The sequence below is a fragment of the Burkholderia sp. Bp8994 genome, assembly GCF_003853805.1.
GTDB lineage: Bacteria > Pseudomonadota > Gammaproteobacteria > Burkholderiales > Burkholderiaceae > Burkholderia.
This window is the reverse complement of the sequence record NZ_QTQH01000001.1, coordinates 343,301-400,694: the sequence shown is the minus strand read 5'-3', so window position 1 is coordinate 400,694 and position 57,394 is coordinate 343,301. Positions and strand designations below refer to the sequence as shown.

50 protein-coding genes (2 of these 50 cut by a window edge) are annotated in these 57,394 nt (G+C 66.4%); 26 read left to right on the top strand and 24 right to left on the bottom strand.

Features of this window, described 5'->3' with window-relative positions:
* From DIE04_RS01770 to DIE04_RS29630, 4 genes are all read left to right on the top strand, one after another.
* A protein-coding gene (locus DIE04_RS01770) for a transporter substrate-binding domain-containing protein (protein WP_124484790.1) crosses the window boundary here: on the top strand, positions 1-243 show its 3' portion. The gene continues 585 nt to the left of window position 1, outside the view; only the last 243 of its 828 coding nucleotides appear in the window; its start codon lies beyond the left edge, outside the window; the stop codon is at positions 241-243.
* A 10-nt stretch (positions 244-253) separates the two neighbouring features.
* A complete protein-coding gene (locus tag DIE04_RS01765) occupies positions 254-904 on the top strand; it encodes an amino acid ABC transporter permease (RefSeq protein ID WP_124484791.1) in 651 nt (216 codons plus the stop codon).
* 29 nt (positions 905-933) lie between these two features.
* Positions 934-1,596, top strand: coding sequence for an amino acid ABC transporter permease (locus tag DIE04_RS01760; RefSeq protein ID WP_124484792.1), 663 nt, complete (start codon positions 934-936; stop codon positions 1,594-1,596).
* A 94-nt stretch (positions 1,597-1,690) separates the two neighbouring features.
* Entirely contained in the window at positions 1,691-1,912 is a 222-nt protein-coding gene (locus DIE04_RS29630) for a hypothetical protein (RefSeq protein WP_185500288.1), read from the top strand.
* On the opposite strand, the gene DIE04_RS01750 is transcribed toward DIE04_RS29630, so the two are convergent.
* The 3 genes from DIE04_RS01750 to DIE04_RS01740 form a co-directional block, all read right to left on the bottom strand.
* Positions 1,846-3,306: an MmgE/PrpD family protein gene (locus tag DIE04_RS01750; protein ID WP_124519432.1), complete on the bottom strand. Its 1,461-nt coding sequence runs from the start codon at positions 3,304-3,306 to the stop codon at positions 1,846-1,848. The genes DIE04_RS29630 and DIE04_RS01750 overlap by 67 nt on opposite strands.
* Before the next feature lie 45 nt (positions 3,307-3,351).
* A complete protein-coding gene (locus tag DIE04_RS01745; protein WP_124519433.1) occupies positions 3,352-4,434 on the bottom strand; it encodes a porin in 1,083 nt (360 codons plus the stop codon).
* A gap of 183 nt (positions 4,435-4,617) precedes the next feature.
* Positions 4,618-5,520 (bottom strand): CoA ester lyase, encoded by a 903-nt coding sequence (locus DIE04_RS01740; protein ID WP_124484795.1) that lies wholly within the window; start codon positions 5,518-5,520, stop codon positions 4,618-4,620.
* Between the two features lie 228 nt (positions 5,521-5,748).
* Between DIE04_RS01740 and DIE04_RS01735 the strand changes: the two genes are divergently transcribed.
* From DIE04_RS01735 to DIE04_RS01720, 4 genes are all read left to right on the top strand, one after another.
* On the top strand, positions 5,749-6,513 hold the full coding sequence (locus DIE04_RS01735) for an IclR family transcriptional regulator (protein WP_185500287.1): 765 nt from the start codon (positions 5,749-5,751) through the stop codon (positions 6,511-6,513).
* 73 nt (positions 6,514-6,586) lie between these two features.
* On the top strand, positions 6,587-7,867 hold the full coding sequence (locus DIE04_RS01730; RefSeq protein ID WP_124524316.1) for a CaiB/BaiF CoA-transferase family protein: 1,281 nt from the start codon (positions 6,587-6,589) through the stop codon (positions 7,865-7,867).
* 66 nt (positions 7,868-7,933) lie between these two features.
* Positions 7,934-8,953 carry a cyclase family protein gene (locus tag DIE04_RS01725; protein ID WP_124524317.1) on the top strand — a complete coding sequence of 340 codons (1,020 nt, stop codon included), beginning with the start codon at positions 7,934-7,936 and terminating at the stop codon, positions 8,951-8,953.
* Between the two features lie 82 nt (positions 8,954-9,035).
* Positions 9,036-10,523: an MFS transporter gene (locus DIE04_RS01720; protein WP_124524318.1), complete on the top strand. Its 1,488-nt coding sequence runs from the start codon at positions 9,036-9,038 to the stop codon at positions 10,521-10,523.
* A gap of 272 nt (positions 10,524-10,795) precedes the next feature.
* Here the strand turns inward: DIE04_RS01720 and DIE04_RS01715 are convergent, their stop codons facing one another.
* The gene (locus tag DIE04_RS01715) at positions 10,796-11,614 is read right to left on the bottom strand and encodes a response regulator transcription factor (protein WP_124484799.1); all 819 of its coding nucleotides are present in this window, start codon (positions 11,612-11,614) and stop codon (positions 10,796-10,798) included.
* A gap of 178 nt (positions 11,615-11,792) precedes the next feature.
* Between DIE04_RS01715 and DIE04_RS01710 the strand changes: the two genes are divergently transcribed.
* The 3 genes from DIE04_RS01710 to DIE04_RS01700 all read left to right on the top strand — a co-directional run bounded on the left by DIE04_RS01710 (position 11,793) and on the right by DIE04_RS01700 (position 14,842).
* Positions 11,793-12,638 (top strand): carbon-nitrogen hydrolase family protein, encoded by an 846-nt coding sequence (locus tag DIE04_RS01710; RefSeq protein ID WP_124524319.1) that lies wholly within the window; start codon positions 11,793-11,795, stop codon positions 12,636-12,638.
* 127 nt (positions 12,639-12,765) lie between these two features.
* The gene (locus DIE04_RS01705; RefSeq protein WP_124484801.1) at positions 12,766-14,106 is read left to right on the top strand and encodes an APC family permease; all 1,341 of its coding nucleotides are present in this window, start codon (positions 12,766-12,768) and stop codon (positions 14,104-14,106) included.
* A 139-nt stretch (positions 14,107-14,245) separates the two neighbouring features.
* Positions 14,246-14,842, top strand: a complete 597-nt coding sequence (locus DIE04_RS01700) for a plasmid pRiA4b ORF-3 family protein (RefSeq protein ID WP_124484802.1) — start codon at positions 14,246-14,248, stop codon at positions 14,840-14,842.
* Between the two features lie 253 nt (positions 14,843-15,095).
* On the opposite strand, the gene DIE04_RS01695 is transcribed toward DIE04_RS01700, so the two are convergent.
* Positions 15,096-16,586, bottom strand: coding sequence for an ISNCY family transposase (locus tag DIE04_RS01695; RefSeq protein ID WP_409333433.1), 1,491 nt, complete (start codon positions 16,584-16,586; stop codon positions 15,096-15,098).
* 336 nt (positions 16,587-16,922) lie between these two features.
* Complete coding sequence (locus DIE04_RS01690; RefSeq protein ID WP_409333432.1) at positions 16,923-17,687, bottom strand: TetR/AcrR family transcriptional regulator; 765 nt, start codon at positions 17,685-17,687, stop codon at positions 16,923-16,925.
* A gap of 342 nt (positions 17,688-18,029) precedes the next feature.
* Here DIE04_RS01690 and DIE04_RS01685 point away from each other — a divergent pair, with 342 nt between their 5' ends.
* The 7 genes from DIE04_RS01685 to DIE04_RS01655 all read left to right on the top strand — a co-directional run bounded on the left by DIE04_RS01685 (position 18,030) and on the right by DIE04_RS01655 (position 28,211).
* Entirely contained in the window at positions 18,030-19,205 is a 1,176-nt protein-coding gene (locus DIE04_RS01685; protein WP_124519897.1) for an efflux RND transporter periplasmic adaptor subunit, read from the top strand.
* Complete coding sequence (locus tag DIE04_RS01680; protein WP_124519531.1) at positions 19,202-22,372, top strand: efflux RND transporter permease subunit; 3,171 nt, start codon at positions 19,202-19,204, stop codon at positions 22,370-22,372. The genes DIE04_RS01685 and DIE04_RS01680 overlap by 4 nt, the downstream gene beginning before the upstream one ends.
* Positions 22,372-23,838 (top strand): efflux transporter outer membrane subunit, encoded by a 1,467-nt coding sequence (locus tag DIE04_RS01675; RefSeq protein WP_185500286.1) that lies wholly within the window; start codon positions 22,372-22,374, stop codon positions 23,836-23,838. The genes DIE04_RS01680 and DIE04_RS01675 overlap by 1 nt, the downstream gene beginning before the upstream one ends.
* Positions 23,839-23,967: 129 nt before the next feature.
* The gene (locus tag DIE04_RS01670; RefSeq protein WP_124519442.1) at positions 23,968-25,302 is read left to right on the top strand and encodes a paraquat-inducible protein A; all 1,335 of its coding nucleotides are present in this window, start codon (positions 23,968-23,970) and stop codon (positions 25,300-25,302) included.
* 39 nt (positions 25,303-25,341) lie between these two features.
* On the top strand, positions 25,342-26,937 hold the full coding sequence (locus tag DIE04_RS01665) for an intermembrane transport protein PqiB (RefSeq protein WP_124519534.1): 1,596 nt from the start codon (positions 25,342-25,344) through the stop codon (positions 26,935-26,937).
* 26 nt (positions 26,938-26,963) lie between these two features.
* On the top strand, positions 26,964-27,635 hold the full coding sequence (locus DIE04_RS01660; protein WP_260426895.1) for a membrane integrity-associated transporter subunit PqiC: 672 nt from the start codon (positions 26,964-26,966) through the stop codon (positions 27,633-27,635).
* 81 nt (positions 27,636-27,716) lie between these two features.
* Positions 27,717-28,211 (top strand): TetR/AcrR family transcriptional regulator, encoded by a 495-nt coding sequence (locus tag DIE04_RS01655; protein ID WP_124519538.1) that lies wholly within the window; start codon positions 27,717-27,719, stop codon positions 28,209-28,211.
* A gap of 163 nt (positions 28,212-28,374) precedes the next feature.
* On the opposite strand, the gene DIE04_RS01650 is transcribed toward DIE04_RS01655, so the two are convergent.
* From DIE04_RS01650 to DIE04_RS01615, 8 genes are all read right to left on the bottom strand, one after another.
* Positions 28,375-29,100 carry an OmpW family protein gene (locus DIE04_RS01650; protein ID WP_124519540.1) on the bottom strand — a complete coding sequence of 242 codons (726 nt, stop codon included), beginning with the start codon at positions 29,098-29,100 and terminating at the stop codon, positions 28,375-28,377.
* A 119-nt stretch (positions 29,101-29,219) separates the two neighbouring features.
* Positions 29,220-30,275, bottom strand: coding sequence for an amidohydrolase family protein (locus tag DIE04_RS01645; protein ID WP_124484812.1), 1,056 nt, complete (start codon positions 30,273-30,275; stop codon positions 29,220-29,222).
* Between the two features lie 78 nt (positions 30,276-30,353).
* Complete coding sequence (dmpG, locus tag DIE04_RS01640; protein ID WP_124519448.1) at positions 30,354-31,385, bottom strand: 4-hydroxy-2-oxovalerate aldolase; 1,032 nt, start codon at positions 31,383-31,385, stop codon at positions 30,354-30,356.
* 11 nt (positions 31,386-31,396) lie between these two features.
* Positions 31,397-32,344, bottom strand: coding sequence for an acetaldehyde dehydrogenase (acetylating) (locus DIE04_RS01635; protein WP_124519542.1), 948 nt, complete (start codon positions 32,342-32,344; stop codon positions 31,397-31,399).
* Complete coding sequence (locus DIE04_RS01630) at positions 32,341-33,150, bottom strand: 2-keto-4-pentenoate hydratase (RefSeq protein WP_124519543.1); 810 nt, start codon at positions 33,148-33,150, stop codon at positions 32,341-32,343. Before DIE04_RS01630 ends, DIE04_RS01635 begins: the two co-directional genes overlap by 4 nt.
* A 26-nt stretch (positions 33,151-33,176) precedes the next feature.
* Entirely contained in the window at positions 33,177-34,943 is a 1,767-nt protein-coding gene (locus DIE04_RS01625) for a bifunctional 3-(3-hydroxy-phenyl)propionate/3-hydroxycinnamic acid hydroxylase (protein WP_124519545.1), read from the bottom strand.
* Entirely contained in the window at positions 34,940-35,995 is a 1,056-nt protein-coding gene (locus DIE04_RS01620) for a VOC family protein (protein WP_260426894.1), read from the bottom strand. Before DIE04_RS01620 ends, DIE04_RS01625 begins: the two co-directional genes overlap by 4 nt.
* Entirely contained in the window at positions 35,967-36,830 is an 864-nt protein-coding gene (locus tag DIE04_RS01615; protein ID WP_124484816.1) for an alpha/beta fold hydrolase, read from the bottom strand. Before DIE04_RS01615 ends, DIE04_RS01620 begins: the two co-directional genes overlap by 29 nt.
* 155 nt (positions 36,831-36,985) lie before the next feature.
* On the opposite strand from DIE04_RS01615, the gene DIE04_RS01610 reads away from it, so the two are divergent.
* On the top strand, positions 36,986-37,687 hold the full coding sequence (locus DIE04_RS01610) for a TetR/AcrR family transcriptional regulator (RefSeq protein ID WP_124519548.1): 702 nt from the start codon (positions 36,986-36,988) through the stop codon (positions 37,685-37,687).
* A gap of 92 nt (positions 37,688-37,779) precedes the next feature.
* Here the strand turns inward: DIE04_RS01610 and DIE04_RS29990 are convergent, their stop codons facing one another.
* Both DIE04_RS29990 and DIE04_RS01600 read right to left on the bottom strand, forming a co-directional pair.
* Positions 37,780-38,094, bottom strand: coding sequence for a hypothetical protein (locus tag DIE04_RS29990; RefSeq protein ID WP_260426893.1), 315 nt, complete (start codon positions 38,092-38,094; stop codon positions 37,780-37,782).
* A 171-nt stretch (positions 38,095-38,265) separates the two neighbouring features.
* A complete protein-coding gene (locus DIE04_RS01600) occupies positions 38,266-39,015 on the bottom strand; it encodes a TetR/AcrR family transcriptional regulator (RefSeq protein ID WP_124519550.1) in 750 nt (249 codons plus the stop codon).
* A 149-nt stretch (positions 39,016-39,164) separates the two neighbouring features.
* Between DIE04_RS01600 and DIE04_RS01595 the strand changes: the two genes are divergently transcribed.
* The 7 genes from DIE04_RS01595 to DIE04_RS01565 all read left to right on the top strand — a co-directional run bounded on the left by DIE04_RS01595 (position 39,165) and on the right by DIE04_RS01565 (position 48,306).
* Positions 39,165-39,473 carry a hypothetical protein gene (locus DIE04_RS01595; protein ID WP_124519552.1) on the top strand — a complete coding sequence of 103 codons (309 nt, stop codon included), beginning with the start codon at positions 39,165-39,167 and terminating at the stop codon, positions 39,471-39,473.
* Between the two features lie 12 nt (positions 39,474-39,485).
* Positions 39,486-40,556: a 2,4,5-trihydroxytoluene oxygenase gene (locus DIE04_RS01590; RefSeq protein WP_124519455.1), complete on the top strand. Its 1,071-nt coding sequence runs from the start codon at positions 39,486-39,488 to the stop codon at positions 40,554-40,556.
* 36 nt (positions 40,557-40,592) lie between these two features.
* On the top strand, positions 40,593-41,549 hold the full coding sequence (locus tag DIE04_RS01585) for a fumarylacetoacetate hydrolase family protein (RefSeq protein WP_124484821.1): 957 nt from the start codon (positions 40,593-40,595) through the stop codon (positions 41,547-41,549).
* Positions 41,546-43,540: an acyl-CoA synthetase gene (locus DIE04_RS01580; protein WP_124519456.1), complete on the top strand. Its 1,995-nt coding sequence runs from the start codon at positions 41,546-41,548 to the stop codon at positions 43,538-43,540. Before DIE04_RS01585 ends, DIE04_RS01580 begins: the two co-directional genes overlap by 4 nt.
* A 115-nt stretch (positions 43,541-43,655) precedes the next feature.
* Positions 43,656-44,393, top strand: coding sequence for an OmpW family protein (locus tag DIE04_RS01575; RefSeq protein ID WP_124484823.1), 738 nt, complete (start codon positions 43,656-43,658; stop codon positions 44,391-44,393).
* Positions 44,394-44,447: 54 nt separating this feature from the next.
* Entirely contained in the window at positions 44,448-47,426 is a 2,979-nt protein-coding gene (locus DIE04_RS01570) for a molybdopterin-dependent oxidoreductase (protein WP_124572899.1), read from the top strand.
* A 10-nt stretch (positions 47,427-47,436) separates the two neighbouring features.
* Positions 47,437-48,306, top strand: a complete 870-nt coding sequence (locus tag DIE04_RS01565; protein ID WP_124519556.1) for a 4Fe-4S dicluster domain-containing protein — start codon at positions 47,437-47,439, stop codon at positions 48,304-48,306.
* Between the two features lie 139 nt (positions 48,307-48,445).
* Here the strand turns inward: DIE04_RS01565 and DIE04_RS01560 are convergent, their stop codons facing one another.
* The 8 genes from DIE04_RS01560 to DIE04_RS01525 all read right to left on the bottom strand — a co-directional run.
* The gene (locus DIE04_RS01560; RefSeq protein WP_124519460.1) at positions 48,446-49,891 is read right to left on the bottom strand and encodes an NAD-dependent succinate-semialdehyde dehydrogenase; all 1,446 of its coding nucleotides are present in this window, start codon (positions 49,889-49,891) and stop codon (positions 48,446-48,448) included.
* Positions 49,892-50,066: 175 nt separating this feature from the next.
* Positions 50,067-51,395: a cytochrome c gene (locus DIE04_RS01555; protein WP_185500285.1), complete on the bottom strand. Its 1,329-nt coding sequence runs from the start codon at positions 51,393-51,395 to the stop codon at positions 50,067-50,069.
* A gap of 16 nt (positions 51,396-51,411) precedes the next feature.
* Positions 51,412-53,631, bottom strand: coding sequence for a xanthine dehydrogenase family protein molybdopterin-binding subunit (locus tag DIE04_RS01550; protein ID WP_124519461.1), 2,220 nt, complete (start codon positions 53,629-53,631; stop codon positions 51,412-51,414).
* An 84-nt stretch (positions 53,632-53,715) separates the two neighbouring features.
* Positions 53,716-54,171, bottom strand: coding sequence for a (2Fe-2S)-binding protein (locus DIE04_RS01545; RefSeq protein ID WP_124484828.1), 456 nt, complete (start codon positions 54,169-54,171; stop codon positions 53,716-53,718).
* Between the two features lie 142 nt (positions 54,172-54,313).
* Positions 54,314-54,613, bottom strand: coding sequence for a putative quinol monooxygenase (locus tag DIE04_RS01540; protein ID WP_044843118.1), 300 nt, complete (start codon positions 54,611-54,613; stop codon positions 54,314-54,316).
* A gap of 94 nt (positions 54,614-54,707) precedes the next feature.
* Positions 54,708-55,751 (bottom strand): NADP-dependent oxidoreductase, encoded by a 1,044-nt coding sequence (locus tag DIE04_RS01535; RefSeq protein ID WP_124519462.1) that lies wholly within the window; start codon positions 55,749-55,751, stop codon positions 54,708-54,710.
* A 205-nt stretch (positions 55,752-55,956) separates the two neighbouring features.
* Positions 55,957-56,577, bottom strand: a complete 621-nt coding sequence (locus DIE04_RS01530; protein ID WP_044843116.1) for a TetR/AcrR family transcriptional regulator — start codon at positions 56,575-56,577, stop codon at positions 55,957-55,959.
* Between the two features lie 124 nt (positions 56,578-56,701).
* Positions 56,702-57,394: the 3' portion of a DNA-binding protein gene (locus DIE04_RS01525; protein WP_124519697.1), read on the bottom strand. It continues 318 nt past the right edge of the window; only the last 693 of its 1,011 coding nucleotides appear in the window; its start codon lies off the right edge, out of view; it ends in the stop codon at positions 56,702-56,704.

Sequence of the window (57,394 nt, the reverse complement as noted above, 5' to 3'; positions counted from 1 at the left end):
ACCAACGTCGCCTATGTCGCGAAGCAGCGCCCGGCCGTGTTCTCCGTCGTGCAACCCGCCTTCGGCACGAAAGTCTATTTCGCCTATGCGCTGCGCAAGGATGCCGACAGCACGTCACTGGCCAGCGCATTCAATGGGGCGCTCGTCACGCTGGACAAGAACGGCACACTCGCCACGCTGCAGCGCAAGTGGTTCGGTGTCGCGACGGCGCTGCCGGCCGAGATGCCGACGCCAAACTACTGAGCGCAACGCCATGTTCAGTCTGACCACCTTCATTGACGGCTTGCCGCTCTTGTTTCGCGCAGCGTCGATGACGCTCGAAGTCTCGGCGGCGGGGCTGGTGCTCGGCTTCTTCATCGGTCTCGTGATCTGCTGCGGCCGTCTTGCGCCGCAAGCGGCGATCCGCGCCGCGGCGGGGGCATACGTACGCGTGTTTCGCGGTGTGCCGCTGCTGGTGCAGTTGCTGCTCGTCTACTACGTCCTGCCGTTCGTCGGGCTCAACGTATCGCCGGTGACGGCCGCCGTCAGCGCCGTGTCGCTGTGCTCGGCGTCCTACATCGCGGAAATCCTGCGGGGCGGATTCGTGAACCTGCCGCGCGGCCAGATCGAGGCTGCGACGATGCTGGGCCTGTCGGCGAAGGATCGGTTGTGGCGGATCCAGGTGCCGCAGGCGGTGCGGATGACGCTGCCGTCGCTCGTCAACGAAATGGTATTGCTGATCAAGGCATCGTCGTTGATCTCGGTGGTCGGCGTGGCTGAAATCACGCGCACCGCGCAGAACATCGCTGCCAGCACGTATCAGCCTCTCGAAGCGTATGTGGCGGCCGGCATGATCTATTTCCTGCTGTGCGGTGCGCTCGCGTTGATCGCGCACGGTGCGGAGCGGCGCCTGCGGGCCGCATGAACGGGCCCTAATCCTTGCCGGAGCTTTCGATGCTGACTTTCAATCCCCATGTGATCACGAATAACCTTCCGCAGATCGGCGCGGGGCTCGCGACGACGGTGGGCGCCTGGGTCGCGAGCACGCTGGCGGGTGCAGCGATCGGCTTTGGCTGCGCGCTTGCCCAGCAGGCGTGCGGCCGCTATGTACGCGCGGCGATTCGCGTTTATATCGAGCTGTTCCGAGGCACGCCGTTTCTCGTGCAACTGTTTTTGCTGTATTACGGCGGCCCGTCGTTCGGCCTGACGTTCGATCCGTTGACGGCGGGCGTGGTGGGTCTCGCACTCTATGCCGGTGCCTATTTCACCGAGGCGTTCCGCTCCGGCTTCGAGGCGGTGCCGCGCGGCCATGTCGAAGCGGCTTCGTGCCTCGGCATGACATGGTGGCAAACGACCTTTCGTGTGCAATTGCCGGAGATGACGGTACTGATCCTGCCGGCGCTGACCAACCTGACGATCGTGCTGAGCAAAGAGACCGCTGTGTTGTCGATCGTCACGGTTCCCGAGCTGACGTTCGTGCTGACCGGGATCGGCTCCGCGAGCTTTGCCTTCGTCGAGACATTGCTTGCGCTGTCCGTCTGTTATCTGCTCCTGGTCGAAATGTCGACCTGGGCCGGCACCGCAGTCGAGCGCCGCGTCGCGCGCCGGCTCGCCTGATGCTGTTCGCGGCGGCTCATAGTCGCCGGTTGAATACGGATGACCGACCTCGCCGATGAAAGCGAGGTCGATTTCGTTTTGACTGGCGATCCCCGTGCCACCATGGAGCCACGTCGCGTGGTCGTTGTACCGGCACCGCCGCTACGACGGCAGCGACGCGCACGCGTGGCTGCGCGGCCGCATCGTCGAGGTCGCGCAAGTGCTCGAGCGGCATGGCGTCGTGGCGGAGGCCTGGGCGGGGCACGCGGCTCAGCCTACGACGAGCAGCGGCGGCAGCGTCGCGACGTCGGGCTGCTCGTCGAGCCGCCACAGGTAATCGAGCGCCGCGCGGATCTGCGTCGGGCTCCAGTGCCGCCGGCAGTTCTTCGCGAACTTCGCCTCGTAGTCGTCGCGCCGCATCGGCCGCGTCGGCGAGCCAGGCAGCTCGTCCACCTGCTTCGCGCAGGTCGTGCCGTCTTCGCACACGGCCGTCACCCGGTTCGGCGCCTGCGCCGGATAGCGGGCGGTCAGCGCCGGGTCCTCCTGCACCGTGACCCGCTCGATCAGCGCGCGCAGCGCCGGATCGTGCAGCGCGTCGTGCCGGTAGCTCTCGGTCGTGATGTCACCGTCGAGCATCGCGCGCGCGACGATGTACGGCAGGCTGTGATCGGCGGTCTCGTGGGTCGACGGCGCCCATTTTTCGCGGTCGCGGCCGGCCGTCACGTAGCCGACCGCGGTGGTGTGGATCTCGATGCGTCGGATGCGGCGCAGGTCGCCGACCTGCGCGGCGACGTCGAGCGCGGCCGGAATCGCGGTTTGGGTGAGTCCTTGCGCGGGATAGAACTTCACGAAGCACTTGCCGATCCGGAACGCACCGTCGCGCCCGCCGAATTCGCGCGTATCGACGGCGAACGGCCCGGACACCTGCGGAAAGAACCCCGCCATGCCTTCGAAGATCGGCGCGGGGCCGGTCAGCCCCGCGCGCGCGAGCTGCGTCGAGAACACCGCGTTGCGCGCCGCGTCCGCATCGGCGAGCGCCTTCCAGTTCGACAGCTGCTGGACGCGCGTCTGGTTCAGCGCGAGATGGCTGTTGATCGACAGGTTGACCGCCTGCACCAGTTGCGGCGCGGGCATGCGCATCAGCTTGCCGGCGGCGAGCGCGACGGCGGGCAGGCTGTAGCACGTGTGGTCCCAGCCGCGCGGGCTGATCGCGGCGGCGTCCATCAGCCGGCACGCGATCTCGTACGCGATCGCGATCGACAGGATCAGGTCGCGGCCGCTCGCATGCTGCGCTTCGGCGACGGCGAGGCACGCGGACATGTTGTCGCTCGGATGGCCGGTTTCCTTGCCGGCGTACGCGTCGTTGAAATCGTAGTAGCGCAGCGCGGTGCCGGTCGCGAACGCGGCGAGATCGGGGCTCGTGCGTCGGTTCGTGCCGACGATCGTCGACACGCCGTCCGGCGACGCGAGCGCCGCGTCGCGCGCGATCCGCACCGGGCGTTCGTCGTGCGCGGCGATCGCGCAGCCGAGCGCGTCGATCAGATGCGCCTTGATCGTCTCGATCGTCGCGGCGTCGAGGTCGCGATACTGCAGGCCGGCCGCGTAGTCGGCGAGCTGTTGCGCGAGATCGGGGCTGCCGGCGGCCGCCGGCAGCGAGCCGGCGCGGGCAGGGCCAAGTGGTAGCGCGAGCGCGGCGCCGGTCAGCGTGGAAAGAAAGTGGCGGCGGTTCATGGTTTGAAGACTCCGAAGGTTCCTGAAAGGGCGAGAGAGGCGGGCTCAGAACAGCTTGCGCAGGCCGAGCGCCACGCCCGCGCTGCCGGCGCGGTCGGCGGCCAGCGTGTAGTGGAGGAAGTTGTAGTTGTAGTTGTCGAAATCGAGCGCGGCGCGGCGCGCGTAGCCGCCCGCGAGGTACAGCGTGACGGATTTCGACAGGAAGTAGTTCAGCTGCAGCGTGACCTGCTGCGGGTTGGCCGGGTGCGGTGCGCTCGCCTGCGCGTCCGGCGGATTCTGCGCACGGATGTCCTCGTAATAGAACGCGCCGAGCGCCTGCAGGTAAGGGGTGATCATGTAGCGCACGCCGGCCCACCAGAACGTGTAGTTCGTCACGACCGACCGCGTGGCGACGCCGCTTTGTCCGTGCGTGACGCCGGCCAGCAGCTGCGCGCGGTCGACGGACACGATCGCGGCGGCGGCGTAGCGGCGAAAATGCGCGAAGCCGCCAGGCTGCGGCGTGTTGACGTTGTCGAATGCGGCGGCGAACGAGAATGCGGCGCCGGCATAATCGAAGCCGGCGCCGTAGGCGGCATTCGCCTGGAACGCGCCGGGCGTGCCGCCGAACGAATAGTGCGTTTCGAGCGTCAGCGAGCCGATCTTCGCCAGGTACTTGGCGACGTTGTTCTCGCGGAAGTTGACACCGACGATCGCGCCGGCCGGCTCGTACAGCGTCGAGTACGCGCCCGTCGGCGAATAGCGCTCCATGACGTCGAACAGCGTCGAATACTGGTGGCCGAGCCGCAGCGTGCCCCAGCGCTCGTGCTGCAGCCCGATCCACGCGGAGCGGTCGAAGCCGCCCGCGCCGGTGCCGGTACCGTTGTTCAGGTTGATGCCGCTTTCGAGCCGGAATGCGGCCTGCCAGCCGCCGCCGAGATCCTCTACGCCCTTCAGGCCCCAGCGCGAGCCGCTCTTGCCGCCCGACGCCATCCGCACGAGCGATGCCGACGACTTGTCGCCGGGCGCGGCCTGGTGGGTGAGGAATTCCGTATAGATGTCGGCCACGCCGTACAGCGTGATCGTGCTTTGCGCGCAGGCGCCGGCCGATACGAGGCCCAGTCCGCACAATGCGGACATTCGCTTGCCCATGGCTAGTCTCCTTCGAGGGTTTGTTGTTTGTTTGATTGCGGCGCCGCGCTGGTCGAGCGGCGCGGCGGTGCCGCGGGCGGCGCTATCCGGGCCGGGCGGCGAACCGGCTGCGTCGCGGCGGGACGCACGCGCGACGTGCGCACGTGCCGGGGTGAAGCACGGCGATACAGGGCGGCGCGTGCATCACCGGGGCGCGCCGTCGTCACGCGCCTGCACGGCCGCGTGCCGCGCGAGCACGCGCTTCGCGCGGGCGACGCCGGGCGCGTCGACCATCCTGCCGTCGACGCGCAGCGCGCCGCGCCCGTTCGCGCACGCGTCGTCGTAGGCGGCCAGCACCGCATTCGCGTCGCGCACCGCGTCTTCGTCGGGACGGAACGCGCGGTTGAGCGCGCCGACCTGCAGCGGATGGATGCAGGTCGCGCCCGCATAGCCGAGCTCCGCGGACGCGCGCGCGACGCGCTCGAACGCGTCGAGATCGCGTAGCTCGTCGAGGCCGCCGATGAGGCCGAGCGGCAGGACGCCGGCGGCGCGCGCGGCGATGATCAGCAGTTGCTTCGGCACGCGCAGCACGTCGGCGCTCGCGGCGCTTTCGCAGTTCAGCGCGAAGTCGCCGCCGCCCAGCATCATCGCGACGACGCGCGGCGATGCCTGCGCGATCCGGTCCATCGCCTGGAACGCGCGCGGCGTTTCGACGATCGCGACGATCCGCGTGCGGCCCGGCTGCGCGCCGCTTTCCTCTTCGAGCGCGGCCAGCAGTTCGTCGATCGCCTCGACGTGCGAGCCGCCGCGCACCTTCGGCAGCACGACGCCGTCCACGCCGGCCCGGACGGCCGCGCGCAGGTCGGGCACCAGCAGGTCGAGCGGGCCGTTGGCGCGCACCAGCACGTCGCGGCCCGGCGCGCGCAACGCCGGCACGGCATCGGCCAGCCCGTCGCGGGCGGCCTCCTTGCATGCTGGCGGGACGCTGTCCTCGAGATCGAGGATCAGGGCGTCGGCGTCGCTCGCGGCAGCCGAAGCGACGAAACGGGGGACGTGGGCGGGGACGTACAGCAGCGAGCGCCAGACCGGTTGAGACGAGAATTCCATCGATGATCCACGAAAATGAAAGCCGCTTTCATTTTTGTGGCGGATGCTGGCATTCGTCAAGATTATCGTTAACGCCTAGTTTTCAAGGGGATTTTCAGAAATGACGAGCGAGTGAATCTGTGTTGATTCATGTTGCTGTCGTCGACGATCTGCGTATAATGAAAGCCACTTTCATTTTTAGATGCCGGCCGCAGCAGCACGACTCTGCCGGCATCGCACGAGGTGGACATGAGCAAGATGGAGACAAGCAATCCCGCAGAGGGCGGCGTGGCCGCGGTCAACCGCGCGCTGACCGCGCTGCTGGCGTTCGGCAACGCGCCCGGCGGGCTGATGCTCGCGCAGGTCAGCGAGGAAACGGGGCTCAACATGAGCACGCTGTTGCGGATGTTCGAGTCGCTCGAGCAGTTCCGCTTCATCAAGCGCCTGCCGGATGGGCGCTACGTGCTGGGGCCCGCCGTGTTCCAGCTCGGGATGATGTATCGCGAGTCGTTTCAGCTGCGCGAGTACGTGATGCCGATCCTGTCGACGCTGTCGGCGGAAACCGGTGAGACGGCCGCGTTCTACGTACGCGAAGGGGATCAGCGTGTGTGCCTGTTCCGCATCCAGGCGCAGCGCTCGGTGCGCACGCACCTGCGCGAAGGCGACCGCTTTCCGCTCGACGTCGGCGCGGCCGGGCGCGTGCTGCTCGCGTTCAGCGGCACGCGCGGCGGCGACTACGAGAAGACGGCCGAGCAGGGCTACGCGGTATCGATCGCCGAGCGCGACCCGGAAAGCGCGGCGATCGCGTGCCCGGCGTTCGGCGTCGGACGCGTGCTGAGCGGCGCGATCTCGCTCGGCGTGCCGCGCTATCGCTTCAACAAGAAGGTGCTGGCCGACTACCTGCCGCGCGTGCAGGCGGCCGCCGCCGAGCTGACGCGTGCGCTGGGCGGCGATCTGCCCGCCGCGGGCGCGGCGTTTCGCGCAGCCGACCAGCTCGGCGCGCTGCTCGAGTAGCGCCGGCGCGCGGCCGAGCGCGCGCACTTCGAAGTCCGCATCGAACGACTCACCCACCAACCAGGAGACCAGCATGTTCGTTCCCGACCCGCAGGCCGCTCACGCGGCCGGCGCGCGCCGTCGCGCGTCCACCGGCCCGATCCATCCGAAACCGTTCGACGCCGGCGCGCGGGGGCCGCTCGCGGGCGTGCGCGTCGTCGATCTGTCGCGCCTGATGGCGGGCAACATGCTGAGCGTGCAGCTCGCCGATTTCGGGGCGGATGTCGTCAAGGTCGAGAGCGAGCGCGGCGATACGCTGCGCGCGGTCGGCGCGGGCGGGATCAGCACGAACTGGAAGGTGTACGGACGCAACAAGCGCAGCGTGTGCGTCGACCTGCGCGCGCCCGAGGGGATCGACATCGTCCGCCGGCTGGTGCGCGACGCGGACGTGTTCGTCGAGAGCTTCAAGCCCGGCGTCACCGAGAAGATGGGGCTCGGCCCGGACGACCTGCTCGCGATCCGTCCCGAGCTGGTGATCGCGCGGATCTCCGGCTGGGGGCAGACGGGGCCGTACCGCCACAAGCCGGGCTTCGGCACGCTCGCGGAAGGGTATGCGGGGTTCGCGGCGATCAACGGCTTCGCCGATCGCGAGCCGGTGTTGCCGCCGATGTTCCTCGGCGACATGACGGCCGGGTTGTCCGGCGCGATCGCCGTGCTGGTCGCGCTGCATGCGCGCGCCGCGCACGGCGCGGCGGGGCAGGTGATCGACGTGTCGCTGTTCGAGCCGCTGCTGTCGATCCTCGGGCCGGCTGCAGCGAACTACGTGATGACCGGCGAGATCAAGGCGCGCACCGGCAGCCGCTCGTCGAACACCGCGCCGCGCAACGCGTATCGCACGCGCGACGGCAAGTGGCTGTGCCTGTCGAGCTCGACGCAGGCGATGGCCGAGCGGCTGTTCCGCGCGATCGGCCGAGCGGACCTGATCGACGATCCGCGCTACGCGACCAACGTGCAGCGCGTGCAGCACGCGGAGGCGCTCGATGCGATCGTCGGCGAATTCATCGCCGTGCGCGATCTCGACGCCAATCTCGCGTTCTTCGAGGAAGCAGGCGTGACGGTCGGGCCGATCCAGGACATCGCGCAGATCGTTCAGGATCACTACGTGATCGAGCGCGAGGCGCTCGTCGAGCTGCCGGACGACGACGTCGGCAGCCTGCCGATGCACAACATCACGCCGCGCCTGTCGGCCACGCCCGGCGCGTTCCGCCGGCCTGCACCAGCACTCGGCGAGAACAATCGCGAGATCCTGCTGCCGCTGCTCGGCGAACGCGAATACGAGCGGCTCGCCGGGCTGGGCGTGATCCGCACGCGCTAGGCGCGCCGTGCGAGGCGGCCGCGAACGACGGCCGCCGCACCCTGGACATTGCATGGAGGAGACACCATGAAGCCACGCTGGACCCATCGGCCGCCCGGCTCGAACTGGGGGGATTTCGGCCCTGACGATCAGAAAGGGCGCTTGAACTGGCTGACGCCCGACGCGGTGCTGCGCGGCGTCGCGGAGGTGCGTGAAGGCCGCGTGTTCTCGCTGAGCCTGCCGCTCGACGTGCCGCGCGGAGGCGGGCTGAACGCGCGGCGCCGGCCGCCGGCGATCATGCCGGCGCTGCACGGCGACAAGCCGTACTTCGGCTATCGGGCTGACGAACAGGTTGCCAACGCAACCGATGTGGTTTGCGACGATTCGTTCTGCATGCACTCGCAGTTCTCGACGCAGTGGGATGCACTGTCGCACGTCGGCTCGCTGTTCGATCCGGCGGGCAACGGCGAACGCGCCCGCGTGTTCTACAACGGCTACCGGATGGACGAGCACATCCGGGTGCCCGAAGCGGGTGCGCCGCGCGGCGGTGCGCGCGCGCTCGGCATCGAGGTGATGGCGCAAACCGGCGTGCAGGGGCGCGGCGTGATGGTCGACCTGCGCCGCCACTTCGGCGACGAGCGGCGCAAGATCGGCTACGCGGAATGGATGTCGGTACTGCGCGCGGACGATGTGGTCGTCGAGCGCGGCGACATCGTATGCGTGCATACGGGCTTCGCCGATCGCCTGATCGAAGCCGACGCGCTCGGCGAGCCCGCCGCGCCGGACGTGTGCTGCGTGCTCGACGGCAACGATCCGCGCCTGCTCGAATGGATCGACGCATCGGGGCTCGCCGCGCTCGCGGCGGACAACCATGCGGTCGAGGAGCGCCCGCGCCATGCGTCGGCGCGCGAGCGGCCCGGCGCGCTGATGCCGCTGCACGAGCTGTGCCTGTTCAAGCTCGGCATCCATCTCGGCGAGCTGTGGCATCTGACGCTGCTCGCCGACTGGCTGCGCGCGCATCGGCGCAACCGCTTCCTGCTGACCGCGCCGCCGCTGCACCTGCGCGGGCTCGTCGGGTCGCCGGTCAATCCGGTCGCCACCGTATGAACGCCGGCGCCGCGCGCACCCGCGCCGGCGCCCTGTCCGCCGCTTCGCGCAGACCGCGCGGGCGGATCACCGAGGAATCGCCATGTCCCATTCCCATGCGGCGTCGATCGCCGCGCGCATCGACCGCCTGCCCGCGACGGCCAGCATCTGGACGCTCGTGATGTTCCTGAGCGTCGGCGGTTTTTTCGAGATCTACGACCTGTTCCAGATGACCTACCTGCCGCCCGGGCTGATCCGCGACGGCATCTTTCACGCGGGCTCGCACGGCGTGCTCGGCATGTCGGACCAGGGCGCACTCGGCGCGGCGACGTTCGCCGGGCTGTTTGTCGGCGAGATGTTCGTGTCGCGCCTCGCGGACCGCATCGGACGGCGCGCGCTGTTCACCGGTGCGCTGCTGCTCTACACGGCGGCAAGCCTTGCGATGTGCGTGCAGACGCATGCGCTCGGCATTCTCGTGTGCCGCTTCGTCGCGGGCTGCGGCATCGGTGCGGAGCTGATCACGATCGGCGCGTTCCTGACCGAGCTGGTGCCGAAAGCAGTGCGCGGGCGTGCGTTCGCGCTGTGCTTCGCGATCGGCTATCTCGCGATGCCGGTGCTCGCGCTGGTGTCGTGGCTATGGGTGCCGCACGATCCGCTCGGGGTGTCCGGGTGGCGCTGGGTCGTGCTGCTCGGCGGCAGCGGCGCGGTCGTCGTCTGGTGGCTGCAGTCGCGGCTGCCGGAGTCGCCGCGCTGGCTTGCCAGCACCGGCCGCGAGGCCGACGCCGAAGCCGTGCTCCAGCGGCTCGAGCAGGCGGTCGAGCGGGAATCCGGCCGGCCGCTGCCCGCGGTCCGGATGCCGGCCATCGCAACGCCGGCCGCGCGGCGCGCGCCGTCGATGTGGGATGCGCGGCATCGCGGCCGCACGGCGATGCTGATCGTATTCAACGCATTCCTGAGCATCGGCTTCTTCGGCTTCAGCCAGTGGCTGCCGACGCTGCTGGCCGCGCAGGGCGCGAGCGTCACGAAGAGCCTCTGGTATGCGTTCGTGATCGCGTTCGCGTATCCGGTGTCGCCGTTCGTTGCCGGCGTGCTCGCTGACCGCATCGAGCGCAAGTGGCTGATCGTCGCGTCGGCGTTCGGCGTCGCGCTGTTCGGCACCGCGTTCGCGATGTCGGCGCAGGCACCATTCGTGATCGCGTTCGGCCTGCTCGTCACGCTGTCCAACACGGTGCTCGCGAGCAACGGCACCGCGTACCAGTCGGAAGTGTTTCCGACCGAGATCCGCGGGCGCGCGCTCGGCTTCGTGCATTCGATCGGCCGCCTGACCGGAATCGCGAGCAGTTTCATCGTCGCGCTGCTGCTCGAGCGCGCCGGGGTGTCCGCAGTGTTCGTGCTGACCGGCGGCAGCATGCTGATCGTGATGGTGTCGATCGGTGTGTTCGGGCCGTACACCAACAACCGGGCGCTGGACGAGATCACCGGCCGCAGCGACGATGGCGCCGAGAACGCGGCGGCGGTGCGCGGGCTCGCCGCATTGCCGACTCGGCGTGTCGATGGGCGGCATAAAGGAGCCGGGGATGGGGCGGTGTAATGGCACCGGCAGCAACGGGGGCAAGGCGCGGATTCGAACGGTTTCAAGACGGCAGACACCGTCGGCGTAGTCGATCGAGCGTCGCCGCGTCGTGACAGGATTGCCCGGTTCAAAAACGCATCGCAAGGCAATGCCATTTATCCCGGGAGCCGGAATTCGCGTCCATCACGAATCTCCGGCTCAATCTGGATGCACGTGATTCCGTGCTCACCGGCTAAACCTGAAGCGGCAGCGCGCCTGCCGGTATTCGTGCCGTGACACGGAGACGCGAATCACGCAGATTCGCCGGATCTGCCCCGATCGTAGAACATCGCGAACAATTCGGATTGCGATCCGACACCCAGCTTCGCGTAAATGTGCTTCTTGTGCGCACGCACGGTCTCGAACGAAATCGACAGCTTTTCCCCGATCGCGCGTGACGAAAATCCGCTCAATGACAGCATCGCGACTTCGATTTCGCGCGTGGTCAACGCGCCGCGCCCGCTCTTTCCGGTCAGCATCCCGAAGCGCGCCTGCGGGTCGGGCGCTTCGCCTTCGGTCACGCGCGGCGCATCCTTGATCGCGAACGTCTCGAAGCGCAAGCGCTGCTGCATCAACGACAGGACCCAGGGCGTGTACAGCGTGAGCAACGCAATCTCGCGATCGTCGTACTTGCTCGTCTTGCCGAGCGAAAAGCCCAATGTGTGATCGCGATCGATCATGACGTTGAAATGCACTTCGTCGCCGACGATGTTTTTCCTGAAGTACCGCTGGTAGTACTCGGTCATCCGGAAATTGTCCGGCGCGACGTCGGCGAGCGTGTAGAAGCCCGACGCCTGCGTTTCGAACGCGGCGAGATAGAACGGATCGAGTTGATAGAGGGCGGCCAGATAGTCCTGAAACATCAGGTCGATCTTGCCGTCGGGCATGGCCTGCTCGGCAAGCACGAGAGGCGGCGCGGCGCGCGCGAAACGCAGCGCGACCCAGTTGTCGAACTCGAGATGCCGCTCGAGCACACGCGTGAGGCGTGCCCAGAAATGCGGGCCATCGAGGGCGTCGATGGCCGAGCCAATCTCCCGATGAAAAGCGAGATCTCGCCATTCGAAGTCCATCGTGTGCTCCGGTGAGGGTAACCCTGGCGGGGAATTTCAGGTCAAAAATAATAACCCGATAATCGGCCTCACTTCGACAGGCAGGGGTACACGGCCTGTTTCGCTCGACCGCGCGTCGTATCAGAAGGGCAGGGCAGACGACGCGCCGATGAAAGGCTATTGGAAGGAGACGGTTTTCATGCAGGTAGAACTCGCGCAACTCTCGCTGATCGACGGCGACGTCGCGCACAACACGCGCAAGGTGATCGACACGATCGGGCGCGTCGACGTGGCAGGCGGCACGAAACTGATCGTGTTCCCCGAGACGACGTTGTCGGGCTTTCCGACCCGCGACAATGTCGCCGAAGTCGCACAGACGCTCGATGGCCCCGGATTATCCGCGGTACGCGACGCGGCACGACAAAAGGGCGTCGCTGTCGCCGTGGGCCTCGCCGAGCGCGACGGCAACCGGTTTTACAACACCACGGTACTTGTCGACGAGCAGGGCGACATTGTGCTGCGCTATCGCAAGACGCATCTGTGGGCATCGGATGTCGGTGTCTTCACGCCGGGTGACCGCTTCGCGACGTGCATCTGGAACGGCCTGACGGTCGGTCTGCTGATCTGCTACGACATCGAATTTCCCGAAACGGCGCGAGCCGTCGGCGCGCTCGATGCCGATCTGCTGATCGTCACGAACGGCAACATGGACCCGTTCGGCCCGGTGCATCGCCGCGCGATCGCGGCACGCGCGATGGAAAACCAGATGTTCGCGGTGATGGTGAACCGTTGCGGGGCCGGCGACGACAATCTGACGTTCGCAGGCCTTTCCGCGCTCGTCGATCCGTTCGGCGAAACCGCGCTGGAACTGGGCAGGGTCGAGACGGTCGTGCAGGCGAACCTCGATCTCACGCGTCTCGAAGCGAGCCGCGAACACTACAACTACCTGCACGACACACGCGTGGCGCTTGATCTCGCGCCGCTCGAGCAGTCGGACGGCCATCGCGCATTCATGATCGAAGCGCGTTGTCAGCGCGGCGAATAATCCGGTTTCGCAGTCCGTTCACGGCATCGCGCGGGCGTCATGCGTCGCCCGGGCGTGCCCGTTCAATCGAAATGTCGGCCGAAGGCACACAGGCATTCGCATCGGCCCCGAAGGTCCAGGAGATAACATGCAAGCGTCGTCATCCCATGAATCGCCGAGCCTGAAGCGCACGCTCGGCCTGCCGTCCGTGCTGCTGTTCGGCCTCGCCTATATGGCGCCGCTGATCGTCTACGGTACCTACGGCGTGCTCGCCAAGGCCAGCGACGACACGGCCGCGCTCGCCTATCTGCTTGCGCTGATCGCCATCGCGTTCACCGCGCTCAGCTACGGCAAGCTCGCCAGGCTCTATCCGACTGCAGGTTCAGCCTATACGTACACGCGCAAGACGTTCAACCCGCACCTCGGCTTCATGATCGGCTGGGCGACGCTGCTCGACTATTTCTTCCTGCCGATGGTGATCTGGTTGATCGGCGCTGCATATCTGAACGCCGCCTTTCCACATGTGCCGACCTGGATCTGGATCGTCGCGTTCATCGTATTGACGAGCGGCTTGAACATCGTCGGTATCGAACTGGCTGCGCGCTTCAATATCGTGCTGATGATCGTGCAGCTCGCGATCGTCGTGATGTTCGTGGCGCTGTGCTGGCACTACGCGTCAGCCGCGGCCGGGCCGGGCGGCATCGCGATGGCGGAGCCGTTCTTCAAGCCGCACGTGCCGTTCGGCGCGACGATGGCGGGCGCCGCGATCGCTGCGTATTCGTACCTCGGCTTCGACGCGGTGTCGACGCTGACCGAGGAAACGATCGAGCCGAAAAAGAACATGCCGCGTGCGATCCTGCTGATTGCGCTGATCGGTGGGGCGATCTTCGTGATCGCGGCATACACGATGCAGCTCGCGCACCCGGGCGTCGAATTCAAGGACACGGATTCAGCCGCGTTCGAGGTCGCGAAGATGATCGGCGGCGATGTGTTCGTCACCGTATTCCTCGCGGGTCTGATCCTCGCCCAATTCGCGTCGGGGATTTCCGCGCAAGCGAGCGTCGGCCGGCTGCTCTATGCGATGGGTCGCGACGAAATCCTGCCGAAACGCGTATTCGGATTCATTCACCCGCGCTTCAAGACACCGGCGATCAACATCGCGCTGGCGGGCGTGGTCGGCCTGATCGCGCTGAAGCTGGACGTCGCCACGTCGACGTCTTTCATCAACTTCGGCGCGTTCCTTGCCTTTACGGCCGTCAATCTGTGCGTGATTCGCCTGTATCTGTCGGGCAATCATGGCGAGCGCCGGATCGGGGTGTTCGGCGGGCTCGTGTTCCCGGTGATCGGCGCGGTGTCCGATATCTGGCTGCTCGTGAGTCTCGAGAAGGCGGCACTGGTCCTCGGCATCGCGTGGTTCGTGCTCGGGCTGGTATATCTGTGCTGGATTACGCGGCTGTTTCGTCAGGCGCCGCCGGAAGTGGCGATTTGATCGAGGTGAGGCGGGCTGCAGTGCGGTTGCTATGCGCGGATGCTTCGCGTTCCTTCCAGCGTCGGCGATCCTACAGTGCTTGCTTCAGGTGACCATTGCGAGGCAATAATAGTGCAGGTTCGCGTTCTGAGGAGATCGAATGCCGAAATCGTTCCCGCGCTTCACCCTCAAAGTGGCGCTTCAGCACATCGATCCGCCCGTCTGGCGTCAGATCGAAGTCGAAGGAACTGAATCGCTGCGCAAGCTGCATCACATTCTGCAAGCAGCTTTCGGATGGGAAGACACGCATCTTCACGACTTCCTGATCGATGGCATGACCTACGCCATGTTCGAGATCGATGATGTGGTGGACTTTGCTGACTCGGGCACGACTGCAGATGACCGAAAGGTTCGTCTGCAGGCGGTCCTGAAGCCAGGTTCGCGCTTCGTTTACCGATACGACTTCGGGGACGGCTGGAATCACAGCGTCGTCGTCGAGAAGATGGAAACGATCGAGGGCCAACCTTGGGGAGAAGCCCAAGTCATTGGCGGCGCCCGTGCTTGTCCGCCGGAGGACGTTGGCGGTCCATCCGGCTATGAGGCGTTCCTGAATACGCTATCCAACGATCCGGACAGTGAAAAGGCAGAGCGTTACCGAAACTGGATCGGGTCCGGCTTCGACGCGGAATTGTTCGATTTGCGCGCTGCCAATGCAGCGCTGTTGCGCATGGCTTCCAACCGTTGGGGCAATCGGTAACTCAAACTGCGTCAAGACTCTGGACGGCATGAAGACGAGCTGATGGACTTCATGACTCTAACGAGACCGCAGTATGCCGATAGAACCTTAGTGTTGCGCTGAAGCGGCTGATCTTCGGCGCGGGACGCAACACCGCCAAATGCACCAGTGTCGTAGCCATTTCAAGATGTCGTGGCGCCAGCTAAATAGAAATGTCCGGTTTTGAGGTTGGGGTTAGGGTTGGTTTCGCTGCCTGTTTGTCCTGGTTTATTCGTTACGCCGTGTCGAAGGCGGGCGTCTGAACGGGCAGGGCGCTTGCGTCGGATCCACTGTCCCTTGCAGACCGACGGCCAGGTTTGCGGGGTTGCGGTTGCGCCTGCCTGTGCTCAGCCAAATCCACAATCACTTGCTCGACGTCCGCCTGCACGAACTCGCGCTGCTTCTTCTTGCCCGGCTGAGGTTTGTTTCGATCGGTCTTGGTCGAATCGCCCCGGTTTGTTCGGGATGGGGCTTTACCGATGCGGCTGTTATCGCGTTGCGCCTGAATCGCCTGAGCGACCTGCAATACGTGACTCAGGCGCTTGTGTTCGACGACTGCGGCTTGATCGATCTCGGCGAGCCGATCGTACTGCCTGCAGGGCAACACCTGACCCTCCGTCCGGAGCTCGATGCGCCCGTCCGGGTACTCCCACACGTCGATGTAGCGGTGAATCAGCTTCCGGTTCTCTGGGGTGTCGTCCAGCAGGTACATCACCCGGTCGTACTGCACCGTCAGCGACTTCGTCACTTTCCGCAGTTCGCGCCACGTAAGCGTCAACTCAAGGCTCTCGTCGTCCCGCAGTGGCCGATGAGCGTCGAAACTGCTCTTCGGTGGCTTCGCGAAACGTGCGTTGTAGGCCGCCATGAAGGAGGGTGCATAGGCGTTCGCCTCGGCCACCGTGCTGATCCCGCGCAGCCGCAGTTCCTTGACCAGCCGGTCCTGCAGCGTCAGGTGCGCACGCTCGACCCGCCCCTTGGCCGGGCTGCTGTTTGCGCAAAACGTGTCGATGTTCAGCTCGTACATCGCGCGGCCGAAATGCGTCACCCGATTGCCAGTCGTGCCCGGGTTGACGTTGCGAAACACGCTGTACTTGTCGCTGTACAACGCCATCGGCTTGCCGTGACGCTCCAGATACGCGCGCGTCGCCTCGAAGTAGCTGAAGGTCGACTCGGTCGCCGTGAAATGCAGCATCATCAACCGGCTCGTCGCATCGTCCACGTATACCAGCAGCGTGCAGGCTGGCGCCCGATCCTCGAACCAGCGGTGGTCGCTACCGTCGATCTGGATCAGTTCGCCCAGGCACGCGCGTCGTGCCCGTGGCTGGTAGACCTTCGGCGGCCGCTGCCGGCGCGGCACCCACAGCCCGGCGTCCGTCATCAGCCGCCTGACCGTTTCCTTCGCCAGCCGGATGCCGTGGCACTCATACAGCTTCTCGCAGGCCAGCGTCGGCCCGAAATCGGCGTAGCGATCACGGATGATCGACAGTGCTCGATCGGCCAGATCAGCGTCCAGCCGCCGATTACCGGGACGCCCACGCTTGCGCGAAGCCAGTCCGGCGGCGCCAGACTCACGGTAACGATCCACCAGACGCTGGAGCTGACGCACGGTCACGCCCAGTCGTTCGGCCGCGCGTCCGGGCTTGAGTCCCATGTCCACCATGGCCTGGATTACCTTCAGACGGTCGAGTTCTCGCATGTTCAGTGTCACCAGTGCACCTGGATACATGGCCGGCTCCGTGGTCCCGCAAAGAACCGGCCAGCATACCGAGGTCAAAACACGACATTTCTAAGTAGCCAGAACACGACATTTCTAAAAAGCTACTACAACCAGTCATATCGATAATTCACGTTATGTAAAATTAAGTTGAGGGCATCGACGCGCTCGACGGTCAAACCCTCCTTTTTTCCTACGGCGTGCCGAGGCGCCCAACACTGTTGCAGTGACATCCCGCAACCGCGGAGCAATTCGAGTCTGGCAGTACGCTCGCCACCGGACATGACAGTGGCACCGCCTTCGTTGCCCGGCTCGACGAGCCAGCCCCGCGTCGACGGCAACCAACCGTCAACAGCTCTCCGCAGCGGTGAATTCGCCGGGCGGCAATGGTCGGTTCGCCACGTCCTTTGCTTCGGCGCGCGTCAGGCCTAGCGTCTGCAACACCATCGCCGCGGCCCGCTCGGGGAGCCGGCCTTCGTCTCCCGCCGGCTTCCTCGCTTCGCCCTCAGCCGTGTCGGCCGCGTAGCACTCCGCCGCGATCGCCGCCAGGATCGTCCCCGTCATCGCGAGCACGCTCATGAACGGATCGCCGACGACGAAGCGGCGTGCCGCGATTCCGCGCTCGCTGTCCCGCCGCAAGTGCCGGCCTAGCCCGTGGTCGAGCGCACGCGCGGAAAAGCCCTCCCGCATCAGGAACCGCCCCCAGAGCCGCTCGCGGCGCGCGCGCATCAGCGTGTGACGCACGCAAACCGACACGACCTCGGCCGGATCCGACAAACCGCTCGCAAGACGCTCGAGGCCGTCCGCGAAATCGTCGAACACCCACTCGGTCAGCGCGGCGAAGATGCCGTCCTTCGATTCGAAGTGGTAGTAAAACGAGCCGAACCCCACATCCGCCGCCTCGGTGATCTCGCTGATCGCGACGTTGTCCCTGCCCTTTTCCGCCATCAGGCCGAACGCCGCCCGCAGCAAGCGCATACGTGTCGCCTCCTTGCGCCGGGCGCCGCGCGGTTGACGCTGTTCCGCTTCGGCCACTGACGCATTCGGGCGACGCGGCCGGACCGGTTTGTCGTCCACGAGCGCACCTTCCCTTTCCATAAGAATTTTCTGCATGACGCAATTCTAGATGACTCGCTCATACTTGACAATATTATCAGTTATGAGTCTAATCTCGAAAATAGCAGAACCGGTTCCTGTCCGGACACTGTTCCGGACCCACGCCAGCGAGCGTCGGTGACGCGCAGGCGGCCCTGTCGGCACACTCGGCGGCCATCGTCGTGCGCAAGCCGTGTCATGTCGGCAATCGGAACGATCTGCACCTCGAACATCGGAGTACTGATTGATCGTCATGCGCACCGTCGGCGGAGACGCCCGCGCGCGCCTGCATAAACCGGGGTGACCTGCCGTGGTCGCCGAATCATTTTTAGTTTGACCCTCACTTGTCTTGGAAACATCGTGAAATCACCCGGACTTGACGCGCGGACTTCAACGCGCCCGTTTCTGACACGCATCGCGCCACCGCTTCGGCGCGCCCCGATCGCATTCGCCTGCTGTGCGATTCTTCTCGCGGCTTGCCACTCGCACGAGGCCCCGGCGCCCGAACTGCAACCGGTGGTCGCGCTGCCGGTTCATGCGGACAATGGCGCCGTGCAGCGCGTGCTGCCCGCGCAGGTTCAGGCGCGATATTCGACGCCGCTGTCGTTCCGGGTCGGCGGCAAGATCGTCGAGCGGCGCGTGCGAATCGGCGACACCGTCAAGGCCGGCCAGACCCTCGCGATGCTCGATCCGGCCGATCTTCACAACACGTTGCTGAACGCGCGCGCGCAGCTCGATGCCGCCGAGCATCGCCTCGCCTATGCGAAGCAGCAACTGGATCGCGACCGCGCCCAGGCCCAGGCCAACCTGATCGCGCCCGCTCAGCTCGAGACAACGCAGGACGCGTATGCATCGGCGGTCGCGCAACGCGATTCCGCGCTCGCGCAAATGGCGCTCGCGGGCGATCACCTGCGCTACGCGACGCTGGTCGCGGATCACGACGGCGTCATCACGTCGGAGGATGCCGATACCGGGCAGAACGTCGAGCCCGGCCAGGCGGTGTTTCATCTGGACTGGAGCGGCGACCTCGACATCGTCTGCGACGTCGCGGAGCGCGATCTGCGCGATCTGCGCGATCTCGCGGTCGGCCGCACCGCGCACGTCAGCCTGACGGCGCTGCCGGGCAAGGTGCTCGACGCACGCGTGCGCGAAGTCGCGGCGGCCGCTGATCCGCAAAGCCGCACCTGGCGCGTGAAGCTGACGCTGGTCGCGCCGGGGCCGGACGTCCGCTCCGGGATGACTGCCAGCATCTCGTTCGACGGCGCCGCCGACACCGCCGTGGACCACGCGATCACGCTGCCGGCCACCGCACTCTTCCATCGCGGCGAAGCGCCGGCGGTCTGGGTCATTCGCAAAGGCAGCGACACGCTGGAACTGCGCCCGGTAACGGTCGGACGCTACGACGAGCGTACGGTCACGGTCACGTCCGGCCTCGCGGAAAACGAGCGCGTCGTGATGCAAGGCGTCCATACTGTGAGTACCGGCCAGCACGTGCGCGTGGTGCCGCCGCTGCATGCGGAGGACTTCGCATCATGAACGGTCCAGAACACCGGTCCTCGATGGACGGTGCGCTCGGCGCACAAAGCGGTGCCGCGTCGCGCGACGACGGCGGTTTCAATCTGTCGGCATGGGCGCTGAAGCATCAGCAACTGGTGATCTTCCTGATCGGCCTCGCGACGATCTTCGGCATGATCGGCTATACGCGCCTCGCGCAATCGGAGGATCCGCCGTTCACGTTCCGAACCATGGTGATCCAGACCTATTGGCCGGGCGCCACGGCGCGCGAAGTGCAGGAACAGGTCACGGACCGGATCGGCCGCCAGCTCCAGGCCGCGCCTTACGTCGATAACATCAAGAGCTATTCGCGCCCCGGCGAGTCGATGATCTTCTTTGCGATGAAGGATTCGGCGCCGGTCGACCAGGTGCCGGAAACCTGGTATCAGGTGCGCAAGAAGGTCGGCGACATCCGGGCGACGCTGCCGAAGGGCACTGTCGGCCCGTTCTTCAACGACGAATTCGGCGACGTCTATACCAACATCTATGCGCTCGAAGGCGACGGCTACTCGCCCGCGCAACTGCACGATTACGCGGACAAGCTGCGCACCGTGCTGTTGCGCGTGCCGGGTGTCGCGAAAGTCGACTACTTCGGCGACCCCGCCCAGCACGTATTCGTCGAGATCTCGAACGCGCAACTGACGCGGCTCGCGATCACGCCGCAGCAGCTCGCGCAGGCCATCGACGCGCAAAACGCCGTCGCACCGGTCGGCACGATCACGACATCGGACGACCGCGTGTTCGTGCGGCCGAGCGGCGCGTTCAAGGACACGCAGGCGCTCGCCGACATGCTGATCACGGTGAACGGCCGGACGTTCCGGCTCGGCGACGTCGCGAAGGTCACGCGCGGCTACGACGATCCGCCCGTCACGCAGATGCGTACGAACGGTCACGCGGTGCTCGGCATCGGCGTCACGATGCAAAAAGGCGGTGACGTGATCGACCTCGGCAAGGCGCTCGACGCGAAGGCAGCCGAGCTCCGGGCCGGCTTGCCGGCCGGACTGAAGCTGGCCGCGGTGTCGAGCATGCCGCATGCCGTCAAGCACTCGGTGGACGACTTCGTCGAAGCGGTCGGCGAAGCCGTCGCGATCGTGCTCGTCGTCAGCCTCGTGTCGCTGGGCCTGCGCACCGGCATGGTCGTCGTCATCACGATTCCGATCGTGCTCGCCGTGACGGCACTGTGCATGCACGTGTTCGGCATCGGCCTCGACAAGGTGTCGCTCGGCACGCTGGTGCTCGCGCTGGGGCTGCTGGTGGACGATGCGATCATCGCCGTCGAAATGATGGCGGTGAAGCTCGAGCAGGGTTGGAGCCGCGCCCGCGCGGCGGCCTTCGCCTACACGAGCACGGCGTTCCCGATGCTGACCGGCACGCTCGTCACGGTATCCGGCTTCCTGCCGATCGCGCTCGCGAAATCGAGCACCGGCGAATACACGCGGTCGATCTTCGAGGTGTCCGCGATCTCGCTGATCGTGTCGTGGTTCGCGGCCGTCGTGCTGGTGCCGCTGCTCGGCTACCACATGCTGCCCGAGCAGCAGCATCACGACGCTCATGCACATGGGCAGGACGTTTATGAAACGGGCTTTTACCGGCGGCTGTCCGGATGGATCTCGGCGTGCATCGAGCGCCGCTGGGTGGTGCTGGGTGTAACGGCCGTGCTGTTCGCGATCGCGATGGCGGCATTCACGCGCGTGCCACAGCAATTTTTCCCGAACTCGGAGCGCCCCGAGCTGCTGGTCGACCTGCGCCTGCCGGAAGGCGCTTCGTTCGACGCGACACTGCGTGAGGCCACGCGGCTCGAGAAGGTGCTCGACGGTCGGCCCGAAATCGATCACGTCGTCGATTTCGTCGGCACCGGTGCGCCGCGCTTCTACCTGCCGCTCGACCAGCAGCTCCAGCAGCCGAACTTCGCGCAGTTCGTGATCACGGCCAAGGACGTCGAATCGCGCGACCGCTTGTCGCATTGGCTCGAGTCGACGCTGGCAAGCCGCTTCCCGACCGTGCGCACGCGCGTCGCGCGCCTCGAGAACGGGCCGCCCGTCGGCTTTCCGATCAAGTTCCGCGTGAGCGGCGACGACATCGCGACCGTTCGCGGCATTGCCGAAAAAGTGGCGGACAAGATGCGCGCCGATGCCCGCACGCGCAACGTGCAGTTCGACTGGGACGAGCCGGCGGAGCGATCGGTGTCGTTCGAAATCGATCAACTGAAGGCACGCCAGCTCGGCGTGACGTCGGAAGACGTGTCGAGTTTCCTCGCGATGACGCTGTCCGGCTATACGGTCACCCAGTATCGCGAACGCGACAAGCTGATCGACGTCGACCTGCGTGCGCCGAAGCGCGAACGGATCGACCCGTCGCAGCTCGCCGGCCTGGCGATCCCGACGCCGCACGGCCCCGTGCCGCTCGGCACGATCGGCCACGTGCGCGACACGCTCGAATACGGCGTGATCTGGGAACGCGACCGCCAGCCGACCGTCACGGTGCAGGCCGACGTTCGTGGCGAAGCGCCGAGCATCGGCGTGACGCGCGCCATCGACGGCACCCTGGCGACGCTGCGCGCCACGCTGCCGACCGGTTACCGGATCGAGGTCGGCGGTGCAGCCGAGGAGAGCATGAAGGGCCAGACGTCGATCAACGCGCAGATGCCGCTCATGATCATCGCGGTGCTGACGCTGCTGATGATCCAGCTCAAGCGCTTCTCGCGCACCTTCATCGTCGTGCTGACGGCCCCGCTCGGCCTGATCGGCGTGGTCGCGGCGCTGCTGCTGTTCGGCAAGCCGTTCGGCTTCGTCGCGCTGCTCGGCGTGATCGCGATGTTCGGGATCATCATGCGCAACTCGGTGATCCTGGTCGACCAGATCGACCAGGACATCGCGGCCGGGCAGCCACGCTTCACCGCGATCGTGGGCGCGACCGTGCGCCGCTTCCGGCCGATCATGCTGACCGCCGCGGCCGCCGTGCTCGCGCTGATTCCGCTGTTGCGTTCCGGCTTCTTCGGCCCGATGGCCACCGCGCTGATGGGCGGCATCACGATCGCGACGGTGCTGACCATCTTCTTCCTGCCGGCCCTCTACGCGACCTGCTTCAAGGTGCGCAGCGACGAACGCGAGTCGCACGCGATGGACGTCGCGTCCTCGGAGACATGCTGATGAAATTTCCCCTTACCACATCGGTGCTCGCCGCGAGCGCGGCGCTCTGCCTGAGCGGCTGTGCAATGGCCCCGAGCAGCACGCCGCCCGCGATGCCGTCGCCGGCGCACTACGGCGCGACGCCTCAGGCGCCGCGCACCGCCGAAGCGGCAGGCGTCGCGCAGCAGTTCGACGTCGGCGCCGCGCCCGTGCCGCAATGGTGGCGCCTGTACCGGTCCAGCGCGCTCGACGCGCTGGTCGACGAAGGCCTGCGCGCGAACCCGACTCTGGCCGCGGCGGAAAAGACGCTCGCCGCCGCGCAGGAGGAGCTGCGCGCGCAGATCGGGGCGTCGACGCTGCCGTCGATCGACGCGAACGCACAGGTGGCCCGCACGCGCACGCCCGACATCTCCGGCGCGGGCGCGCAAAGCCTGCGCTACAACGTCTTCGTCGGGCAACTGCAGGCGCATTACACCTTCGACCTGTTCGGCGCCACGCGATATGCGAACGAGGCGAGCGCCGCGCGCGTCGACGTGCGCGGTTGCGAACTCGAAGCGGCAAGGCGTGCGCTGGCGGCCAACATCGTCGGCACCGCCATCCGCGCCGCGACGCTCGACCGCCAGATCCTGCTGACGGAGCGCCTGGTCGCCGTTGCCGAGGCATCCGCAGTCGAAGACCAGCAACGTTACGCGCTCGGCGCGGTGTCCCACGTGCAGTCGCTGGCGTCGACGCAGGGCGCGGCGTCGCTCGCCGCGACGCTGCCGCCGCTGCGCCAGCAGCGTGCGAGCGCGGTTCACTCGCTGGCGATCCTGCTGGGCCGCACGCCCGACGCGCCACCGCCGGTCCCCTCCTACACTGGACTGTCGCTGCCGGAACACGTGCCCGTGGTCGTGCCGTCCGACCTGCTGAAGGCACGGCCGGACATCCGCGCGGCCGCGGCAGCCGTGAAGGCGGCATCGGCGGACGTCGGCGAGGCGACCGCCCAGTTGTTCCCGAGCCTGTCGCTCACCGCGACGATGGGGCGCGGCGGCTTCAGCTGGCCAGCGCTGTTGTCGGGCGCGGGCGGGCTGTGGGCCGTCGGCGCCGGGCTGTCGCAGCCGATCTTCCACGGCGGTGCGTTGCTGGCACACCGGCGGGCGTCGCGCGATGCATACGACGCCGCGGTGCTGCAGTACAAGGCGGCGGTGCTGTCCGCATTCGGCGACGTCGCCGATTCGCTCGCCGCGCTGGACAACGACGCGCAAGGACTGGCCGCGAACGAACTCGCGGCGCGCGCGGCAGGCGAGGCTTTCCACGAAACGGCGCAACGCCGCACATTGGGTGCCGTTCCGATGTCCGCGCAACGGTCGAGCGAACAGCTCTATCTGAACGCGGAACTCGATGCGGTGCGTGCCGCGAGCCGCCGGATGACCGATACCGCGGCGCTGCTGCAGGCAATGGGCGAACTGCCGCCCGCCACCGGCACGACGGTCGCGGCCCGGCAATAGCCGCTGCTTGCGTCGATGGACCGGCTGCGCGCCTTCGAGCCGCACCGGTCCGCAGTCTCGAAGCCCGATGCCCGGCGTAACGTGCATCGCGCGGCGCCGGGCCTTCATTACCCGCATGGTTGATTCCCGATGAAATCCGACAACCTGGTCGCCTGCCACGAATGCGACCTGCTGATTCAGCGTCCGCCGCGCCTGCGCGCGCTCACGGCGCACTGCCCGAGATGCCACGCTCGCGTGAGCGGTACGGCGCACGGCCGCCGCTCGCTCGACCGGCTGTGCGCATTGACGGTCGCCGCGCTGGTGACGTGTTGCGTCGCGCAGGCCTTTCCGATCGTCGCGCTCGATGCGGCCGGCATCGCGTCGCATGCGACGCTCGGTGACGCGGTTCGCGCGCTATGGTCGAACGGTCAGCCGCTGGTGGCCGCGCTCGTGTTCTGCACGACGATGCTGTTTCCGATACTGGAGCTCGCCGCGTGGCTGTACCTGCTCGCGCCGTTGCGCGCGGGCCGCGTACCGCGCCACTTCGCGCAAGTGCTGCGCGGCATTCACCGATTGCGGCCGTGGAGCATGGTCGAGGTGCTGATGCTCGGCGTGCTCATCACGATCGTCAAACTGACGAGCCTCGCACACGTGCTTGCCGGGCCCGCGCTATTCGCGTTCGCCGGGCTTACCGTGATGCTCTGCGTGCTGTCGACGATCGAACCGGCCCGACTGTGGGAAGCGCACGACGAACTCGTCGCACTGCGGCCAGGCGATGCCGAGCGTGCGAAACCGCCCCGCCCCGACACGACGCGACATGCGGCGCCCCGGGCCGCGGAAAGCAGCGGATCGGCGGGCATGACGGCCCGCGCCGCGGGATGGATCGCCTGTCACCTCTGCGCGCGCGTGCAGCCGGCTCACACATGCGGCGAGCGCTGCACGCGCTGCGGATCGCCGCTGCACGCGCGCCGTCCGCACAGCATCGCGCGCACGGGCGCGCTCGTCGCTGCCGCTGCGTTGCTCTATATCCCGGCGAACCTGTTGCCCGTCATGCACGCGACCTCGCTCGGCCGGGCCGAGGACGACACGATCCTCGGCGGTGTCGCGTACTTCTGGACGTCCGGCGACTGGGCACTCGCCGTCATCGTGTTCATCGCGAGTGTGCTCGTGCCGATGCTCAAGCTTGCGGCCCTCGCATTCCAGGCGATCGCCGCCCATCGCGGCGTGCGATGGCGGCCGCTCGAACGAGCCCGGCTGCATCGGCTGGTCGAGCGCGTGGGCCGCTGGTCGATGCTCGACGTATTCGTCGTGGCGCTCACGATCGCGCTCGTGCATTTCGGCTCGTTCGCCGACATTACGCCCGGCCCCGGCGCGCTCGCGTTCGGCGCCGTGGTCGTGCTGACCATGTGCGCGTCGATGCAGTTCGATCCGCGGCTCATCTGGGACGGCGCGCCCCGCCCCGCCGCCGCCCATCACCAACCTTGAACCGGCGCAAGCGCCCGCTTTATTTCGAATTCCAAAACGATGTCTTCTTTCGATTTTTCGCCACCCGAGATCCGGCCGCGCAGCCGCTGGATCCCGTCTCTCGTCTGGATCGTGCCGCTCGTGTGCGCGCTGATCGGGCTGTCGCTCGTGATCCGGACCGTCACCGCCAACGGTCCGACGATCACGGTCACGTTCGCCAACGCCGAGGGCCTCGAAGCCGGCAAGACCAAGGTCCGCTACAAGGACGTCGACATCGGCACCGTCCAGACCATCACGCTCACGCCCGACTTCAAGCGCGTGGTCGTCGGCATTCAGCTGACGCACGAGGCCGCGCGCTTCGCGAACCGCGACACGCGCTTCTGGGTCGTTCGACCGCGCGTCGGTGCCACCGGCATTTCCGGCCTCGGCACGCTCCTCTCCGGCGCATTCATCGGCGCGGATCTCGGCCGCTCGTCGCAGAAGCAGACCGATTTCACCGGTCTCGAGACGCCGCCCGCCGTCACCGCGGACCAGCAGGGCCGACGCTTTCTGCTGCACGGCGACTCGCTGGGCTCGGTCGACATCGGCTCGCCGGTGTTCTACCGGCATGTGCAGGTCGGTCAGGTCGTGGGATTCTCGCTCGACAAGGACGGTACGGGCGTCGACGTTCAGGCGTTCGTGAAAGCGCCCTACGACAAGTACGTCAGCGTCAATACGCGCTGGTGGCACGCGAGCGGCGTGGATCTTCGGCTCGATTCGAGCGGCCTGAAACTCAACACGCAGTCGCTGGCGACCGTGATCGTCGGCGGTCTCGCGTTTCAGTCGCCGCCCGGACAAGCGGACGCGCCGCAGGCAGCCGACAACACGCCGTTCCGGCTCGCCCCCGACGAAGCCGACGCGATGCGCGACCCCGACGGCACGCCGCTGATGGTCGTCATGCGCTTCGACCAGTCGCTGCGCGGGCTGTCGGTCGGCGCGCCGGTCGATCTGCGGGGCATCGTGCTCGGTCAGGTCACGAACATCGGGATCGAGTACAACGAACACACGCGCAACTTCAGCATGAAGGTCGCGATGGCGCTGTATCCGTCGCGACTGAGCCGACACAGCGATACGGCGCTGCCCGCGCCCGATACGGCCGGCGGCCACGAACTGCTCCAGCACCTGGTGCTCCAGGGGCTGCGCGGGCAGTTGCGTACCGGCAGCCTGCTGACCGGTCAGCTCTATGTGGCGCTCGACATGTTCCCGAAGGCGCCGCACGCGAGCGTCGACGCGCGCCGCACGCCGGTGGAACTGCCGACCGTGCCCAACACGCTCGACGAACTGCAGGTGCAGATCGCCGACATCGCGCGCAAGCTCGATCAGGTGCCGTTCGACCGGATCGGCAACAATCTGAACGGCGCGCTCGCGCATGCGAACCAGTTGTTCGGTCACCTCGATGAGCAGGTCGTGCCGCAGGCGCGCGACACGCTGGCCGCCGCGCAACGCACGTTCAGCGCGGCAGAGTCGACGTTGGGGCAGAATTCGCCGATGCAGTCGGACGTTCATGAGGCGATGCAGTCGCTCACGCAAACGCTGCAGTCGTTGAATGCGCTTGCGGACTATCTGGAACGTCATCCCGAATCGCTGCTGTTCGGCAAGAAGGGGGACCGCCAATGAAAGCGCGTTCGTTTGGTCATCTCCGTATGCCGGCGCGCATCGCGACGTGCGTCGCACTCGCGGTGCTGAGCGCGTGCGCGTCGCCACCGGTGCATTTTCATACCCTCGCGGTGACAGACGATGCGGGTGTTGAGGCCACCGCATCGCATCCCGCCTGGCTGATCGACATCCAGGCCGTGCACGTCGCGGCGCCTGCGGACGGCAACCGGCTCGTCGTGCAACGCGGACCCGATCGGACCGACATCCTGGAGCAGGAGCGCTGGGCCGCGCCGCTCGGCGACGAGATGCGCGGCGGACTGTCGACGCGCGTCGCGTCCCGGCTCGGCACGATCGATGTTCATCGCGTCGCCCACCCGGACGGCGCGCCCGTCTACCGGGTCGCGGTGGACGTCCAGCGAATCGAATCCTGGCCGGCATCGCACGTGCTGCTCGATGCAACGTGGAGTGTGAGTTCCGGGTCCGGACAGCCGGCACTGACGTGCCGCAGCATCGTGCGGTCCGGTGCGTCGACGGGCTACGAAGCACTCGTCGACGCGCAGCGTCGCGCGCTCGATGCGCTCGCGCTCGGGATCGCCGCGGGCATTCGCGCGGCGGCTGCGCACGCCGCGCCACCGGCAGATTGCCGCGCGGGCGCACCCGGGCGCCCGATCGCACGCCCCGCTGTCGATCGCGGCGCGCCGGACGCGCTCGACGATTGAATCGGCGCCGTGACGACGCGACATTTCCCGCGGCGCGATATTGCTCCGCTTCAGCCATTTCCACCGCACGGACAGCACAGGATGAAACCCGCCCGCCTGACCCGCATGCAACGCCGGCTCGACACTCGCGAGCGGCTCGTCGCCGCCGCTCGCGAATGCTTCATCGCGAAGGGCTTCGCCGATACGACCGTCGAGCATATCGTCGAGCGCGCGGGTTACACGCGCGGCGCGTTCTATGCGAACTTCGGGCACAAGCGCGAGCTGTTGATCGAAATCCTGCGTCGCGACCGCCCGAAATTACTGGCGAAAATGCGGCCGGCAGCGCATGAGCACCGTGGCTCCCGCACCGCCGGCTCCGCGGACATCGCCGCCGGCTGGGAATGTTTCCCGCTGTGGGTCGAGGTGCACCTGTACGCGCTGCGCGATGCCGGGATCCGGCAGATCGTCGACCGGCTGCACGCCGAGCCGGCGCCGCCGGCTGCGGCGAGCGATACGGCAGACGCGTCGGAGCGCATACCATCGTCGGCCGAATGGGCGGCAGTGCTCGGCGCTGCGCTGATGCGTGCCGGTGCGTAATACGCACGTTACGACGAGCCGACGCAAGACACCGTGATGCGCGCCGTTCGGGTGACCGCCCGGTCCATCAATCCGGCCGTCCCGAACGAGTATCCGCACAATGGCGGACGCCGGCCTTCCACACAGGCTGGCTGTCGAATGGGCGCCAGCCGCTTGATCCCGTTCAGAACCGATACCCGACCGACACGAAAGTCGTGATCGGATCGATCTTGATCCGCGTCGAACTGGTCACGGTTCCGACCGCGGATCGCGTACTCAGGTCGGCTTTCGTCGACAGCCACACGTAGGCGACCGACACGCCGACCGACCAGTGCGGATCGATGTTGTACGTGAGCCCGGCGTTGACGATCGGCGCAAAGGAATGGCTCAGCGCCACCGACGTGGGGCCCTCCAGGCGATTGCCGAGCGTCGGCGAATACAGGAATGCGCCGCTCGCGACCTTGTTGCTCAGCTGTACGTCCCTGAACCATACATAGGTGAGACCCGCACCGACGTATGGCCGAAAGCGGGCCGACGGTTCGCCGAAATGATATTGCGCGAGAATCGCCGGGCTCCATGCGCGGGCCGTCCCCAGTTCGCCGAGCGACGACAGGGAGCCCGTGCCGCTCAGATGCAATTTCGGCGGAATGCCCAGGATCGTCTCGACTGCGACGTGATCCGTGACGAAATAGGTCGCCGTCAGCGCGAACGTATCGGTATCGGCCACGCTCGCGCCGCTGCCCGGTACGGTGCCCGAGCGCCCGAGCGCGTTGACCGTCAGCGGCTCGCTCGAATCCTGCGGCGCCATGTGCAGCCATCCGGCGTTCATGACCCACTGACCGGCCGATTGTGCGCGGGCGCACGACATCGCCGCGATCGACAGAAGAATTGCCGCGCTCGTATGCTTCATGGTGTCTCCGATTGTTGTGATGTGCAGGATGGCGCCGCCGGGGAACGGCGGCATGCGTCGCCGCCGGACGGAGGTCATCCGCCCGGCATGCGCGTCCAGGGTTCCGGACGAAACGGGATTCAGCGGTCTCTGAGCCGGTCGATCAACCGGACGCCCGCGCCGGCAGCCGCACGCCTGAGCGACGCCAGCGGGCCGTCCTCGGGCGAGGGCGTACCGGCGACACGCTCCGCGCCGCCGGCAAAACGCGGGAACAGGCGCAATGCGTTGCCGCGCTCGATGCCGGCGCGCGCGTCGGTATCCCAAACGGGTGATCGTTCGAGCGTGTCGCGCTGCATGGCGGTGACCGGTGCCGGCGCGAACGGGAAATCGCTGCCGAAGAGGATCTGCGTCGGCTCGACCAGTTCGCGCAATGCGGCCTGCGGATACGCGGCTGGCGACAATGCCGTGTCGAAGTGGAATCGACGAATGGTCGTGAGCACGCCGTCCGGTACCGCAGCAAGGTATTCCGGCATCAGGTTGGCCAGCGACACGCGCCACGCGACGTAAGGCAGGAATCCGCCCGCATGCGCGAGAATCCAGCGAATGTTCGGGTAACGCGCCAGCGTCCCCGTCAGCAGCAGATTGACCGCCGCGCGCGTCGTGTCGCACAGGAATTCGATCAGGAATCCCGGCGCACCCAGCCCGAGCGCCTCGCTTGTCCGATGCAGGTTCGGATGCACGAACACGACGGCCTGCCTGCGATCGAGTTCGGCCATCAGTTCGTCGAATTCCGGCGCGCCGAGAAACTTTCCTTCCGTACTGCCGAGCAGCACGACGCCGTCCGCCTTCAGCACGTCGAGCGCATGAACGGCTTCCGCGCAGGCCAGTTCGGTAAACGGCATCGGCAGAACCGCGAACGAACCGAAGCGGCCGGGATGCGCATCGCAGAGCTGCGCCGAATATTCGTTACATTGACGAGCGAGCGTGCGTGCCTCTTCGACGTCGCCGAAATACACGCCCGGCGCCGAGATCGACAGCAGTGCCGCCTGAATCCCGTTCACGTTCATCACGTCGAGCGACGCTTGCGCATGCCATTCCGGCAACGCCGCGCCGGCGACCTTCTGTATGCCATGCCTGGACATTGCGTCGCGATAGGCCGGCGGAACGAAATGATGATGGACGTCGATTCGGTGCACGATCTGCTCCGGCGCGAAACATTGATATGGATGACAAAATATTATTCAGGCGCGTCTTCGCGCAAAACGAGTCGGTCGCTAGGTCGCATGCCCGGATGCGGCCCGTGCGTTCGACAGATCCAGCGCAACATCGACGATCATGTCTTCCTGCCCACCCACCATGCCGCGTCGCCCCAGCTCGACGAGGATATCGACCGTGCCGAGGCCATACTTTCGGGCGGCCAGTTCGGCATGGCGCAGGAAGCTGGAGTACACCCCGGCATAACCGAGCGCGAGCGTTTCGCGGTCGACGCGCACCGGGCGATCCTGCAGCGGCCGAACGATTTCGTCCGCCGCATCCATCAGCCGGTACAGATCCGTACCGTGACGCCAACCAAGGCGCTCGGCCGCCGCGATGAATACCTCGAGCGGCGCGTTCCCCGCCCCGGCCCCCATCCCCGCCAGGCTCGCGTCGACGCGATCGCAGCCCTCCTCGACGGCGACGATCGAGTTCGCCACACCGAGACTCAGGTTGTGATGCGCGTGAATGCCCACCTCCGTTTCCGGTTTCAGCACGTCCTTGAACGCGCGGACGCGATCGCGCACGTCGTTCATGTTCATCGCGCCGCCGGAATCCACGACGTAGCAGCACGTCGCGCCATAGCTTTCCATCTGCTTCGCCTGCTCGGCGAGCCCGACGGGCGTGTGCATGTGACTCATCATCAGGAAGCCCACGGCCTCCATGCCGAGCTCACGCGCGGATTCGATGTGTTGGCGGGAAATGTCGGCTTCCGTGCAATGCGTGGCGACCCGCACGATGCGCGCGCCCGCGTCGTACGCGGCGCGCAGATCGTGCACGGTGCCGATACCGGGCAGCAGGAGCGTGGCGACCTTCGCGTGGGTGACGGCACCGGCGACCGCTTCGATCCATTCGACATCCGTATGTGCGCCGAAACCGTAGTTGAAGCTGCCGCCCTGCAGGCCGTCGCCATGCGCGACCTCGATCGAATCGACCCGCGCAGCGTCGAGCGCCATGGCGATTTGCCGCGCCTGCGCGATGCTGTACTGGTGGCGAATCGCGTGGCTGCCGTCGCGCAATGTCACGTCGGAGATGTAAATCTTCTTGTCCATGGTCGGGAAACTCACGTTGCGTCGCGCAGCATGCGGGCGGCGACCCGTTCGGCCATCGCCATGGCTGCGCTCGTCATGATGTCGAGGTTGCCGGCGTAGGCAGGCAGGTAGTGGGCGGCCCCCTCGACTTCGAGGAAGATCGAAGTCTTGAGGCCCGACATGCGTTCGCCGACGCCCGGAATGCGGATCGGCCGATCGGATTCGATGCGATCGAACTGCACGCGCTGTTTCAGGCGATAGCCCGGCACGTACGACTGCACCGCTTCCACCATTCGCGCGACGGAGGCTTCTATGCGTGCTTCGTCGGCGAAATCGCTGAGGGCGTACACCGTATCGCGCATCATGAGCGGCGGCTCGGCCGGATTGAGTACGATGATGGCCTTGCCTCTCGCGGCGCCACCGACCGTTTCGATCGCGCGCGCCGTCGTTTCGGTGAATTCGTCGATATTGGCGCGGGTACCCGGCCCTGCGCTCCTGCTCGAGATCGATGCGACGATCTCGCCGTAGCGAACGTTGGCGACCTGCGACACCGCCGCGATCATCGGGATCGTCGCCTGTCCTCCGCACGTCACCATGTTGACGTTGGGCGCATCCAGATGGCGCTCGCCGTTCACCACCGGTACGCAGTACGGGCCGATCGCCGCCGGCGTCAGGTCGACCATGCGGAGGCCGGGCTTGAGCGCACGCAGGAACGCATCGTTGTGCGCGTGGGCCGACGCCGACGTCGCGTCGAACACGATGTCGATGTCGCCGAAGCCCGGCATCCGCGCAAGCCCTTCGACGCCTTCGTGCGTCGTGGCGACACCCATCCGGGCCGCACGCCGCAGCCCGTCCGACGCCGCGTCGATGCCGACCATCGCGCCCATCTCGACGTGTTCGCCGTGCCGCAGGATCTTGATCATCAGATCCGTGCCGATGTTGCCGCTGCCGACGATACCGACCTTGAGTTTCCTGCTCATCGCGACGCTCCTTCGCCCAGGCGGCAATGCACGCTGCCGAGCGCGCCGATCTGCGCGCGAATGACGTCCCCGCTCGCCACCGCCACCATCGGGCCGAGCGCTCCGGACAGGATCACGTCGCCCTCGCGCAGCCTCTGTCCGTGACGCGCGATCGTGCAGGCGAGCCAGTAAACCGCGCGCAACGGATGGCCGAGACAGGCGGCGCCGACGCCCGTCGATACCACTGCATCCTGTTTCGTCATCGTCATTCCCAGTTCGCCGAGCGAAAGCCGGCCGAGTGCCACCGGCTGATGACCGAGCACGTATGCGCCGCACGACGCATTGTCGGCGACGGTGTCCTCGAGCGTGATCCGCCAGTCGGCGATTGCGCTGTCGACGATCTCGAGCGCCGGCAGCGCATAGGCCAGCGATGACAGTACGCGGCCATAGCTCGGCGCGTCGTCGTCGAGATCGCGCCCGACGACGAATGCGATCTCGGCCTCGATCTTCGGTTGCAGCAGACGATTCATCGGCACATCGTCGCCGTCGAGATGCGCCATGTCGTCGAACAGCACGCCGAAGTCGGGCTGATCGACACCGAGTTGCCGCTGCACCGCGCGCGACGTCAAGCCGATTTTCCTGCCGACGATGCGCGCGCCGGCGGCGATCCGCGCCGCCGTGTTCGTTTCGGCCACCGCATACGCGGCAGCGACCCCGGCAATGCCGAACCGCTCGGCAATCGGTTCGATCGGGATGCGCGTCGTGCGCGCATTGCGCAACGCGTCGGCGGCGGCGTGAATACGGGAGTGATCGGGCAATGGAGACATGATTGATGGAACGAGAGAGTCGGAATTCAGGCGGCCCTGGCGAGCGACGATGCCTCGGCCGGCGTGGCTGCACGGGTGCCGCTGAGGGTATTCGGCACACCGAGCTGGTCGCGCAGGCGCGCCACGGTGCGATCGAGTTCGGTCACGGGCACGACGGCGAATACGAACCGGTCCGGCCGCAGGATCGCCACGGCCTTGTCGCGAAACCCGGCCTTCGCGAACCACGCGATCATGTTGCCGTCGATGTCCTCGACCTCGGTCGTGCCGCCGTGGCGGTTGTCGCGTTCGACGCCCTCGAGCCCTTGAGGGCGGCCGCCGTACGGATAGAGCGTGACGTACCGCACCGACAATGCCTGCAGCGCTTCGGCGGACGCATCGTCCAGATACCGTGCGGGATCGACGTTCAGGCCGACGAGCGAAAACCCGCGCCCGAGCACGTCGTCCATCCGTTGCCTCGCGCCGTCGAACCGGCGCACGTCGGGTTGCGGGGCGAGCGCGCCCTCCGGGCCGTTGCGGCGCCGCCGCGGCAAGCCGACGTACGCGTTCTTTTTATAGACCGGCGCCGGCTTGAAGCCCCCCTCCTGGAACCAGCGCTTGAGCGGAGGGATCATCCGGATGACCGCGAGCGAGGTGTCGCGCACGAGCGTGCCCAGCGGATTGCGCACGGACACGACGTTCTTGAGCAGCACGGACACGTCGATCATCGCCTTGGCGTGCGCGTGGCGCTCTGACTGATAGGTGTCCAGCAGTGCGTCGCCGGCGGCGCCGCGCAGCACGAGGTCGAGCTTCCATCCGAGGTTGTACGCATCGCGCACGCCGGAACTGGCCCCCTGCCCCATGAACTGCGGCGTCATGTGTGCCGCGTCGCCCGCGAGCAGCACGCGGCCGACCCGCCATTTGGCCGCGATCAGCGCGTTGAACGTATAGACGAGCTTGCGCTTGACGACGAACTGGTCCGGATCGACGAACCGGGACAGGTACGCGCGCACCGTCTCCGGCCGTTCCATGTTCTCTTTCGTTTCACCGGGCATCAGCATGAATTCGAAGCGGTGGAACTTGTCGGGCTGAACGCAGCTCACGACCGGCAGCTTCGGGTCGACGACGAAATTGAAGTACGGCAGGTGACGCAGCGCGTCGGTACCCGGCTTGCGCTCGATGTCCACGACGAGCCACGGCTCGGGAAAGCTCTTGCCGGCCATGTCGATGCCGAGCCGCGTGCGAACGATGCTGCGCCCGCCGTCCGCGCCGACCATGTACCGCGCCCGCAACGACTGCACGTCGGGATCGTTGTTCATGCTCGTGCGCGCATCCGTCGCATCGCTGAAGCGCGCTTCACGCGTGGCCTGGTGCACGATGCCGACGCCGTCGGCGTCCTGCGAGAAATCGACGACTTCGCGCCCGCGCCGGATCGTGACGTTCGGATAGCGCGACAGCGTGTCCGACAGCGTCGTTTCGAGATACGGCTGGTAGAAGAAATTGATGATCGGCCAGCCGAGCGGCCGCTTGCGCGGCATGTATTGCGTGATCGGCGTGCCGTCGGGGCGCACGAGCTGCACCGGCGTTTCCATCATCATCCGTGCCTGCAATTCGTCGGCTACCGCCAGATGCTGGAAGATCCGCATGCATTCGTCGTCGGTATAAACAGCGCGGGCATTGCCGTAAAACACCGGCTCGCGCTCGAGCACCACGACGCGATGGCCAGCCTGGCCGAGCAGGTGCGCAAGCACGAGGCCGGTCGGTCCGAGCCCCACGATCGCGACGTCGCACGCATCGTCCTGATGCACTGCGTTCATGTTTGGTCTCCCTGGATGATGAATTCCGGATGCAGCAGCGATGCGAACGCGCGCCGGGCACGGCCCAGCCGGCCGCGCAAAGTCAGGTTCTCCGGGCGATGGCCCCACAGGCTGATCCCCTGGTAGGTCGTCGTGCGCCACGCGCGCTCGTCCACCACGATCGGGTTCCAGCCCAGTTCAATCTCGAAGCCCGACGGTGTCCGAACGTAGAACGACAGCTCGCGGTCGTTCGGATGCTGGCCGATCGCATTGGCGATCGGGTATCCCATCGACCGGCATCGCAAGTAGGCCTGAGTCACGTCGTCCAGCGATACGCACTGAAGATTCAGGTGGTGGATCTGCGTGCGCAGCGGATTCATACGGATGCCGCGCGTCGACGCGGTTGCAAGCGAATGGTGGCGCTCGTTCAGTCGAAGAAACGCGAAGTCGAGATTCAGGCCGTCGATCTTGTCCTCGATCTCGTCCGACAAGCGTGCGTCGAACACCTTCTTCCAGAACGCCTGCATCGCTTCCGGCCGACGCGTGGTGATCGCGACGTGCCCCAGGCCGGATGCGCCGGTCACGAATCCGCTCGCCTTCATCTGCAATGGCGAATCGCTCAGCACCGCATCGGTGAACAGCTCGGTGCGCAGCCGCTTCGGTCCGGTGAAGTACCAGAATCGCTGCACGCCTCGCAGCGCGGCTTCATTCGCGCTGCCCTGCCGGACATCGATGCCGAGCGCGGACAGCCGCGCGAGCACGAGCTGCAACGCCGCGTCATCGGCCAGTTGCCAGCCGATCGCGGTGACGTCTTCCGCTTGCCCCTCGTGGATAATCAATCGGCGCTGGTGCGCATCGATCCGACACGCGAGCACCGTGCGTAGCGGACGATCCGCATGCAGCCCGAGCCCCTCGGTAACGAATGTGCTCCATGCGTCCAGGCGGACGGACTGGATCAGCAAATAGCCGAGATGCACGCGACCGAACAAGCTGTCGGGCGCGGCCGGCGAACTGGCGATGGTAGGCATGGCGACGCGCTCCGGATCAGACGCGGCGGACGACGCGCGCGTCAACGCGGTCCTCGGCCAGAAACGCCACGACCATCGCGTTGAATTCGTCGGCGCGCTCCCACTGCACCCAGTGGCCGGTCTTGCTGAACAGGTGCACGTCGCAGTTCGGCATGCGCCGCTGCAGCGAGCGTGCGCCGCTTGGTCGATTGACCTTGTCCTCCGTTCCCCACAGCACGAGCGTCGGATTCTGTACGGCGGCCAGGCGCGGATCGCGCGTGAAATCGAGATTCCTGAAATTCGGAATGCCTTTGGGCCCGAGCAACGGCGGGCTGGCGACGACCTCCGGATCGATGCTGGACTGAAAGCGCTCCTGGAGCGTCGCATCGGATACCAGGCTGCCGTCGTAGACGAGGTCGCCCCGGATGAACGCCGCGAGCTTTTGCAGTGTCGGGCCTTCGCCCTTGTAATAGTTCAGCAGACGTTTGAGGCCGGGCGTGGGCAATGCGCGCGTCGTGTCCACGCCGCCGGGCCCCATCAGCACGAGGCGCCCCACCGCGGCCGGACGCTCGATCGCCATGCGCAACGCACATGCCCCGCCGAGCGAGTTGCCGAGGACGTGCGCGCGCTCGATGCGCAGCGCATCGAGCATGCCGAGCATGCTCGCCGCCAGGTCGCCGAACGGATCGCCGCGATCCAGCCCCTTCGTCGATTTGCCGTAGCCCGGCATGTCGGGCACGACGACCCGGTGGACGCATGCGAGCGCGCCGACATTGCGGGCGTAATTGGACATGCCGGAAGCGCCGGGGCCGCCGCCGTGGAGCATGAGCACCACCGGACCCTCGCCTGCTTCGGTAAAGGAAATGGTCCGCGCACCGACCCGAACGGTACGTTGAATCATTGCGTGAGTCATGGACGGGGCATTCACGGCGTGGTCGCTCCAGACGGTTGATCGAACTTGCTTGGCGTTAATAATGAGATAGTTGTCATCATGACAATATTCTCGTTTTCACCTAGCATCTCGGAGCGCCTGCTGCGTCGCCTTATAATTCCGCCATGAATGAAACGACCGTTGACCATCGGACCCGTGTCGCGGCAGAGCGTCGCGAGCGCATGCGTGCCCGGCTGATCGAAAGTGCGATGCTGGTGTTCGCGGAAAAAGGCGTCGGCGCAAGCGTCATCCAGGACGTCATTGCGGCCGCGGACGTATCGCAGGGCACGTTCTACAAGTACTTCCGCACCAACGAGGATCTGCTCGCGGCAGTGACGCAGGAGCTGAACGACGAGTTGCTGCGCCTGATCGAAACGGAAGTCCACGGCTATCGGGATCCGGCGCTGCGCATCGCGTGCGGTGTGCGCATGTTCCTGCACGCCGCGCGCGCGTATCCGCTGCTGGCGCGCTTCATTTGCGCGGCCGGCTTGCATTCGGCGGGGCCGAGCAGCCTGATTTACGTGTTCCTGCCACCCCACATCGAACAGGGGCTGGCGCTGGGACGTTTCAGCGATGTCGGCGTCGGAACCGCACTCGACGTGATCGCCGGAACCGCACTCGCGACGATCCTCAGAATCACCAACGAAGGCCCGCAAAACGTCGTTCCGGAGCCCGTGGTCGCAGCAATTCTGCGCGCACTGGGCGTCGGGCACCTCGAGGCGGAAAAGTTGGTCGAAACGGCATTGCCGCCGATTGAAACGCCCGTTGCATCACTGCTCGAACGCGGACAGGCACGGATGCAGGCCCAGGCGCAGCCCGCGATCTGACCGTTTCGGGAATGCTCGGTCCGGCACGAAGCGTCATGCTCGATGACGATCGCCGGGCCTCAGCCGTCGGCGACGAGTTTCGCGGTATGCCGTCAATCCAGGTAACGCGCCGGCCGAGCGCGATCGACGTGCATGGTGTCCGGCACGACGAGGACCTTGCCTGTATAGCGTGTTGCCATCTCGATTCGGCGATGCCAATCGTCGCCAGGTTCGCAGGTCCTGATTGATGCGAGATGGAGCGCGCGCCAGGCGCACGACCGGCAAACGCCGACTTGCCACGGCGAGATCCGGGAAAACGCTCCAAAGACAGCGATACGCTCGTCGGTAGTCACCGTCCGGCACTGCAAGAAACTGCGTGTGAGGTAGTCGTCGGTATTCGCGGGATAGTCGCGAAGCCGGTCTTTCATGCGACGCCCGCGTGGGTTGCGTCCGAAATGACGCCCACGACATCGCCGCGCGCTATTCCACTTCGACAAGCGCCGGCTGAACAGCGCAGGCGTCGCATCGCCCCCGTCAGCTGACGGGTACCGCACGAGCGCTCGGGGTGGCTTGGCCGCCGCCTGCGTCACCCCATTACGTCACTGCGCCGTCTCGGCCGCATCCACAACGGGCAGCGGCCGGCTCGCGATCTTCTCGGCTTCCGCACGCTTGAGCCCCAGCGTATGCAGCAGCGTCGCCGCCGTGCGTTCCGGAAAATGCTCTCCGTTGAATCCGAGTTCCTTCAGGACACCGGCAGCCGGTGCGCCCGGAGCGACGAAGTTGAGTTCGGCGGCAATCGCGGTCAGCACCGTACCGCCAACCGAAAGGAAGCCGACGAATGGGTCGGCGACCACGAAGCGCTTCTCGGCGATACCGCGCTCCATGTCCCGCAGCAGGCGTTGACCCAGGCCAAGCGTCAGGACGCGCGCCGAAAAGCCCTCGCGTATCAGGAAGTGTCCCCACACCGGCTCGCGCCGCGCGCGCATCAGCGTATGTCGCACCGAGACGGAAATGATCTCCGCCGGGTCGGACAAGCCGCTGGCCAGGCGATCGAGCGAATCCGCGAACTCCTCGAATACCGATTCCACGAGGGTCGCGTAGATCGCCTCCTTCGATTCGAAGTGGTTGTAGAACGAGCCGAAGCCGACGTCGGCGGCCTCGGTGATTTCGTTGATGGCAACGCCTTCCATGCCCTTCTCGGCCATCAGTCTGAGGGCGGCATCCAGCAGGCGGGCACGGGTCTCCCGCTTGCGGCGCGCGCCACGCGGCTCGCGCTCTTCGGCGACCGCGGGACTGGATGCTTCCGCAGCGGAGCGCTTTGGTGTCCGGCGGCTCGGTGTATTCGTCATGACGTTTTCGATCCTTGTTCGTGCCCAAGTATAGATTCAAATGTCTACATTGACAAAGTCATCATCTATGATTTTAATGTCATCAAGGGCGGCAGAACACGGCCTCGAGAACCGATCGAACGACGAATGGAGATACGGTGGAGACACACATGCACACGGGCGCCAGCGCGTCCATTCACAACAGCTTGCACGCGTCGCCGAAGTGCGGGCTGCCATCGATGCTCGGCGTATTGATCGCAGGATTCACGCCGGTCGGCGCCGCATCGGGCCATTTTTCGGCCAGTCACGGCGCCGGCGGCGAGGCGCGCCGCTCCCATGCGAAATCGACGAGCGACCTCACGACATTCATGGTCCGGCCAGTGATGTCCTGCGACGGTGAGATTGCATGCCCGCCGTTGCGCGGCAAGCCCCTCGATGCGACGGCGCCCGCCTTCGCGATTGTCATTCGACCTGCCTGATTGTCATCCGCCATGAAACTGACCACCACACAACCGGCTCGCCACCCGCACCCCACAACGAAGGCATCGGCGCTCGCCTATCTGATCTTCGATCGCCCCGATCTCGACGAAGCAGAGCACTTTCTCAACGATTTCGGTCTCCGAACGGTGCTGCGGGATGACACGCAATTGCTGCTGCGCGGAACCGGCAGCGCACACTTCTGTTATGTCGTTCGCCACGCGCCGAAGGCCCGCTTCGTAGGCTTCGGATTGCAGGTCGACAGTCGTGCCGATCTCGAGGCGCTCGCCAAAATCCCTGGCGCGTCGGAGATCGAGGCATCGGATTGGCCAGGCGGCGGCCTCCGGGTGCGGCTCGCCGATCCGTCGGGTTTTCGGGTCGACGCGATTGCCGGCCAGACCCGGGCCGACACGTTGCCGCACCGTGCCGCGCTTTCATTCAACTCGGTCGACACGCCGTTGCGGATCAACGAAACGCAGCGGCCGCCGGCGAGCGCGCCCGAGGTCATTCGGCTCGGACACGTCGTGCTCGAGCTCGCCGACTACCAGGAAACCTGCGCGTGGTACACGCGGCATTTCGGGTTCATCCCCAGCGATGTCCAGGTGCTGCCGGACGGCTCACCCGCGGTTGCCTTCATGCGGCTCGATCTCGGCGACCGGCCGGCCGACCACCATACGCTCGCGCTCGCCCAGGGGTTCGTGCCGACTTATAGCCACAGCGCGTACGAACTGGTCGACGCCGATGCCGTCGGCATGGGCCAGCGCATGCTGCACGACAACGGGTGGGCACACGCGTGGGGCATCGGCCGGCACATTCTCGGCAGCCAGATCTTCGACTATTGGCAGGACCCGTGGGGCGACAAGCACGAACACTATTGCGACGGCGACCTGTTCACGGCCGACGAGCCGACGGGCGTGCACGCGGTCAGCCGCGAAGCGATGGCGCAGTGGGGCCCGACGATGCCGCGCAGCTTCACGAAGCCCCGGCTCACGCCGTCGAGCCTTGCGGCGCTGTTCCGCAACCTGCGCCGCAGTCCCGATCTGACGGTCAGCAAGCTGCTGACCCTGGCGAAGCTGTTCGCCTGATCCCCAACCGCCCATTCGACTCACGAGAGATCATTCATGTCACTGCATGTCCTGCACTTCCGGCATCATGGCCGCGCCCAATGGGGCGTGGTCGCCAACGGCGCCGTCACGCCGATTCCCGGCGACTTCGAGACAACCGCGAGCTTTCTCGCGGCGAATCCGGTTGAACGACTCGTCTCGCTCGACGGACCGACGATTCCGGAGTCGGACGTGGAGTGGCTGCCACCGGTGACCGCCAACCAGCAGTTCGTTTGCCAGGGGGCGAATTACCGTCGGCACATGATCGAATCCGGCATGGATCCGGACGCGAAAAAATTCAACATGATCTTCACGAAGGCGACGAGTTGCATCGTCGCCGCCGACTCACGAGTCGTGAAACCCCGGCACGTCCGGTTTCTCGACTACGAAATCGAGCTCGGCCTCATCCTCAAACGCGACATCACGTCTCATCAGCAGATCACGGACGCGAACCTGCACGACTATGTCGCCGGCACCGTGATCGTCAACGACTATTCCGCGCGCGATGTCCAGATCCCGCAGATGCAGTTCTACAAGGGCAAGAGCTTCCGGACGTTCGGCCCGGTCGGCCCCTATCTGTGCCTGCTCGAGCGGCATGACTTCCCGAAGCTGAAGACGCTCGACCTCACGTTGACCGTCAACGGCGCGGTGCGCCAGCAGGACTCGACATCCAACCTCGTCTACGGTCCGGCGGAAACGTTGACCGAGTTGTCGGGCGTGCACGACCTTCACGCCGGCGACCTGCTCGCGACCGGCACGCCGGCCGGCTGCGCACTCAGCATCCCGTCGCCGCTCAAGCAGCGGGCCGTCGCGCTTTTCCCCGAATCCGTCAAATGGAAGATGTTCATGAAGGTGCAGGCGGGGCGCGCGCAGTATCTGAAGGCCGGAGACATCGTCGAAGCCCGGATCGCGAGCCGCGACGGAACGATCGACCTGGGCGTGCAACGTAACGAGATCGTGGACGAAGCAGCATGAACGGCATCGCGACCCAAGACGACGTGCTGGCGATCGAAGCGCCGGGCCTTCCGCCGGACCTTCCGGCCAGCACGTACGAGATGATCTGCGCCGGTGCGGCCATCGATCCGTCCGCCCCCGCCCTCTCCTTTTTCATGACCGCCGACGCGCACCGCGACGCCGAGTGCTGGACCTATCGCGAGCTGGTCCGTGACATCACGCGCACGGCCAACATGTTCGCGCGCCTCGGTGTGAATTCGCAGTCGGTGATCGCTTATGTGCTGCCCAATCTGCCCGAAACGCATTTCGTGATCTGGGGCGGACAGGCAACCGGCATCGTATGCGCGATCAATCCGCTGCTTGAAGGCGAAGCGATCGGTCAGCTGCTCAAAGCCGCCGGCGCCAGCGTGCTCGTGACGCTCGCGCCATTTCCCGGGACCGATCTCTGGCAAAAGGTCGCGGACATCCTTCATGAGGTCGAGCCGCTGCGGCATCTCGTGCTGGTCAACCTGGCCGATCGCGTGCGGGGCATGGCGCAGTCGGCGGCACGCACGCTCCAGCACGACGCGTGTGCGCAGTTGTACGGCGCTGGCGGTTTGCGCAGCGCCGTGCCTGCGCACATCCAGATCCACGACTTCGGTACGGCAATCGCGCAGGAATCCGGTACGGCGCTCGACAGTGCGCGCCGCATTCGACCCGGCGACATGTCCTCTTACTTCTGTACCGGTGGAACCACCGGGTTGCCGAAAATCGCGATGCGCAGTCACGGCAACGAAGTGGCGAATGCCTGGAGCGCCGGCCGGTTCTTCGGCGACAGCATCGGCCCCGGCAAAACGACTTTTTGCGGCTTGCCGCTCTTTCACGTCAACGCCGCGATGGTGACCGGCCTCCTGCCATTCTCGCGCGGTGCCCATGTCGTGCTCGGCACACCGCAGGGTTACCGGGGCGACGGCGTCGTCAAACGCTTCTGGGAAATCGTCGAACATCATCACATCAATTTCTTCAGTGGCGTCCCGACGCTTTATGCTTCGCTGCTCGACATTCCCTCCGAGGATCATGTCATCGACTCGCTCGAATACGGCCTGTGCGGTGCCGCGCCGATGCCGGTCGGCGTCTTCAGGTCCTTCCAGGAAAAAACGGGCATCCGGATTCTCGAAGGTTACGGCCTGACCGAAGGAACGTGCGTGAGCAGCGTCAACCCGCCGAACGGCGAGCGTCGGCTGGGATCAATCGGGCTTCGCATCCCCTTCCAGGCGATGAAGGCGGTCGTCGTGGACGATGCGGGACGGTATCTGCGCGACTGCGCAGCCAACGAAGAGGGGTTGCTCGTCATCTCCGGGCCGAACGTGTTCACCGGCTACACGCGTCCCGACCAGAACGAGGCCCTGTGGCTCGATCTCGGCGACGGCAAGCGCTGGCTCAACACGGGCGACCTCGGCCGCTGCGACATCGACGGTTACTTCTGGCTGACCGGCCGCAAGAAGGAGTTGATCATCCGCGGCGGACACAATATCGACCCGGCGACGATCGAGGAACCGCTGCATCGACACCCGGCAGTCCAGATCGCAGCGGCGATCGGGCGCCCCGATGCCTATGCCGGCGAGCTGCCGGTCGCGTATGTTCAGCTCAAGCCGGGCATGACGGCTAGCGAACACGATCTGGAAGTGTTCATGCAGCAGGAGATCGCGGAACGCGCCGCCCTGCCGAAGCACGTCCGAATCGTCGAGGCGATCCCGCTCACCGGCGTCGGCAAGATATTCAAACCCGAACTCAAGCGCCGCGAGACGAGTGACGCACTCCGCGCGGCATTGGACCAGGGCGGAGCGCCCGGCGCATCAGTCGACGTCTCGACCAGTGATTCCGGCGGAATGTCGGTCTCGGTCGAGCTGAGCAATCCCGGGCTCGAGACTGCCGCGCGCTTCGTGCTGGGGCGTTTTCCGTTTGCGTTTTCGATCTCGTTCGCAGCGGAACCCATTCGGTCGTCCGGTCCGGCAGCAACAGATCTGCGGTGACGGAGGCGCGTGACTAGCCGCGACAACACAAATTCCGAGAGCGGCTTGTCACTATCAATAAGGTATCCAAAGCAACTGTAGTTCTTTAATCGGATCGAGACAGAGGAGACGCAAAATGAAATTGAGGCGAACGACGAGTTTCGCAGGTGCGATGGTTTGCATCTGCACGGCTGCACTTGCCGACAACGCAGATGCGCAGACGGCCGGAAGCATCACTACGTCGGTTGGATGGCTGCACGTCGCGCCCCAGGGCGACGCGACGCCCCTGACCGTGCAAAGTGTCGGCGGCGTAACGGTGAATCAGCAAATGGGTGGTACCGGGGCGCATGCCAGCTCGACGGATACGATGGGCATCACCACCGAGTACTACGTCACCGACAACATTGGTGTCGCCATGCTGTTCGGACTGCCACTGACAGTCAATCTTGTCGGTGACGGGACGTTGCAGAAGTACGGAACCCTCGGCACGACAAGGCCGATGCCGCCCGCCGTCGAACTTCGATATCACCTGTTTTCAGCTGAATCGAAATTCCGTCCGTACGTAGGACTTGGCGTCAACTACACGTGGTTCACCCAGGTTCGGGCGACCAATCGCCAGTTCGTCACCGACAGCTTCGGGCCGGGCGGCTCGGCGCGCGCGACACTCAGTTCATCGTGGAACCCGGTGTTCGAGCTCGGCGCGAGTTACGCGATGACCAAACATTGGTCGGTCGGTGCTTCCGTCGGCTACATGCCGGTGAAGACCCACCTCACGTTATACGGACAGACCGCGACCGGCACGCAGATCGTTTCCACATCGACGCTCCGACTCAATCCCGTCAACGTCTTCCTGAACGTCGCTTACACGTTCTAGCGGGTGCGTCCCGATGCCAGCCCCCCGCATGGAAGCAACACTTTGGATCGAACGATGAAACGACAGGCTCTCAAGACCATTCTTTTTGCATTGCCCAAGGTTCTGGACCTGACGGCGCGCCGCTTCCCCGCCTACCGCGATCGCCTCAAGGAGCGCAATCTCGTCGCGTGGATCGGGCTCATGGATCAAAGCATCGGTCGCGCCATCGAGTTCAGGAATGGCCGCATTCGGTCGCGCGCCGGCAAGCATGCGCGGCCCGATGCGCGCATGGCCTTCAAGGACGTCGCCACCGCCCTGAAGTTCCTTTCCCCGAACCCGGACCAGGGCGAGATCGTCCACGCCGCCAAGAACTTCAAGGTGGTCACCGAGGGCGAGGACGAACTGCTGGTTTGGCTCATGCAAACCCTGAGCATGATGCGCACGGTCGGCCTGACGATGGGCACGCCCATGCGCGACGGCACCCGACGCTACACCACCTGTACCAATGGCGGCCCCCTGTTCGTCTACGTCAAGGATGGCCGCATCGTCCGCGTGACGCCCATCGAGCTGGACGATACGGATGCGTCAAGCTGGGTGATCGAGGCACGTGGACGCCGCTTCAGCCCGCCACGGCGCGGACTGGTCGCGCCCCACGCGTTGACCCTCAAGTCGCTGGTCTACTCCGACAAGCGCATCCTTCACCCGATGAAACGGGTCGACTTCGACCCGGACGGCGAGCGCAATCCGCAGAACCGGGGCAAGTCCGGCTATGTGCGTATCAGCTGGGACGAGGCCCTGGACATCGTCGCCAGGGAGATCAACCGGCAGAAGCGTGTTCACGGCCCCGGTTCCATCACTTTCCCGATGTCGTCCCACCACCAGTGGGGCAACGTCGGCTACTACCTCAGCGCGCTGACGCGCTTCGCCAACCTGATCGGCTTCACCCGGGTCGCCGCGAATCCGGACAGCTGGGAAGGCTGGTACTGGGGCGCCATGCATCATTTCGGCAACTCGATGCGCGTCGGCGTGCCCTCCGGCTACGGGGGCCTCGAGGACGGTCTCAAGGAAGCCGAAATGATCGTGTTCTGGTCCTGCGACCCCGAAAGTACCAACGGAGCCTACGCAGGATTCGAGGGAACCCCGCGCCGCCTGTGGGCCAAGGAACTCGGCATCGAGTTCGTTCACATCGACCCGCACTGCAATCCCACCGCACAGCTGCTGGGCGGGCGCTGGATCCCGATCCGGCCGCAAACCGATGCTGCCCTGGCAACCGCCATCATGTACGTCTGGACCGTGGAGGGCCTGTACGACAAGGATTACGTCGCGACGCGCACGACCGGTTTCGACGATTGGAAAGCCTACCTGCTGGGCGAAACCGACGGTACCCCCAAGACGCCCGAGTGGCAGGAGAGCGAGACCGGCGTGCCGGCCAAGGACGCCCGTGCGCTTGCGCGCCTGTGGGGGAAGAAGAAGGTGCATCTCGCCGTCGGGATGACCGGCGCGGGATTCGGCGGCGCAGGCCGCGGGGCGACCGGCGCGCAATGGGCGCGCTGCATGATCATGATGATGTCCATGCAGGGCTGGGGCAAGCCGGGGGTGAATTTCGGTTGCCTCGAAATCGGCGTCCCGCACGATCTCCAGTTCTACTTCCCCGGCTACGCGGACGGCGGCATTTCAGGCGACCTGGCGTGGACCGCCAATGCGGTGGACAACTACCAGCGCATGCCGCATATCCTGACCATGAATCCCGTCAAGCAAATGGTGCCGCGACAGCAGATGCCCGATGCGATCCTCAACGGTCACGCCACCGGTTATCTCTGGGACGGCATGTCCCAGGAAGCCCAGTTTGCGCCATTCACCTACCCGATGCCCGGCTATTCGCCGATCCACATGATCTATCGCTACGGCGGATCCGCGTTCAGTACCGTGACGAATTCCGGACGCTGGACGCAGGCCTACCGGCACTCGAGCATCGAATTCGTCGTCAATCAGTCGATCTGGATGGAAGGCGAAGCCCAGTTCGCCGACATCATCCTGCCCGCGTGCACTTCGCTGGAGCGCTGGGACATCGGAGAATGGGCGAATTCGGGCGGCTACGCCCACCACGGGTATGGCACGGTCAACCATCGCATGCTGACGCTGCAGCACAAGTGCATCGAACCCTTGGGCGAGTCCCGCTCCGACTACGACATTTTCACTGCCATCCTGACCCGGTTGGGCCTGGGTGGCATTTTCACCGAAGGCTGCGGGGATCTCGACTGGGTCAAGCGCGTCTTCGACTCGTCGGATCTGCCCGATCACATTTCGTGGCGCGAATTTTGCCGCAAAGGCTATTTCGTCGTGCCGCCCGAAAAGCCCGAACTGCGCCATCCCGTGGATATGCGCTGGTTTGCGGAAGACAGGAAGAAGGACCTGCCGGAACCTCATCCGCTGCCGTCACAGTTCTCGGAACGGTTCGGCAAGGGCCTGCAGACGCCGAGCGGCAAGCTGGAGTTCGTGCCCGAGTTGCTGAAGCGGCACACCGCGGACAATCCGGAGCGCCCCCCGCTCAACCGATATATCCCCTCCTGGGAGGGGTTGCGCTCGGACCTGGCCCGGCGCTACCCGCTGCAACTGGTCGCCACCCACAGCCGCTACAGCTTTCATACCCACGGTGACGGAAAGAATTCCGCCGTGAACGGCATCGACGATCATCGCGCGCTGATCGCGGGGCACCGGTTCTGGCTGCTGAGGCTCAACCCGGCAGACGCCGCTGTTCGATGCATCGCCCATCGCGATCTCGTCAAAGTACACAACGACCGCGGCGCCGTGATCTGTGCGGCCGATGTCTCGCCCCTGGTGAACGCTGGAGTGGTGAAATCCTACGAGGCGAGCGCTGAGTTTCAGCTGATCGAAATCGATGGCGAGCAGGTCGAGATCGGCGGCTGCATGAACATGCTGACCCCCGACCGGCCTCAGACCGCCGGCACCAGCAGCATGAGCCCGAATTCCTGCCTGGTGCAGGTCGAGAAATGGCGCGGTGCCGAGGCATTCATGCTCGGTCGCGCAGCGTGAGGAATGTCAAATGAGCAAGTGGAACCTGATCATCAACGTCGGCCGTTGCGAGAACTGCCAGAACTGCGTGATCGCCGCGCGGGACGAGCACGTCGGCAATGACTTCCCCGGCTACGCGGCACCCGCTTCGGCCAGTGCCGAGAGCCCCATCCGCATCCTGCGTCGTGTACAGGGTGCTTCGCACATGATCGAGACCACTTATCTGCCGGTCATGTGCAACCACTGCGACGACGCGCCCTGCATGCGTGCGGGCGGCAGCGCCATTCGCAAGCGCGCCGACGGCATCGTCATCATCGATCCGGACAAGGCGCGAGGCCGAAAGGACATCGTCAAGGCGTGCCCTTACAAGGCGATCGTCTGGAACGAAGAACTGCAACTGCCCCAGATCTGGATCTTCGATGCGCATTTGCTCGACCAGGGCTGGTCCCGCCCGCGTTGTCAGCAGTCGTGCCCCACCGATGTCTTCGAGACGGTCAAGCTCGATGACACGGCGATGGCCGAGAAGGCCAGGCGCGAGGGACTCAAGGTATTGCGACCCAACCTGAGCACGAAGCCCCGCGTGTGGTATAGCGGCCTCGAACGGTGGGAAACGTGCTTCGTCGGCGGAAGTGTCAGTGCTCAGGCAGGAGACGTGGTCGAGTGTGTCACGGATGCGGTCGTCGTCTTATATGCAGGTAATCGGCAGGTGGCCGAAACCGTCTCGGACGGCTTCGGCGATTTCCGGTTCGACGGCCTGGCCAGGGGCAGCGGCCTCTACAGAGTCCAAATCCGGCATGCCCGCGGCAATGCCTGGCGCGAGTGCAGATTGGGCGACAGCGCCTACCTGGGCGAGATCAGGCTCAGTCAATCGACAAACGCCGTGGCGATGGAGTGCTCGTGATCCGGGCGAGACTGGACACTGCGGTGACCGACGGTGAACGAATCAGAAAAAACAAGGCCGGGCAGAACACCCGGCTCTCGGCAACGCCATGCCGCGTGCGCACCGCGTAAACGGCGGCACGCACGCGACCACCTGGTCATCAGACCGCCATCACCGTCACCGACTTCGTGACGAGATACGGCTCCAGCGCTTCCGGCCCGCCTTCCGACCCGTAGCCCGAATCCTTCACGCCGCCGAACGGCATTTCCGGCCACGGCGTCGCCGGCTGGTTGATCCACAGCATCCCGACTTCGAGGCGCTGCGTCAGCAGGTGCACGTTCGCGAACGAACGCGTGAACGCATAGCCGGCCAGCCCGAACGGCAGGCGATTGGCTTCGGCGATCGCATCCTCGAGCTTGTCGAAACCGCGGATCGCCGCGACCGGGCCGAACGGCTCGTTGTTGAACACGTCCGCTTCGAGCGGCACGTTCGCGATCACGGTCGGCGCGAAGAAGTTGCCTTCCGAGCCGATCCGTTCGCCGCCCGTCTCGATGCTCGCGCCGACCTTGCGCGCGTTCTCGACGACCGACGCCATCGCGGTCAGCCGGCGCGGGTTCGCCAGCGCGCCGAGCGTCGTGCCTTCCTCGAGGCCGTTGCCGACCTTCAGCCCCTGCGCATGCGCGACCAGCGCACGCGTGAATTCGTCGCGGATGCTGTTGTGCACGAGGAAACGCGTCGGCGAGATGCACACCTGGCCCGCGTTGCGGAACTTCGCGCCACCGGCGGCCTTCACCGCCAGCGCGACGTCCGCGTCCTCGGCGACGATCACCGGCGCGTGGCCGCCCAGCTCCATCGTCGCGCGCTTCATGTGCTGGCCCGCGAGCGCCGCGAGTTGCTTGCCGACCGGCGTCGAGCCCGTGAACGTCACCTTGCGGATCACCGGATGCGGAATCAGGTACGACGAGATTTCCGCCGGATCGCCGTACACGAGACCGATCACACCGGCCGGCACGCCCGCGTCGACGAACGCGCGCAGCAGCGCGGCCGGCGATGCCGGGGTTTCTTCCGGCGCCTTCACGAGGAACGAACAGCCGGTCGCCAGCGCGGCGCTCAGCTTGCGCACGACCTGGTTGACCGGGAAATTCCACGGCGTGAACGCCGCGACCGGTCCGACCGGCTCCTTCACGACGGTCTGCTGCGCGCCGAGATTGCGCGGCGGCACGATCCGGCCATAGACGCGGCGGCCTTCGTCCGCGAACCATTCGATGATGTCGGCGGCCGACAGCACTTCCACACGCGCTTCCGTCAGCGGCTTGCCCTGCTCCTGCGTCATCAGCTGCGCGATCGTGTCGGCGCGCTCGCGCACCAGCGCGGCCGCCTTGCGCATCGTCGCCGCGCGCTCGTGCGCGGGCACCTTGCGCCATGCTTCGAAACCGCGCTGCGCCGCGGCCAGCGCGCGATCGAGATCGGCGATGCCCGCGTGGGCCACCTTGCCGATCGCCTTGCCCGTCGCCGGGTTCACGACGTCGATCGTCTTGCCGCTCGCGGCGTCGACCCACTCGCCGTCGATCAGCAGTTGCGTATCCGTATAAGTCACGTTAGCCATCCAGACACCCCAGTTTTACGTCGATAAAACGCGCGCGGCCGCGAACGGCCGCACGCCGGTTGACAGAAAGAGCTGCGCCACCGGGCGCCCTGCACCCGGCAATGTGCGACGACCGGCGTGCGGCACGCATGCCCGTCGTCGTCCGCCACGGTCGGCCGCGCTCGGCGCTCGGCGCTCAGCGCGCGGCCGCCGTCGCCTTGCGGAGTTTCGCGACCTCCGCCGCTTGCACGGCCGGCGCGCCGTTGTTCCAGCCGGCGCGCATGAACGTCAGCACGTCGGCGATCTGCTGGTCGTTCAGCTGGTTCGCGAACGCCGGCATCGGGTACGCGGACGGCACGCCACCGATCACGAGCGACTCGCTGCCGTTCAACGTCACGTTGATCAGCGACGCGGCATCGGCCTCGAGCACGTTCGGGTTGCCGGCGAGCGGCGCGAGCAGCGGCGCGTAGCCGCGGCCGTCCGCGCCATGACAATGCAGGCAGTAAGCGTTATACACCTTTGCGCCCGGATCGTTCGCCGGCCGGCCCAGCACGACCTGCGTCGCCTTCGGCTCGTAACGGTAAGGCGGCGCGCCCGTGCCACCCGCTGCCGGCAGCGATTTCAGGTAGCGGGACATCGCCGCCAGATCGTCGTCGGTCAGTTCCTGCGTGCTGTGGTTGATCACGCTGACCATCGAGCCGAACGCGGTCGCATGCCGGTTCGCGCCGGTCTTCAGGAATTGCGCGATATCCGCATCGCTCCAGCGGCCCAGCCCGGTATTGTGCTCGCCGGTCAGGTTCGACGCGAACCAGTTGTCGATCGGCGCGCCCGACAGGAACGCCGAACCGCCCTCGTCCAGCGCCTTCTCCTGGAAGCCTACACCGCGCGGCGTATGGCACGATCCGCAGTGCCCGAGCCCCTGCACGAGATACGCGCCGCGGTTCCACATCGCGTCCTTGGCCGGCTTGTCGGCATAAGGCGTCGTATCGAGGAACACCATGTTCCACAACGCGAGCGGCCAGCGCATGTTGAGCGGCCACGGGATGTCGGACGCCCGGTTCGCCTGCTTCACCGGCTCGACGCCGTGCATGAGGTACGCGTACAGCGCCTTCACGTCGTCGTCCTTCAGCTTCGCGTACGACGGATACGGCATCGCCGGATACAGGTTGTGGCCGTCCTTCGCGACGCCCTTGCGCAACGCGTTCGCAAAATCGGCTTCCGTATAGCCGCCGATGCCCGTGTCCGGGTCGGGCGTGATGTTGGTCGTGTAGATCGCGCCCATCGGCGTGACCATCTTCAGGCCGCCGGCGAACGGCGTGCCGCGCGGCGCGGTGTGGCACGCGACGCAATCGCCGGCCTTCGCAAGATACGCGCCGCGTGCGACCAGCGCGCTGTCGGCGGCGGCCGCTTGCGCGGCATGCGCCGTCGTGCCGGCCATCAGTGCGGACAGCGCGATCAACGACGTGCCGAACGTGCGAGCGGCGCGATTCAGGCGGTTCGGACGATTCGAGGTGAGGTTTCGCATGGTTCGTGTCCTCCCCTCAAGCCGTCTTCAGCTGGTTGCCGACCGGCAGCTTGCGCAGCCGCGTGCCGGTCGCCGCGAAGATCGCGTTCGACACGGCAGCCGCGGTCGCCGCGGTGCCCGGCTCGCCGATTCCGCCCGGCGCCTCGGCGCTTTTGACGAGATGAACCTCGATCGGCGGCGTCTCGTTGATGCGCATCACCCGGTAGTCGGTGAAGTTGCTCTGCACGACGCGGCCGTCCTCGATCGTGATCTCGCCATACAGCGCGCCCGTGATCCCGAAGATGATGCCGCCCTGCACCTGCGCCTCGATCGTGCTCGGATTCACGGCCATCCCGCAGTCGACCGCGCACACGGCACGCTTGACCTGCACTTCGCCGCCTTCCACCGCGACGTCGATGACGATCGAGAAGAAGCTGCCGAACGCGTGCATCACCGATACGCCGCGCCCTTGCCCCTTCGGCAGCGGCGTGCCCCAGCCGGCCGCCTTCGTCGCGACATCGAGCACGTTGCGCGCACGCGGCGTCTTGTCGAGCAGCGCGCGGCGGTACTGGACGGGATCGGTCTTGGCCTGCGCCGCGAGTTCGTCGATGAAGCTCTCGACGACGAACGTGCTGCGGGTCGGCCCGACGCCGCGCCAGAACGCGGTCGGCACGTGGCGCGGTTCCTGGCGCACGTAGTCGATCAACTGGTTCGGCAGGTCGTACGGCAGGTCGTTGGCAACCTCGACCGCGTCGGGATCGACGCCGTCCTTGAAGGCCGGCGGTGCGAAGCGCGCGAGGATCGACGAACCGACGATCCGGTGCTGCCATGCGACCGGCTTGCCGTTCGCGTCGAGGCCGGCCGAGATCCGGTCGTAGTAGTACGGGCGATACATGTCGTGCTGGATGTCTTCCTCGCGCGTCCACACGACCTTCACCGGCGCGTTGACCTGCTTCGCGATCTTCACGGCCTGGCCGATCATGTCCGTTTCGAGCCGTCGGCCGAAACCGCCGCCGAGCAGGTGGTTGTGCACGACGATCCGGTCGGGCGCGAGACCCGTGAGCTTCTGCACGGTGTCGACCGCCCGCGTCGGCACCTGCGTGCCGACCCAGATCTCGCAGCCGTCGCCGCGCACGTGCACCGTGCAGTTCACCGGCTCCATCGTTGCGTGCGCAAGGAGCGGCTGTTCGTAGACGGCATCGATGCGCGTCTTCGCGTTCGCGAACGCGCGGCCGACGTCGCCGTCCTTGCGCGCGACCGCGCCCTTCCCGTTCGCGGCGGCCTGCGCGAGATCGGCGACGATGTCCTTCGTCGACACCTTCGCGCCCGCGCCTTCGTTCCACTTCACGACGAGCGCCGACGCGCCGCGCTTCGCGGCCCACGTGTGATCGCCGACCACCGCGACCGCGTTGTCCGCGCGCACCACCTGGCGCACGCCGGGGATCTTCTTCGCGGCCGTGTCGTCGACGCTCGCGACCGTGCCGCCGAACACCGGGCTGTTCACGATCACCGCATACAGCATGCCTGGCACGCGCACGTCGAGCCCGAACTGCGCGGTGCCGTCGACCTTCTCCGGCGAGTCGAGCCGCTTCACCGGCTTGCCGATCAGCTTGAAATCGGCCGGCTGCTTCAGCGCGACGTCCTTCGGCACCGGCAGCTTCGACGCGGCGTCCGCGAGCTGGCCGTACGATGCGCGCCGGCCGCTCGGCGTGTGCTGCACTTCGCCGTTCGCCGCCCGGCAGCTGGCCGGATCGACGTTCCATTGTTTCGCCGCCGCCGAAACCAGCAGCGTGCGTGCGGTCGCGCCCGCGCGGCGCAGCGGTTCCCACGCGTAGCGCACCGACGTCGAGCCGCCGGTCAGCTGGCCGCCGAGCAGCGGATCGAGGAACAGCTTCTCGTTCGGGGGCGCATGGTCGAGCGTGACGTTCGACAGCGGCACCTCGAGTTCCTCGGCGATCAGCATCGGCAGCGCCGTGTAGACGCCCTGGCCCATTTCGACCTTCGGCATCACCAGCGTGACCTTGCCGGCGCGGTCGATCTGCACGAACGCGTTCGGCGCGAATACGCCGGCGCGCGCGCTTTCGTCCGCATCGCCGCCGATCACCGAGCGGCGTGCATCATCGCCCGCCGCCGGCATGCTGAAGCCGAGCAGCAGGCCGCCGCCCGCCGCCGCGCCGAGCGACATGCCCGCCTTGAGAAACGAACGGCGCGACACGCCCGCGCCGGCCCGACCTGCTTCGATCAGTCCTCGCGACATGTCAGCCTCCGCAGAGCCGCCTCAACGAGGCTGACCGCCCCCTCGCGGGGCAGCGAACAAAGTGAGCGTGGTGGCTGTTTCATCTCATGCCCCCTTCGCGGCGTGTTTGACCGCCGCGCGAATCCGGTTGTAGGTACCGCAGCGGCAGATGTTGCCGGCCATCGCCGCGTCGATGTCGGCGTCGCTCGGGTTCGGGTTCGATGCGATCAGCGCGGTGGCCGCCATCACCTGCCCGGACTGGCAGTAGCCGCACTGGACGACGTCGAGCTCGCGCCATGCCTGCTGGACCTTCTGCCCGGCCGGCGTCGCGCCGACGGCTTCGATCGTCGTGATCCTGCGGCCCGCGACGGCCGCGACCGGCAGCACGCATGCGCGTGCGGCGACGCCGTCGAGATGCACGGTGCACGCGCCGCATTGCGCGATCCCGCAGCCGAATTTCGTGCCGGTCAGGCCGACGACGTCGCGCAGGACCCACAGCAGGGGCATGTCGTCGGGGGCGTCGACCGTGCGGTTCTCGCCGTTGATGTTGAGGGTGACCATTCAGCCTCCGGGGACGGTGTATTGGGGAAGCGGCGCGAACGATGCGCTGCGCCGCGTTGTCGTTGTCATCGCCGTTGCGTCATGCGTGACGGCTGCCGCACGGTCCCGGGCGAGAACGGGCCGTGACGGGGGTACCGCGTCGTTACTCGGCCACGTCGATGCCCGACAGCACCTTGATGACGGGCGGCGCCGCGAACCAGTCGGCCGACTTCACGCGAAATTCCGTGAAATGCGGGCTGGCGAGGTGCGCGTCGAACGCGGCCTGGTCGTCGTAGATCTCGTACAGGTGCAGGTTCGGCGAACCGTCCTGCTCGCGGAACAGGTCGTAGCGCCGGTTGCCCGGCTCGACGCGCGTCTTGGCGACCATGCTGCGCAATTCGGCCTCGGCGGCCTGCGCGTGTTCGGGTTTCAGGAACAGGGAAGCAATCACGTGAAGCGCCATCTTTGTCACTCCTTTCGAAACGGAATCGAGCATGCCACAAGCCGGCGTCTCGCGACGCCAGCGTGCAATCGTCGTGTGTCGTCTTGCGCCGGTGTCAGGCCAGTTCGTCCGGACCCACGCGCACGACGACCTTGCCGAAATTCTTGCCGGCGAGCAAGCCGATCAGCGCGTTCGGCGCATCGGCGAGATCGGGGATGACATCCTCGAGCGCCTTCACCTTGCCCTGCGCGAGCCACTCGCTCATCTCCGTCAGGAACTGCGCGTAGCCCGTCGCGTAATGATCGAAAATGATGAAGCCCTGCATCCGGATGCGCTTGCGCAGGATCGTCCCCATCAGCAGCGGCAGGCGATCGGGGCCGGCCGGCAACGCGGTGTCGTTGTAATGGGCGATCAGTCCGCACACCGGCACGCGCGCATGCTCGTTGAGCAGCGGCCACACCGCATCGAACACGGCGCCGCCGACGTTCTCGAAATAGACGTCGATGCCCTTCGGACAGGCTTCCTTCAGCCGGGCGGCGAATTGCGGATCGCGGTGGTCGACGCAATCGTCGAAGCCAAGCGTGCCCTTCACGTACGCGACCTTGTCGGCGCCGCCCGCGACGCCGATCACGCGGCAGCCCTTCAGCTTCGCGATCTGGCCGACCACCGCACCGACCGCCCCGCTCGCGGCGGCGACGACCACGGTTTCGCCGGCCTTCGGCTCGCCGATCTTCAGCAGCCCGGTGTACGCGGTGAACCCCGGCATGCCGAGCACGCCGAGCGCGTGCGACGGATGCGCGAAGTCGCGGCCGAGCGGAATGAGACCGCTGCCGTCCGACAGCGAATAGTCCTGCCAGCCACCGCGCGCGACGACCAGGTCGCCTTCGCGATACGCGGGCAGGTTCGACGCCACGACACGGCTGACCGTGCCGCCGACCATCACGTCGCCGAGTTCGACCGGCGGCGCATACGACGGCGCGTCGCTCATCCGGCCGCGCATGTACGGGTCGAGCGACAGCCAGATCGTGCGCAGCAGCACCTGGCCGGCACCGGGCACCGGTACGTCGCCGGTTTCGAGACGAAAGTCGTTCGGGGTGGGCGCGCCGACCGGGCGCGCATTCAGAATGATTCTGCGGTTTGCTGCCTTGCCTTGCGGCATGGGAACCTCCGTCAACAGGAAGGGACGTGCACGGGCACGATCGGATCAACGTTGGACAACCGTGATGCGCGAGGCTGCGGCGTTGCCGGCGAATCAGCCGGCGGCGGGGCCGCGGCCTCGCGGGTAAAACAATGTGACCTCAGCGTAAGTAGACCAGTCGTCTAGCGCTCACGCAAAAAACAAGGCGCGCCTGCGCGCGCCCACATTACGACTGCACTCCGTCAGGCTCGAAGGACGGCAGGTTCAGCATCCGCCGTGTTTCGAGCATCGCGCGTTCGAGCGGTTTGCGGTCGCGGTGAATCTTCTCCAGCAGCGTCGCGCCCAGCCACAGCTCGTAAAGGATCGCGGCCGTATGCGCCGGATCGTCGACGCCGCCCAGCGAACCGTCGGCCAACCCGGCCTCGATCCCGCCCGCGAGCCGCTCGATGATCTGGCCGGTGCCGCGCCGCAGGACCGCGCGCATCGCCTCCGACAAATCGGACACTTCCGCACCGAGCTTCACCGCGAGGCACTTGCCTTCCGGATCGTCCGCGCACTGCGTGCGCAGCCAGTTGCCCCAGTACGTCATCAGGCGCTGCGCGCCCGTGCCGGCCGGGTGCTTGAGCAGGTTGTCGAGGTGCTCGAGATAGCCTTCGAAATACGATTCGAGCAGCGCCTCGCCGAACGCCTCCTTCGAGCCGAAGTAATGGTAGAACGAGCCCTTCGGGATGCCCGCCGCGGCGAGAATCTCGTTCAGACCGACCGCCGAAAACCCCTTGTGGAGCATGATCGGCTTCGCGATATTCAGGATGTGCTGGCGGACTTCCGCGCCTGAAGATGCATTCATGATGGCGTATCTTAGCAACGATTAGACCGGTCGTCTAGTAAGGTCGAGCCGGCAAGTTGAGCGGCACTTTACCCGAATCGCACCGCGTCGCGGACACGTCGTCGCCACACCGTGGCGCCCCAAGTCACGCGGGTTTGGGGGCGAGCTTCCTCGCGACCGGTTTCGCCGCACGCAGGGTGCCGCCCGCCGGTCGACCCGGCGCCCGGCGCGCGGGGGCGCGTGACGCGCGTTCGGCACGCAATGCGTCGAGTTCGCCGACGTACGCGGCATTGGCCGCGCGGGCCCCGTCGAGCTGGCCTTCGAGCATGCCGCAGCGGTGTTGCGTGTCGGCCAGTTGCGCCTGCAGTGCCGCGAGATCCTTGCGGTGCTGCGTATCGCGCTGTTCGGCACGAGCCGTGGCCGCGTCGAATTCCTTCTGAACGCGTGCGGCCGCGAGCCGTTCGCGGTCGATCTCCTGAAGCGCTCGCTTCTCCGCTGCACGCAAGCGCTCCTCGGCCCGGCCCGCGTCGTCGCGCAGCCGGTCGAGTTGCGACGTGAAATCGGCGCGCGCCTGCGCCAGCGCGCGATCGGCGTCCGCGTTGTCGGACTTCAGCCGCTCGATTTCCGCTTGCAGCGCGCGGCGCGATGCTTCGTCGGCCGCCCTCGCCTGCTCGAGTTCCTGGATGCGCACCTGGGCCGCCAGCAACGCGCTCGTGCGGTGCTCCAGCGCGGTTTCGGTGCGGGACAGGTCGGCTTGCAATGCCGCGACCTCCGCTTTCGCCGCGGCCCGCTCGGCTTCGACTTCGGCGCGCAGTGCATCGAGCGCTGCGGCGGCATC

What these genes read in the sequence shown, in the direction of transcription:
- DIE04_RS01580 (WP_124519456.1), top strand. Translation starts at nt 41,546, where the DNA reads ATGAACGGCATCGCGACCCAAGACGACGTGCTGGCGATCGAAGCGCCG.
- DIE04_RS01730 (WP_124524316.1), top strand. Translation starts at nt 6,587, where the DNA reads ATGTTCGTTCCCGACCCGCAGGCCGCTCACGCGGCCGGCGCGCGCCGT.
- DIE04_RS01670 (WP_124519442.1), top strand. Translation starts at nt 23,968, where the DNA reads ATGAAATCCGACAACCTGGTCGCCTGCCACGAATGCGACCTGCTGATT.
- DIE04_RS29990 (WP_260426893.1), bottom strand. Translation starts at nt 38,094, where the DNA reads ATGAAAGACCGGCTTCGCGACTATCCCGCGAATACCGACGACTACCTC.
- DIE04_RS01650 (WP_124519540.1), bottom strand. Translation starts at nt 29,100, where the DNA reads ATGAAGCATACGAGCGCGGCAATTCTTCTGTCGATCGCGGCGATGTCG.
- DIE04_RS01535 (WP_124519462.1), bottom strand. Translation starts at nt 55,751, where the DNA reads ATGCCGCAAGGCAAGGCAGCAAACCGCAGAATCATTCTGAATGCGCGC.
- DIE04_RS01750 (WP_124519432.1), bottom strand. Translation starts at nt 3,306, where the DNA reads ATGAACCGCCGCCACTTTCTTTCCACGCTGACCGGCGCCGCGCTCGCG.
- DIE04_RS01680 (WP_124519531.1), top strand. Translation starts at nt 19,202, where the DNA reads ATGAACGGTCCAGAACACCGGTCCTCGATGGACGGTGCGCTCGGCGCA.
- DIE04_RS01585 (WP_124484821.1), top strand. Translation starts at nt 40,593, where the DNA reads ATGTCACTGCATGTCCTGCACTTCCGGCATCATGGCCGCGCCCAATGG.
- DIE04_RS01590 (WP_124519455.1), top strand. Translation starts at nt 39,486, where the DNA reads ATGAAACTGACCACCACACAACCGGCTCGCCACCCGCACCCCACAACG.
- DIE04_RS01660 (WP_260426895.1), top strand. Translation starts at nt 26,964, where the DNA reads ATGCCGGCGCGCATCGCGACGTGCGTCGCACTCGCGGTGCTGAGCGCG.
- DIE04_RS01695 (WP_409333433.1), bottom strand. Translation starts at nt 16,586, where the DNA reads ATGTATCCAGGTGCACTGGTGACACTGAACATGCGAGAACTCGACCGT.
- DIE04_RS01745 (WP_124519433.1), bottom strand. Translation starts at nt 4,434, where the DNA reads ATGGGCAAGCGAATGTCCGCATTGTGCGGACTGGGCCTCGTATCGGCC.
- DIE04_RS01665 (WP_124519534.1), top strand. Translation starts at nt 25,342, where the DNA reads ATGTCTTCTTTCGATTTTTCGCCACCCGAGATCCGGCCGCGCAGCCGC.
- DIE04_RS01545 (WP_124484828.1), bottom strand. Translation starts at nt 54,171, where the DNA reads ATGGTCACCCTCAACATCAACGGCGAGAACCGCACGGTCGACGCCCCC.
- DIE04_RS01635 (WP_124519542.1), bottom strand. Translation starts at nt 32,344, where the DNA reads ATGAGCAGGAAACTCAAGGTCGGTATCGTCGGCAGCGGCAACATCGGC.
- DIE04_RS01765 (WP_124484791.1), top strand. Translation starts at nt 254, where the DNA reads ATGTTCAGTCTGACCACCTTCATTGACGGCTTGCCGCTCTTGTTTCGC.
- DIE04_RS01600 (WP_124519550.1), bottom strand. Translation starts at nt 39,015, where the DNA reads ATGACGAATACACCGAGCCGCCGGACACCAAAGCGCTCCGCTGCGGAA.
- DIE04_RS01615 (WP_124484816.1), bottom strand. Translation starts at nt 36,830, where the DNA reads ATGATTCAACGTACCGTTCGGGTCGGTGCGCGGACCATTTCCTTTACC.
- DIE04_RS01710 (WP_124524319.1), top strand. Translation starts at nt 11,793, where the DNA reads ATGCAGGTAGAACTCGCGCAACTCTCGCTGATCGACGGCGACGTCGCG.
- DIE04_RS01575 (WP_124484823.1), top strand. Translation starts at nt 43,656, where the DNA reads ATGAAATTGAGGCGAACGACGAGTTTCGCAGGTGCGATGGTTTGCATC.
- DIE04_RS01610 (WP_124519548.1), top strand. Translation starts at nt 36,986, where the DNA reads ATGAATGAAACGACCGTTGACCATCGGACCCGTGTCGCGGCAGAGCGT.
- dmpG (WP_124519448.1), bottom strand. Translation starts at nt 31,385, where the DNA reads ATGGACAAGAAGATTTACATCTCCGACGTGACATTGCGCGACGGCAGC.
- DIE04_RS01700 (WP_124484802.1), top strand. Translation starts at nt 14,246, where the DNA reads ATGCCGAAATCGTTCCCGCGCTTCACCCTCAAAGTGGCGCTTCAGCAC.
- DIE04_RS01540 (WP_044843118.1), bottom strand. Translation starts at nt 54,613, where the DNA reads ATGGCGCTTCACGTGATTGCTTCCCTGTTCCTGAAACCCGAACACGCG.
- DIE04_RS01715 (WP_124484799.1), bottom strand. Translation starts at nt 11,614, where the DNA reads ATGGACTTCGAATGGCGAGATCTCGCTTTTCATCGGGAGATTGGCTCG.
- DIE04_RS01555 (WP_185500285.1), bottom strand. Translation starts at nt 51,395, where the DNA reads ATGCGAAACCTCACCTCGAATCGTCCGAACCGCCTGAATCGCGCCGCT.
- DIE04_RS01530 (WP_044843116.1), bottom strand. Translation starts at nt 56,577, where the DNA reads ATGAATGCATCTTCAGGCGCGGAAGTCCGCCAGCACATCCTGAATATC.
- DIE04_RS01705 (WP_124484801.1), top strand. Translation starts at nt 12,766, where the DNA reads ATGCAAGCGTCGTCATCCCATGAATCGCCGAGCCTGAAGCGCACGCTC.
- DIE04_RS01735 (WP_185500287.1), top strand. Translation starts at nt 5,749, where the DNA reads ATGAGCAAGATGGAGACAAGCAATCCCGCAGAGGGCGGCGTGGCCGCG.
- DIE04_RS01760 (WP_124484792.1), top strand. Translation starts at nt 934, where the DNA reads ATGCTGACTTTCAATCCCCATGTGATCACGAATAACCTTCCGCAGATC.
- DIE04_RS01720 (WP_124524318.1), top strand. Translation starts at nt 9,036, where the DNA reads ATGTCCCATTCCCATGCGGCGTCGATCGCCGCGCGCATCGACCGCCTG.
- DIE04_RS01565 (WP_124519556.1), top strand. Translation starts at nt 47,437, where the DNA reads ATGAGCAAGTGGAACCTGATCATCAACGTCGGCCGTTGCGAGAACTGC.
- DIE04_RS01560 (WP_124519460.1), bottom strand. Translation starts at nt 49,891, where the DNA reads ATGGCTAACGTGACTTATACGGATACGCAACTGCTGATCGACGGCGAG.
- DIE04_RS01675 (WP_185500286.1), top strand. Translation starts at nt 22,372, where the DNA reads ATGAAATTTCCCCTTACCACATCGGTGCTCGCCGCGAGCGCGGCGCTC.
- DIE04_RS01630 (WP_124519543.1), bottom strand. Translation starts at nt 33,150, where the DNA reads ATGTCTCCATTGCCCGATCACTCCCGTATTCACGCCGCCGCCGACGCG.
- DIE04_RS01570 (WP_124572899.1), top strand. Translation starts at nt 44,448, where the DNA reads ATGAAACGACAGGCTCTCAAGACCATTCTTTTTGCATTGCCCAAGGTT.
- DIE04_RS01740 (WP_124484795.1), bottom strand. Translation starts at nt 5,520, where the DNA reads ATGGAATTCTCGTCTCAACCGGTCTGGCGCTCGCTGCTGTACGTCCCC.
- DIE04_RS01595 (WP_124519552.1), top strand. Translation starts at nt 39,165, where the DNA reads ATGCACACGGGCGCCAGCGCGTCCATTCACAACAGCTTGCACGCGTCG.
- DIE04_RS01550 (WP_124519461.1), bottom strand. Translation starts at nt 53,631, where the DNA reads ATGTCGCGAGGACTGATCGAAGCAGGTCGGGCCGGCGCGGGCGTGTCG.
- DIE04_RS01655 (WP_124519538.1), top strand. Translation starts at nt 27,717, where the DNA reads ATGAAACCCGCCCGCCTGACCCGCATGCAACGCCGGCTCGACACTCGC.
- DIE04_RS01725 (WP_124524317.1), top strand. Translation starts at nt 7,934, where the DNA reads ATGAAGCCACGCTGGACCCATCGGCCGCCCGGCTCGAACTGGGGGGAT.
- DIE04_RS01690 (WP_409333432.1), bottom strand. Translation starts at nt 17,687, where the DNA reads ATGCAGAAAATTCTTATGGAAAGGGAAGGTGCGCTCGTGGACGACAAA.
- DIE04_RS01625 (WP_124519545.1), bottom strand. Translation starts at nt 34,943, where the DNA reads ATGAACGCAGTGCATCAGGACGATGCGTGCGACGTCGCGATCGTGGGG.